General features: G+C 38.8%; 27 protein-coding genes (1 of these 27 only partly in view). 11 read left to right on the top strand and 16 right to left on the bottom strand.

Translation table 11 applies throughout. The annotated features are described in order from the left end of the window. A partial coding sequence (locus R2Q66_RS23310; RefSeq protein ID WP_316753760.1) for a hypothetical protein occupies positions 1 to 632 on the top strand: 632 nt, incomplete at its 5' end. Positions 633 to 766: 134 nt separating this feature from the next. On the opposite strand, the gene R2Q66_RS23305 is transcribed toward R2Q66_RS23310, so the two are convergent. The 4 genes from R2Q66_RS23305 to R2Q66_RS23290 form a co-directional block, all read right to left on the bottom strand. Beyond that, a complete protein-coding gene (locus tag R2Q66_RS23305) occupies positions 767 to 1,243 on the bottom strand; it encodes a hypothetical protein (RefSeq protein ID WP_316753758.1) in 477 nt (158 codons plus the stop codon). A 16-nt stretch (positions 1,244 to 1,259) separates the two neighbouring features. Beyond that, positions 1,260 to 2,264, bottom strand: coding sequence for a nucleotidyl transferase AbiEii/AbiGii toxin family protein (locus tag R2Q66_RS23300; RefSeq protein ID WP_316753756.1), 1,005 nt, complete (start codon positions 2,262 to 2,264; stop codon positions 1,260 to 1,262). Next, a complete protein-coding gene (locus R2Q66_RS23295; RefSeq protein WP_316753753.1) occupies positions 2,257 to 2,865 on the bottom strand; it encodes a DUF6088 family protein in 609 nt (202 codons plus the stop codon). The genes R2Q66_RS23300 and R2Q66_RS23295 overlap by 8 nt, the downstream gene beginning before the upstream one ends. Positions 2,866 to 3,189: 324 nt before the next feature. After that, positions 3,190 to 3,885, bottom strand: coding sequence for a hypothetical protein (locus tag R2Q66_RS23290; protein WP_316753751.1), 696 nt, complete (start codon positions 3,883 to 3,885; stop codon positions 3,190 to 3,192). Positions 3,886 to 4,266: 381 nt separating this feature from the next. Between R2Q66_RS23290 and R2Q66_RS23285 the strand changes: the two genes are divergently transcribed. The 3 genes from R2Q66_RS23285 (at position 4,267) to R2Q66_RS23275 (ending at position 6,262) form a co-directional block, all read left to right on the top strand. After that, positions 4,267 to 4,857, top strand: a complete 591-nt coding sequence (locus tag R2Q66_RS23285) for a dihydrofolate reductase family protein (protein ID WP_316753749.1) — start codon at positions 4,267 to 4,269, stop codon at positions 4,855 to 4,857. Between the two features lie 21 nt (positions 4,858 to 4,878). Further along, the gene (locus R2Q66_RS23280) at positions 4,879 to 5,331 is read left to right on the top strand and encodes a hypothetical protein (protein ID WP_316753747.1); all 453 of its coding nucleotides are present in this window, start codon (positions 4,879 to 4,881) and stop codon (positions 5,329 to 5,331) included. 76 nt (positions 5,332 to 5,407) lie between these two features. Continuing rightward, positions 5,408 to 6,262 (top strand): ribonuclease E inhibitor RraB, encoded by an 855-nt coding sequence (locus tag R2Q66_RS23275; RefSeq protein ID WP_316753744.1) that lies wholly within the window; start codon positions 5,408 to 5,410, stop codon positions 6,260 to 6,262. A gap of 1,357 nt (positions 6,263 to 7,619) precedes the next feature. Here R2Q66_RS23275 and R2Q66_RS23270 read toward each other — a convergent pair. The 3 genes from R2Q66_RS23270 to R2Q66_RS23260 all read right to left on the bottom strand — a co-directional run bounded on the left by R2Q66_RS23270 (position 7,620) and on the right by R2Q66_RS23260 (position 12,079). Then, entirely contained in the window at positions 7,620 to 9,131 is a 1,512-nt protein-coding gene (locus tag R2Q66_RS23270; protein ID WP_316753742.1) for a hypothetical protein, read from the bottom strand. 762 nt (positions 9,132 to 9,893) lie between these two features. Continuing rightward, a complete protein-coding gene (locus R2Q66_RS23265) occupies positions 9,894 to 11,600 on the bottom strand; it encodes an ATP-dependent nuclease (RefSeq protein ID WP_316753741.1) in 1,707 nt (568 codons plus the stop codon). Positions 11,601 to 11,875: 275 nt separating this feature from the next. Beyond that, positions 11,876 to 12,079 (bottom strand): hypothetical protein, encoded by a 204-nt coding sequence (locus R2Q66_RS23260; RefSeq protein WP_316753739.1) that lies wholly within the window; start codon positions 12,077 to 12,079, stop codon positions 11,876 to 11,878. Positions 12,080 to 12,307: 228 nt separating this feature from the next. On the opposite strand from R2Q66_RS23260, the gene R2Q66_RS23255 reads away from it, so the two are divergent. Then, entirely contained in the window at positions 12,308 to 13,099 is a 792-nt protein-coding gene (locus R2Q66_RS23255) for a zinc ribbon domain-containing protein (protein WP_316753737.1), read from the top strand. Positions 13,100 to 13,470: 371 nt separating this feature from the next. Here R2Q66_RS23255 and R2Q66_RS23250 read toward each other — a convergent pair whose 3' ends face one another. The 7 genes from R2Q66_RS23250 to R2Q66_RS23225 all read right to left on the bottom strand — a co-directional run bounded on the left by R2Q66_RS23250 (position 13,471) and on the right by R2Q66_RS23225 (position 21,806). Then, entirely contained in the window at positions 13,471 to 17,217 is a 3,747-nt protein-coding gene (locus R2Q66_RS23250) for a hypothetical protein (protein ID WP_316753735.1), read from the bottom strand. Between the two features lie 337 nt (positions 17,218 to 17,554). Continuing rightward, complete coding sequence (locus R2Q66_RS23245) at positions 17,555 to 19,321, bottom strand: hypothetical protein (RefSeq protein WP_316753733.1); 1,767 nt, start codon at positions 19,319 to 19,321, stop codon at positions 17,555 to 17,557. 105 nt (positions 19,322 to 19,426) lie between these two features. Beyond that, positions 19,427 to 19,735, bottom strand: a complete 309-nt coding sequence (locus tag R2Q66_RS23240) for a hypothetical protein (RefSeq protein ID WP_316753731.1) — start codon at positions 19,733 to 19,735, stop codon at positions 19,427 to 19,429. Continuing rightward, positions 19,674 to 19,934, bottom strand: a complete 261-nt coding sequence (locus R2Q66_RS23935) for a helix-turn-helix domain-containing protein (protein WP_410479446.1) — start codon at positions 19,932 to 19,934, stop codon at positions 19,674 to 19,676. Before R2Q66_RS23935 ends, R2Q66_RS23240 begins: the two co-directional genes overlap by 62 nt. Positions 19,935 to 20,745: 811 nt before the next feature. Beyond that, positions 20,746 to 20,892: a hypothetical protein gene (locus R2Q66_RS23235; RefSeq protein WP_316753729.1), complete on the bottom strand. Its 147-nt coding sequence runs from the start codon at positions 20,890 to 20,892 to the stop codon at positions 20,746 to 20,748. Beyond that, positions 20,879 to 21,442 carry a type IV toxin-antitoxin system AbiEi family antitoxin gene (locus tag R2Q66_RS23230; protein ID WP_316753727.1) on the bottom strand — a complete coding sequence of 188 codons (564 nt, stop codon included), beginning with the start codon at positions 21,440 to 21,442 and terminating at the stop codon, positions 20,879 to 20,881. The genes R2Q66_RS23235 and R2Q66_RS23230 overlap by 14 nt, the downstream gene beginning before the upstream one ends. A 10-nt stretch (positions 21,443 to 21,452) precedes the next feature. Beyond that, entirely contained in the window at positions 21,453 to 21,806 is a 354-nt protein-coding gene (locus R2Q66_RS23225; RefSeq protein WP_316753725.1) for a hypothetical protein, read from the bottom strand. A 301-nt stretch (positions 21,807 to 22,107) separates the two neighbouring features. On the opposite strand from R2Q66_RS23225, the gene R2Q66_RS23220 reads away from it, so the two are divergent. From R2Q66_RS23220 to R2Q66_RS23195, 6 genes are all read left to right on the top strand, one after another. Continuing rightward, a complete protein-coding gene (locus tag R2Q66_RS23220) occupies positions 22,108 to 22,446 on the top strand; it encodes a hypothetical protein (protein ID WP_316753724.1) in 339 nt (112 codons plus the stop codon). Positions 22,447 to 22,716: 270 nt separating this feature from the next. After that, complete coding sequence (locus tag R2Q66_RS23215) at positions 22,717 to 23,910, top strand: M20 family metallopeptidase (RefSeq protein WP_316753721.1); 1,194 nt, start codon at positions 22,717 to 22,719, stop codon at positions 23,908 to 23,910. 260 nt (positions 23,911 to 24,170) lie between these two features. Beyond that, positions 24,171 to 24,632 carry a hypothetical protein gene (locus tag R2Q66_RS23210; protein WP_316753720.1) on the top strand — a complete coding sequence of 154 codons (462 nt, stop codon included), beginning with the start codon at positions 24,171 to 24,173 and terminating at the stop codon, positions 24,630 to 24,632. 108 nt (positions 24,633 to 24,740) lie between these two features. Beyond that, entirely contained in the window at positions 24,741 to 26,156 is a 1,416-nt protein-coding gene (locus tag R2Q66_RS23205; protein ID WP_316753717.1) for a hypothetical protein, read from the top strand. Positions 26,157 to 26,166: 10 nt separating this feature from the next. Next, positions 26,167 to 35,676: a hypothetical protein gene (locus R2Q66_RS23200; protein ID WP_316753715.1), complete on the top strand. Its 9,510-nt coding sequence runs from the start codon at positions 26,167 to 26,169 to the stop codon at positions 35,674 to 35,676. Between the two features lie 42 nt (positions 35,677 to 35,718). Continuing rightward, positions 35,719 to 36,771 carry a M35 family metallo-endopeptidase gene (locus tag R2Q66_RS23195; protein ID WP_316753713.1) on the top strand — a complete coding sequence of 351 codons (1,053 nt, stop codon included), beginning with the start codon at positions 35,719 to 35,721 and terminating at the stop codon, positions 36,769 to 36,771. A gap of 499 nt (positions 36,772 to 37,270) precedes the next feature. On the opposite strand, the gene R2Q66_RS23190 is transcribed toward R2Q66_RS23195, so the two are convergent. Both R2Q66_RS23190 and R2Q66_RS23185 read right to left on the bottom strand, forming a co-directional pair. Then, a complete protein-coding gene (locus tag R2Q66_RS23190) occupies positions 37,271 to 37,822 on the bottom strand; it encodes a hypothetical protein (RefSeq protein ID WP_316753711.1) in 552 nt (183 codons plus the stop codon). Between the two features lie 163 nt (positions 37,823 to 37,985). Continuing rightward, positions 37,986 to 42,080, bottom strand: the 3' portion of a protein-coding gene (locus tag R2Q66_RS23185; RefSeq protein WP_316753710.1) for a neuraminidase-like domain-containing protein. The gene runs 4,455 nt beyond the window's last position; only the last 4,095 of its 8,550 coding nucleotides appear in the window; its start codon lies off the right edge, out of view — the gene reads right to left on this strand; the stop codon is at positions 37,986 to 37,988.

Raw genomic sequence — 42,080 nt, 5'->3', positions numbered from 1 at the left:
AAAACTGTGTACTCTTATTTGCCATTTTCTGTGCACTGCTATTTACCGATTACAAGGATAACAGGACGGTGATTGAACTTGAAACAGAATACGGTTATTCCAATGGCCCCACCATAGGTATGCGGTCTCATTTCTTTCGGGAGGTCGAATATCACAACAGGCATGTGGAAATTGATTTTTTCAGATCGCTGGGTCGAACCAATAGAATCCTTTTAAATGCTTTGTGGTATAAAGATGCAAAAGGAAATTTCAGTCCATGCGGTTCGCATTTAAACGGAACTGAAACAGGATGGCATGATCAATATTGGGCCAACTTTTTTAAGGGAGCGACAGTAAAATTAAAAGAGTGGGCCTACGAAGAAGAATACCGGTTAATCATACATGGTAGTTTTACGGATTACACTGCCCCGAATGCGCGAAAGCTTAAATATGATTTCCATTCACTGGAAGGTATAATTTTCGGAATGAATACATCAGTAGCTGACAAAATCCGTATCATCCGAATTATAGAACAAAAATGCAGACAGGCCGGCAGAACAGATTTCTGTTTTTACCAAGCACATTATTCACATGAATCCGGGCTTATTGACAAACACAAAATAAGCGGTCTTTCCTTTGCTCCGACCGAATGAAGCTCTCGATTCGATTCTTGACTGTGACACAACTAATACACCGAATACAACAGCATTTAAGATAAAGACTCTTGCCCTGAACATGACGTTAACTCCGACCATCTTAATCACTTAATTCCAGGAAGAAAGACAACTCATGTCTTTTTAAGATTTATAATATTGCTGATTTGTGGGATATCACAGTTGGCCACTGCAATAGGTATTTCCTTATGGTCTAATAAATAAGTAATTTTAGCTCTGTGCCTCCCATCAGAAAACTCTATTTTATTTTTATGATGTTGACTTAAAAATACAGTGGGAGGATCGACATACAGCCCTTTCTCCCAACGAGACAACGTTTTGGCAATTCTGGCGTTGTTTACGAGATTATCTGTAAATAAACTTTCACAAGTCACTTCATTAAACACTGCATTTAATATTAGTTCTCTCGTACTCACTGTGAATATAGTGTACAAATTAGCAACTGGATTTTGAGTATGATCTAAAATTTTATCGACATCCTTTCCATATGCCCATTTAAATTTAATGGCTTTTAGAGCTTCAATTGTTTTATTCTTATAGAGCTCAATTATCTCGTCGTGAATTGTGACACTTGCTTTTCTAAGGTTCATGAATCCGTAACAATTTCTAAATTTTAACTTTACGGAAGCGTTCCTGTAACAATGTTAATCTCTCGATAATTTCTTTAAAAGGTTTTGATTCACCATAAATCATATCTATTTGCATGGCTTTATAATCAACTTCCCATTCATTCATCACTTCCGTTGGGGGAATGAAGTTAATCTTTTCCATTCCATGATTACTATAATCTATCCCGCGAATAATGTTGAATTTTGAGCGGTGATCAACTATAGAATCATATAAATCAGTATCCTGAATAGCTTGTTCGCCGTATTCGGTATCCATGATACGGTCAATGTCATAAAGATGCCGGGACATACGATCTGTCCGTATCTTTTCAGCTGATTTACTGAATTCTTCGTGCAACAAAAAGATCTTTTCCAGAAAAGTCCGGACAGGAGTTACTGTTAATATGCTAAATGGTGCGCCAGAGGTATTCGTATCACCTAGTGTTTCACTAATAATTGAATTAACTACTCTTTGTTCTGACGGTTCTCTTAAAGATCGTGCTCCAATTTCAATAAGTACAGCTTCTTTAAGGTAAGTTCCCTTTTCTAGTGATGATATGTAGTAAAGCTCCAATACTTGTGGGTCTCTATCTGACTCAGTTGTATTAGCTACCTTAAGCTCAAACATTTCTTTTGGTACACCAATAGCTAATATTTCATTTTCAAGCCCATCCCTGAATGGTCCAGATGTAAATGCACAGGATACTTTTCGCAGTTCCTTTACTTTGGTTCTACTCAATTCTTCACCAAAACCTAATACTGAACGGTCTATTACCAAATCAATATCTTCAGAGAATCGTTCAATTAACCCCCAAGATTTACTGAGTGATGTTCCTCCTTTAAATACAATGTTATCTTTCCATTCACTCCGAAAGATGGCGTATAGAACTAACGTTACCCACCAGTCTTTTTCTATAGCATACGCAGGTAATCCTGTACGTCTACTTATTAATCCTAAAATATCATTTCTTTCTTCCGCGGTTAATTTAAGCCAGTTAATCATTTTTTAATTCAGTTAGTTCGTTCAATACTTTTGCAATCCATGCAGGTGCGAGTTTTGCATCGTGTTTAATCAATTTTGGATCTTCAGTAGTCAGGATAGCCTCTAGTTGCTTCTTTATCTTATCATCGACACCCTTTTGCCCCAATTCCTGCAGAGCTTGAATAACAAGTGTACTAATTTTTCCTTTTGTTGCAAACTTCTTGGCAACAGCGGCCTTAAAGGTTATTTTTTGTTTACCCACCTTGATTTTTCTGGGGGCTCCATCAGTAAGATATACCATGTTCATTGGGATTTGCGTGGTTAACCTTAGTTTGTGTAGCGCAGCCGATCCGGTGGGAATAATATGTGCATGATCACGCCTTGCGATCTGCTCTGCAATCTCTTCTGTAGAAGGATATAAGCTTCCGTAAACGGGATGTTGCTTTGGATAAAGGTATATACCTTGGGCTAAACGTTCGAGCACATTCTCCTTTTCAAGCTTGGAAAGACTTTTCCTAATAGATTCATCACTGCCTAAGCCGATAAAATCGTTTGGAAAAAACAACTTTCCGCGTTTGTTCTTTGTTATCTTATTAAACACATGATAATCAACTGATTTCATATAAATATTTAGCTGTATTTTTTCACAAATTTATTAAATATTTGTGAAATATCCTTACAGTATTATCAAGCTTATTTTTTAACATCTGAAATTGGCGCCAGTCTCCTTTTCTAAAGAAAAGGAGACCTCGGTGGTTTTTTTAAGTACCTCCAATACGATTGCAAACAGAGTTTGCAATCGTATTGGAGGTACTACACAACAAGACATAGGTATGCCTGTAAAAAACAAGGAGTATTTTTTTTAGTTGCGTGGATTCTTCGAAGAACTCAAAGATATTTAATTACTTTCAAAACAACAAACAATCACTCAATTACAACAATTTAGCTAATATCTGTGTTTGCGTTTTTTGAAGAAAAGATCTTTTCCAAATCTCCTACAAAGCACATAACCTATAACTGCGATTACTGCACCGGTAATAACCTTCGCTAAACCGTTATCTTCTTTTTCTGTTCTTATATTCTTGTAATCTCCCAAAGATTTGAAATGAGAATTTAAACAACCATAATAAGTTTTGCGACTGTTTTCTTCAATTAACTCCCGTTCCAGATCCGCTACATGAAAAACCTTTGGATAATCGGTCAGATCTATTACAAGGCAATCCGCCCCTAGCTGCTGGTATTCCAAATGTTTCTCATACGTCATGAGATGAGACACTTCGATTTCAACAAGTAGATTCTTTTCTTTCCCATACAAAGTAACATCAGGTCTATATTTACTAAAGCTGACTTCTGGCTTACCGGCATAAGCAAAATCATCCCTACCAGGCAAAGAAATCAGCTCATTTCTGGAGAGGATCTCTTTCGCTGTTTTATGCAATAATGTCTCAAGACCCGGTTTACATTTTGAAAGATCTTTTTTATGCCTGAAATGTCTGGTCCGTATCGGTACATCTAATACACAGACAATTGGCTTCCCGCAATCTGCACATTGGAAATCATTCCTCATTCCTAAAGTGACATCCAAAATATTTAGTATCTGTTGAGAAGGCTCGTACCTTCCAAGCGTAAATGTCGCAGCCATAAATTAAGCGATTAATCAAACGTAAAGATATACCAAAAGTTTTTACCCAATGTAGAAATCATAATTCATTAAAAACCGAAACTCCAAAATCTAAGAGTGATAAATATCTTCTATGCTTTAACTACTTTTATATCTCAAACAGAATAATTACGTAGCTCATGAATAACGAAATCGTTAAATCTTTCAAGCAACCCATTGCGTCGGATGAAACAATCGGGACCGTTATCCAAAAAATGTTCAATATTTATATAGATGATTGCCAATATTACAAGATATGGTTGGCAAATTAGTTTAAAACGTAATCGCCCCCTCAGATTGACGTTTTTACCCCTCTTAGCTTCGAAAAGTGCTGGGTACATTTGAGAAACAAATCAATTTATTATGCGAAAGTTAATCATGAAGATGTCGGTCTCACTCGACGGTTTCGTATCCGACTCCAATGGCAAGAAAGATTGGGTCTTCAAGACTGGGGACGAGGAGTCATTGGCATGGAGTGTTGAGAAAATCAAGGAGTCTGGGCTAATTATCATGGGCAGGAAGTCGTTTGAGACAATGGCCCCTTACTGGCCGACTGCGACCGGGCCATTTGCCGAACCGATGAACAACATTCCCAAGGCCCTCTTTACAAAAAAAGGATTTAAGGGCATCGATTCTGTGCAGAGGACAACTGCGCACCAGTCGTACTCTGCGGCTTCCTGGGCCGAGGCGCGAGTTTTCGATGACGATCTTGCTGAAGGGATCAGGGAACTTAAAGCCGAGTCCGGGAAGCCGATTATAGCACTTGGTGGCGCGGGATTTATGCAGAGTCTCATAGCAACAGGTCTCATCGATGAATATCATCTGGCCATTCATCCCGTCGTATTAGGTTCAGGATTGTCAATCTTCACCGGTATGGAAGTACCGTTTTACCTGAAGTTGGCGGAGGTAAAGGTTTTCCCGAAAGGAGTCGTAGCTCAAACTTATCGCATATAATTATTGGTTGATTATGGACTAGTGAATTTCAGCAAGATAAAATTGTTCTGGATTTCAGCAATTGAGCCTGGGTTATTAGTATTGCTTTTTGTTTCACATCTATATTTAGATAGAACGGTTGGTATTAACTTACAACAAAGCAACCATCCTTATTTGATCATTATAGATAAGCCGACTGGAATAAAACCCATAGATTTCAGCAGAACCGGATTGTTTGATAAAGAATACCATGTAATCAATAAGGATATAATTTATATGGATATGGCTTCAATGTCTGGATTCCCTATAAGCGTAACTCATAATAGCAGTAACAGTTTAACAATTAAGTTTGGTTCTAAACTTAAATATGCATTTGATTGGGCATTTTATGAATGTCCTGCAGATGGATCAGGACATAGTAATACAGCTATTGACAGCCTGATATCCCTACATTTAAAACCTGGTGAAAAGTTGTATGACAATGCGATAAATTAAGCGTTATTCATCATGTTTAATTCCATCACCTTTCATTTATTGATATATTCGAATAACAAAAACACTTAGCGCTAATATGAATTTATTTTTCCGGATTTCTCTTCTTGCATTGTTCCCTGTTTTTACAATCTTTTCCTGCAACAATAGGGTCTACACAGAGATACCACTCAAACAAGTTGAGGACTTTTATACCAATATGAAAGAAAAAGGTGTAAATACAGACACCACTATGCTATACGGGTATTTTTTTACAAATGAAACCAGGAAGCCTTTAGAAGCAGCAGCAGAGGAATTAAAAAAGAAGAAATTTCAATTTGTCGAAATCTATCAAAGTGATGATAGCATTTACTGGTTACATGTTGAGCGGAAGGAAAAACACAACAGTACCTCTTTGTATGCATTAAATAAGGACCTCTACGACCTTGCAAGCCGGTACAACCTGCAATCCTACGATGGCTATGATGTTGGGAATGTTGATCCAGCCAAAGCGATTGAAACGGACAGCTATTTTGTTCCTGAAGATTTTTCAGCAAGAGATTTTGTTAAGGATGGATACCTCTATCTATTGGTTATGAACAACGCATTTGATAAATTCTCACATAAAAAAGAATTTTGCTATTTCATAAAAGTAAACTGCAATTATGATTTAGTTGATGAGCATAAACTACCAACCGATGCCGAATTAAACAGTATGGACAACCTAGACCACGCAATTGAAGGCATGCTTAAAGCCCAAAACATTAAAAATTACTATGTTTTCAGAAACACATACAAAGGGAATAGAAACTGTTTCATCGCAATTAACAATAAGGAGGCTGCAGATAAAGCCATGAAAAACTTTCAGCAAACATCAAAAATATTCTCCTTTAACTACGAAATCATTAAAGATGAAAAGTGGGCAAACTACGACCTTGCTAAAAAAATGCAATAGTTCACATGCATAGTTGATACTTTATAAATTGATTAATGACCTAGTTACAATTAATTAGTAGCGTAGCATTATTTGTTTCATCCTGCAAATGCTTTTCAATAATTCTCAATTCGCGAATTGAGAATTATTGAAAAGATGCCCTATTAGTACTTCATTCCCAATTTCTCCTAAAAAACACAAAGCAAGGTTCCGGAATGTCCATCCCATAGGGTAAAAAATAAAGTACACAAGCTACAAATGCGTTACAAAATATCAGAAAAGCAAAGGGATAAAACGAAGAATATTGACAAAACAAACTCAATAACGTTGAACTATTTAATTGTCATTATCTATCATAATTATGCAGTATTTACCATCGAATATTTGCTGTTAACTTTTGTTTTACCCACAAAAAAAATAGGTTATCATTTCACTCGTATTGAGTATATTTAATAGTCATTAAGCTGATTTAGATGTCAATAAGGGCAATAAAGCACCATAATCTGCACCTATTTTTTCAGAAAAATCAGGTCTAAATCATGGAATCTCGACGATACAGTAATTATAATACGTTAATACTTAGATTTTTGAAAAAAATAATTTACAAAATAGTAACAAAAATAACATCGGTAGTTAGCTCACCTGTGATGTGGAGAAATTACTTATATAATTGCTTGATGAAGCAAGAATCTCCCACATAAAATGCTCATAGTTTTCCGGTTGCTTTTGTTTTGGCAATATAGTTAAACGTTAAGAAAGCCCAATCGAAGGCCTTAGCTTTTATGATTAAGTACCGGGAACGAGAGTTTCTTCGAACACCTTATGGATTTATTAATCTTGATTAATGATATAAATGCATTATAATCAAACTTTTATAACATTTGTTTTGGAATGCTAGTTTTGCTAAGCTAGGGGTTCATTGTTTTCAAGCTTGCGTAGATCATTGTCTCCATTGTAATTAGTTCCGCGTGCTGTCTTTCCAAACTGGAAGTCATAGACTTTAAGATAGCTTTGGATGGTTTCGATGAAATGACTTTCTCGAACAATTTATCGGATAGATTTTTTTCAAATGTTTCCGTCATTAGAGCGATATAATTATCAATAGACATTCCCGCAAACATTACCACAGATCCGGCACCATGATCCCTGGAAAGCTTGATCAAACCTTCTCGCACCTTCAGTGATGTACTTTGTGTTGCCCTAAATTGTAAAGTGAAGTGTTCAATTTCTTAATTGGGTTTGTCAAGAAATGTTTTCTTATAGGTAAGCCAGGCGATAACAAGACCTAGCAAAGTAATTGACGTTTCCAGCATACGTTTTGTTGTTGGGTAAATATATTAGCTTTAGTTATTTATTATTTAATGCTAGGAATGAAAAGCTATTTTTTCCCATATTTCCTAAAAGCAGCTACGAATTGAAAAATTAGGTAACTGACAATTACTTTGTTGAAATAGTCAAGTGTCAGTGATAAGGCATTTAAATCAGCATTCTTATCCTTTAAAAAGTCAGTTCTATGAGTTATATCTATAAACGAAAAATAATAACCAATCAAATCTGGATCGATGTCTGTTGACTTAAATAGTAACCCTGCGGTCAAAAGGTAGAATAAGTAAAATACTACAGTGACTCCGATGAACCAAAAAAATGGCTTGCTAATCGATAGTCCATGATTATTTGAAAGATGATTAGTAGAAAGAATGAACTTATCGCCTCCTTTAACGGAACTGATTTTGCTCAACGCGGTTTGTGAAATGGTCTGTAGCTTTAATCCCTCATAAATATTGCCAGTTGCTTCTAACGCTTTCTTCAATTGTAGAAATATTTCATACTGATCTTTGTGGTGATTGATGGTACGTTTGCCAGGGTAATGAATATTTTCAATTGGCAAAAACTTCTCATAGGTTTCATAGTCATTAGGGAAGCTACACGATGTGAATACAGCATTGGAGAATTTGGATCTGTAGAAAGACAATCTGTCAAAATCTCCGAAATACACATTATCAAACCACACTTTGTCAAGATTACAGCGATGAATACCCATTTTGGTTTCTTCGTCGTGAGGTGATCTAGGATCAATGTTGTAAAAACTCACTTCCTCTTTCGGTGAAAATTCAGATAGATACCAGTTTCCTACATTAATTTTTTCAATAGTAACTTTACCTCCTGGGTTTCCACTTAGGGATAACGAATGTAAGCTCAGGTTCTCTATTTTTGTAGTCTTGTCAGCTTGGGCTGCTGTAAAGTCAATATGCAAGGCAACCTTCAGAGCCTCTTCTTCGGCCTGTTTTAGCTTATATCCGATCTTATATTCAGGTAGCGTATTATACGACATAAGATAAACTCCGGGTTTATCATCGTCTTTTCTGCTCGACCTAACATGAAGATTAATAATGTTTTCAATGTGATATCTTTGGAATTCCTTCAAATAAGCTTCCAAGCTATTAATTTTTCGAAGTTTGAACATTTCCCGCCACGATCGCAGGAAAATATTCTCGGTGGTATAGGATAATTCGACCTTTTGAAGGTTTAGTAAGAAGATACTGTACTCAAGCAGGCAATTATTAAGACTGACGGATATTAATTCTCCGGCACTAATTGTACCGGATAACATACAGGCGTGAAAATGCACAGATATATTCGTGGAATGAATATCTTCAATTGTTAATTGCCGAATATAGCAATTATGAAAGCTTATGGATACTTCTTCAAAATTGATATCTTCTGTGTTCTTTATTATTAATTCATCGAAAAAGCACATTCCATATGATACTGCCATCGTACCAGGTTTTACAGCAATACCCTTGAATTCTAAATCACGAAGCTGCATTATCACAGTCCCAAGGTATTTTTTTTCTCTAATGCGTGAATATGGACGTGGGTGAATTGTCATAAATATATTGGGGATTAACTCGCTTTGCGTAACCTACCTAAGGTTTCAAATTCAGTTCATTATATAATTCAGTTATGCATCTTTCTGCTTCATCAGCTTTTTTATAGTAAGATTCACTTAAACTCCCGAACTCTTGCATATCTCTTCCAGCGGCTTCATATAGTTCCAGGTTACAATGGATTGACATGTTGTCTAGTAATTCATCTATCATACATCTGACTTTCACAGAGAAATATATCACATTTTGCCCCGAGGATTGGGTAATCTCTGTTCGGTGATATAAGGTACTTCCTTCTTCAGCTGAATAAGGAGAAAATTCATTGCCTCAAAAAGTGAAGCCTTGCCAAGGCAATAATTTTTATAGTTGATCAGTGCAACACTTAAATCTTTAAAAGCAGGTATTTTACTCTGATATAATAGATCAAATCGCTTCTGCTTCATTGTAAGATTGTACGTGATGAACCCTGTCAAGAGCGCGGAGATAAAGGGAGAGACAATCGCAAGTATTTTATAGAACTCCATACTTTTTAGTTATTTACTTATGTTCAAATATATCTGAGGGCAATTCTCGGAAAATGGCCATGTCATCTGTAACCAATTTGGCTACATTGATTAGAAAAGGTTCTCGCGCTACGTTCACTGTTATACCACAGAAGTTTTTCATACGTTGAAAGTCGGCTTTTAAATCTTGGTCGTGTATGTTTGTGACATTAATGTAAAAATTGGTCCTATCAAGAAAATTGGTAACTGCCGCTATATACATCAAATAATTTTTTTGGCTTCCAGGTAATCGCAAATCTCTGCTACAAAATCCACAAGTGTGGATGGTGCATTGCCTTTATGTATTTCTTCCAGGGCAGGCACAATCCATTTATTTTTTTTGGAAACACCCAGCGTGGTAATCCAGCCTTCCAATTCACCAACAGGCACAATGAATAAACCAAAGGATTTACATTTTTTGATAATTTCCTCCGCATCACTCCTGACTGATGTATCAAAACCCATTACACCCTGTCTTTTTATGTCCCCCCATGTACTGAATGAGTCCTTTATACGGCTTAATGCACCTTTGGCTCCTGCAAGAGTATGTTCGCTGTTTATCAGCTGTTCCTCAAACTCTTTTATCTCTTTGTGGAGTTTAGCAAGAAGAACATCATCAGTCACAGAATTTACGGAAGCGGCTACTTTATCACGCCATTGGGTGAGTTGTGCATCTATAGGCTGTCCGGATAATGTTTCCACCAGCTTCTTTAAATCAGCCGCGGTATTTAACAGATCGATATCAGCTATGGTCACAACGGGCACTTTAGCCCGCATTAATAAGGATGCAACATCATTTAAGGTTTGTTTGTTGTGGGCATGCACGAACAGAATATCTTGATTTTGCAAATTTATGGTCGCCACACCTTGGTAAACTGAACGATCAGCATCAGCTTCACATACTACTACTCCACGGTAAAAAAGCGTTTCCATCACGCGCTGGCTAGAAAGTAGAGGGTGTTTAGCGAGTTGGGCTGTTACCGCAGCAGGGATTAAATTGAAACTTGTATCATCATCAACACGGTTCAGGCGATAGACATCAACTGGTTTTCCGCCCGCCAGTAAACCGGAGAGGAAACTTGCATTGTGCGTAGAGATGATAATCTGGCTGGAAAACAAATCCAGGTTATCCGCTATCCATTTTCCAAGATACCTTGCCTGTGTAGGATGTAAAAACGCCTCTGGCTCATCCAGTAGTATAACCCTATCCTTCGTTCGTAATAGTGCCATTACGATCCCTACAAAACTTTTAAAGCCATCTCCCTGATCATCGAGTTTAGGGATCGAAGAAGTAACAGCTCCGGCATCTCTGGTGTCACCTGGTATGGCAGGCATCTTCTTTGCCACTCGGAAGCACCATGTAGTATATCCGCTGGCATCAAAAACAATTTCCATCCCAAAGGCTAACTTAAAAATCTTCTGTAGTTCTTTTTCAGTTGCTTTGTCATGAACAATCCCCTGGAAGACATTCTTGATCCTCTCATGATGGGGATTATATGCTCCAGTAGTAGCGCCAAGTTTCAATCGTGTTTCAGAATCCAGATAGGCAACATTAAACTGAGTAAATGTGCCTGTAAAATTAGTGTTGTGATTCGAGGGGTCATTATAAAGTCTTTGGATGTGTACTGGATCAAAGTTAGTATAATGTTCGCTTAGAAGATCCGGATTCAGTCCTGAAATCATCCTGTGTGACAGATTTTCCGTACTCGGTTCTATAACACAATTTTTTGTGAATTCTTCAAATGTGGGAGGGAACTCGAATATGATATCCTGGAAGACTACGGGCTGGTAAAGATTGCCCTTCACGAGCCGCCCACGAATATCTCTGAGTGTCTGAGATTTCCCAGAATTGTTGGCGCCAACAAGAACAGTAAGTTTATTAGGACGAACTTGTTGCCCAGATTTAGTGACTAATTCAAGAACTTTCATAACGTTATTTTAGAAGCAGTAAATATAGTGATTAAGGCCACGTACTTACAAAGGTGAAAAGGATAATAGTGGTTACACCCAAGTGTCATATTCCCCTAACATTTGTTGTTGGTTGGCAACTTTTCCACAAACTAATTTTATTTGCTGAAAATACTAGCATTTGCCCCCGTTCGATCTGAGAGGAATTAATAATTATAATAAGCAGAGCAGATATTGATAACCGCTTGCAGGTTGAGATTAACAGTATGCAGGGTTACAGGCCAGCGGTTATATAGTTAGGTGTTAGGTTCGTCTGAATTTTTAATTGATTTTTTATCTAAATATTGCTTAAACAGCGGGTATACCACAAAATACAATAGTACAGGGATGAGCAAGATAAGCAAGCCTGCTTCATAAGAGACATAAAACATGCCGATCAGGACTGCGGTGATAATTATAGCAAAGGCTACAAATAGAATGTTGGTTACAGTTTTTTTCATAACGAATTTATGAGTTATAGAGATCTGATTAACCGGGGTTCTGCACCATTGCAATTTAAAGTAAAATTTCTATTCAGTGATTAACGTGGCTGCCTAGCCGGTTTATGGAGAATTACCCTGAAAACCAGAATTTGTTTAATTTTCACTAAATCACTTCATGAGCCGATTATATCGGAAAATGAGTACTGGCTGATCCAGGAAATACTTGGCAATAAACGTCCTGCGAAGGTGCAGCCCAAAGAAAATTTTCCTTTAAGGGGTACTTTAAAATGCTGGTGTGGCAGCCATATGACAGCAGCGATCTCTAAGAATAGAAAGAATGAGTACGTATATTATTGGTGTTTAGAACACCGCAGGTTGAATTTAAAAGGTGCGGAGTTGCATGATAAAATGGAAAACCTTCTGGACATTCTGAGTTTTAGTGCTGAACAGCTTGCTTATATTCATAAAGAATGTCATACTTTATTAAAAGAAGCCACTAAAGAAGCTGGTAAAATAGCTGCAAGCCGATTAGGTCAGGTAAAGGAAGTTGATGCCAAACTTGATAATTTAGAAGAACGACTTATTGAAAGTGTTATCGACAGTGCTACGTATAAGAAATGGAGGGATAAGTTGCTACAGCAAAAAGCTTTGTTAGAAAACGATCTGAATAAGATCAGGAGAAATGATCTGGACTTTAAATGGAATAAACTTCAGGCAATTCTTCCAAAGATGACTTCATTAAAAGATATCTATTTAATGTCTACACCGGTGGTGTGGCAGAAGCTTTTAAGGACGGTGTTCGAAGGTAATCTCACCTATCTTGAAGGACGATTTCGAACACCTAAAGTCCATCCCGGTCTCCGACCTAACATACTGATTGCTAAACAAAAAGGGCTCCTCGAAACCGAGAAACCCTTAACTGATTTTAGCGAAATCTCGCGCTGTACCGAATGTACGGATTACTTTGAACATTTAGAAAGGTTCTGCATGATCTTAGAGCCGATAATTCAGGACTTAAGAAGTAAAGGTTTTATATAATAACGCTATAAAATAGTAACGGATTGAGCTTGTTCAAATAGCTTTAATGTCAGAATATCGAACCTGAAAATTTGCTTTTTGACTATTTAGTATTGTTATAATTGTCAAGTTGCTCTTGGCAGACGCAGAACAAACATTCTTAAGAAAACTTTCTCCAATATTGAAATCCAAAAACAAGCAAATTTGGATTCCAAATTTTAGTTAAAATCTACAGCATACTTTATCGCATTTTCACCTAAAAAAATTACCCATTCGGCCATGATCTAAAATGATTTACAAAAAAACGCTATTGCTTCTCCCAACGGAATTTTCTCACGAATGTGTCGATTTATCCTATTGCAAAGAATTAGCCAAAAAGTCAGATCAGCCAGTTAAACAGATGAACTCCGGATCGCAAATATAATCTGACGTGCATCTTCGAAAGCGAGCGCAATATCATCCTGCCTGTGGCCTAACAAAGCAAAATCAAGATAGACCTTTTTGCCAACCAGATCGATTACAGCGGGTGTACAATCCTTTAGCATACCTACAAATACTGAGGAAAAGGCACTGATTGCTTGTTCTACAGTGATCAGTGGCTTTAATGCGATATCTTTCAAATGCTGAACAGCGAAATCTAAATTGTTTCTGCTATTTATTAAGGAAAGTCCCTTTAGAATACCCGCATAATTGGAATACTTTCCTGCAAGATGCTTTATATATTCTTCGTCAAGTTGTTTAGCAGTGGGTGAATAACGGATATACCTGTTCCTTACCAACTCATCCAAAACTGCGGTCTCTGAATGATGCATCAATATAAGATAATATTCCATGCTCACCAGACGACCAAAGAGCAAAAGATTCATGCGGAGTGAGAAAGTGTCATCAGTAACTAAAACGCGCTTATCATCATCAGCTACAAGCAAATAGGTGCTCATCGCGGCGTCAAGCACTTCATTTTCACCTATTTTTATTCCAGCCTTCCTGATAAATTCAATTGTATTATCAGACAACTCCACCTGACAATGTTCAGAAATCCAGCTGACCAGGCCTTGTAAATACGTTTGTTTATCTTTAAGGAATTCAAAAGAAATATCACTGATCGGATTACGTCCTAAATCCGGCCCAGCTGCGCCGAAACGGTCAGACTGGTACTGAACAGTACTTAGCTCAAATTTTACCCTTTCAGCAATGTAACGGGACAAGACAAATTTCTGCTTAAAATCATAACCGTGAAATAGAGAGATCTGATAAAACATCAGTAAACTGCTATAATCGATCACGACCTGATGATCGACTGCTAATTCATGCCCGTTAAATGAATTTTCATTGATGGTATTGATACCGCTATGGTATTGAATCAGTCCATAATATCCAGATATATAGTTTCCATCGTATACCATAGATACCAATTCAGATAACGATAAGTTTCCCTGGTAATAGGCATCAAACTGACTGTCTTTAGTCTGTTCAGAGATTTGGTGCCGATTGCCAAACATAGACTGCATCATTTCCAGGAATCCATCAGGCCCGTGATCATTAAAATCTAAAGTAGTAAAGTGAAGACCAGCGTGTGGGTCGTCTTTGGATTGGTTAAGGATTTCATCAAACAGTGCCAAATACCTATTCATGATACGTTTGATTTTGAAATCATCCACGATATTAACCAGCTTTCTGGGAACCGAGATTACATCATCTTTGGCTTTCCCCAAAAACAGGCTATACACAGGGTGTGAAAGAGACTGATCATTCAGTTCAACATAATGAGTGGTACCCTCCCGTTCATACTTCACAAAATGTCCCATTTCAACCGTCTCATATTCTACAAAAAAGGGAAGCACATCATTTCTAAGTAAAACCAGATTCGTATATGCCCCGCGAGCTTTTATCGCATTAGGATCTGATGCGTGCGGGTAAAGCAGCTCAAAGGCATCTTGTTCCATACCGTGTAACGCCAATATTTGACACACCGAGATCAACTCCTCAGGCCTGTGGAAATCCGTTTGTCTGGCGCGCTTAGGAATTTCTGATAGTTCAGAGATGGACTCTGCGTCATTAATCAGATGCAGTGCATGTACGTATGATGCGAGTATCGCCGAGTCATTGGGTATTTCACTCAGATAGTACTTACCAATCTCTGCAACAGTCTTCCAGTCGACCAATTCTTGCCGCAACTGCATTTCCATCCTACAAAACTGAGGAATAAATGGTAAATTAAGTCTCCAGTTTTCCAATAATGACAGCAACTCCTTGTAGTCTTTTCCCGTTTTATTGTGCGCCAGGATGTATTGATACAATGTCCTTCCTGCACCTTTTCCATCGAGGTTCCTAGCCAGAATATTCAGCGCAGCCTCATAAGCTTCAGCTGCGAAAAATGCTGACCCCAGCAGGTCTACCAAAATGACATCTTCAGAAGTTAATGCCAATTGTTCCAGATAAGTAGTTCCTTCCTCGTCAATATCATGAAAAATAAGATCGGCTACTGCATGAACCAATTTTTCCTCTTCTTCGCTGCTAAATGTTTTATTGGCTACAAAGTCCTCTTTAACGAAGTTTCCACTCTGCCCTTGCAAGCTGAGTTCGACCATCAAATTGAGATACAATATCAAATACTTGGTCTCAAAATATGGTATGGAATTAGCAAAACGCTTAGATGCCTGGCAATAACCAGGCATATTATCCACCTTCTGATAAACAAATTGCAGCAACAATAAGCCCTCCGGACTCAATTCAGACCTATTCTCCAACACATTTATAGCCTTTTCATCTAAGCCACTCAATTGCAGCGAATTTGCAGTCTGAACCGCAAAAATATCCTGTTTATCCGACATACACTGATAAAAGGACTCTAATTCTTCCGCCTTTTGTTGTTCTCCGTATAAACTATACTGTGTAAAAATGAGCAGGAATTCCAGCCGCTCGAAATTACCAACCACCTCAGACCCTCTTACCTTTGCTAAAAAGCGGGAAAGCATAAGATTTAAAGCCATCATTTCCTCACGATGGTTTTGATTATTTTCGTAGTAATTGACAAAATAAACATGGAAAATTGCTTTAACAGCAGAATTAATCCAGAATATCGCTTCGTTATAGCCGTCTATAGTTACTTCCTTTTCCTGGTACTCAAGACAGCTTGGTAATAAATCTTCGTCCTCAATGGCCGTTTTTTGCTCGGGATCGGCTTCATTATGCAAGACACGACGAAAAGCAATATCTTTTCGAACGAATACAGGAACCGCATCCAAAACCCTGCTAAAATCCTGAACTGAAGTGCTAAGTATCTTTAAAGCCCAACCGATCGGGTTATAGGTATCCAATGCAAAAATCTCCAAAATAACTTTATCAAGTTCAGCCCTCTCTTTCATCCTGTACAGGCAAATAGCGGCAGATTGGGCATACAGGATATTACCGGCCTGCATTGCATAAGCTTTAAGTTTTGCTTTATACACCTCGTCCACACGTCCCAGGAAGCCAAGGCATTGTCCTTTCTGAAACTCCAGAAACGCCATGAATGGTTGTTCAGGTCTTTTAGAACTGGTTTGCAAACTCCGCTCCAGGCTCTCCAATAGTTTTAAGGCCGTGGCAGGTTTAAAGTCCTGCAAAGTTTTTACATAAGTATCTACCCGATCCTTCCATTGTACCTCCAGATCACCGGTATACAATTGAGCTAGGTTATCAATACGCACTGAAATTTCCCTCATCATCTGGGAAACATTATAAACCTCCTGACTATACCCCTCCTTGATCTCCAGCTTACGCAAAGTGTCAGACTGGGCAATCTTATTCATAAAAAGGGAATAAAAGGTATCCAGTTCAGTAGCTGTAGGCAGCAAAATATCAGGTTCATTTTCCATTGCCTGCAACAACAGACCTGTATCATAATCACCGGGAGACATCACACGGTATTTAAGCAAACCTTCCAAAATACCTAAAGAATGGTAAAATGGGAGTTTCCTTCCATAATTATGGGTGTCTGCCTCAGCATACTCAGTAATGGTTTCCTGTATAACATCCTGTAATTCGTCTTTTAAAGATGCACCCGAATCCAAAAATTTATCCATCCCCTTCCCAAGAAAATATCCGGCAAGTGCCTCAGGTAAAAAGCTGGCAAGACCAGCGAAAATAGTTGTCAATAGCATATTGAGATGCGGTTTATATAAAGTTGCACTAAGATCAACACAATCTGGCTGAGGAACAAAAATAATTAGTCACATTCCTTCTTAACCATTAAAACCTCTGCCGAATCTTGGGGAATAGGCTTATGTTCTTCTTCTTCCTATTGTCAGTTCTGCTGCTGGAATCGCCAAACCAAAGATGGTAGTTTTTAAAAATCAAACGGGGAGTGATCTAGCGACCACCCCCCGTTCTAAATTAACGCTCTCGGCAACAAAGTTAATGGACGAATTGCGAATTTGCAAGACTTAAAGCGTAAACCTATACAACCGGACAATAGCTTGTTGTTGCTGTAGTTAATTATCAGTGAATAAAATCAATCGGGGTGGTGACGCAAAGCGAGTCCATTAATCCCCAGCCATTATGGCTCAAATTGGCCAAATAAATCTCATTAAGTGTAAAATAATCTTCTATCCCTTTGTGACGACTATCTACAACACTTAAAAAATCAATCACTCCATTTAATATAAATGTTAAATAATATCGAAGGTTCGCTGCAATACTTTCGTTATTTGTATTTGTAGCAGCATCATGAACAATCTCATTCCTTAGTCTATATATTCTCGTAAAGTGGATCAAGGAATTTTTTTGATGTTTTTCTACATACTTTTTTATCAAATGATTTCCAGTTACTGGAGCTAGTACTGAACCTAACTGACTTGCCCTATAAGCAATCAACGGCCTTTCTTGCAATAAAATAGAACTGATTTGGATATAGAAATTTGGGTTCACAAGGCATACGAGCGGGTCCTCATCATATTGGGTAATTAAGGCCAATTCCAAAGGAGGTAGTTTTGAAACATTTTTATGGAAATCAAACGCATTTCGTTTAACATAGCTTAGGGAATGGCATGCAACAAAATAACCTTTAATTCTATTGATGGTATCGCTGCTCTCATAGTTTGAGAATAGATATTCAAGTCCAATCCAATAATTGATAAATTTATGCTCAACCTCTGTAGATTCATTCCCAAGCCGCAAATACCTTATTGCCGACTTTATCTTCTCTTTTGTTTCCGGGAATATAAAAGTATTTGCATTCAAAGCTGGAAGCTTCACAATGAACTGTTCGTAATGTTCCCTTGCAACCTTATACTTCCCATCAAGAAAATTAGTCGTTACCTGAAACTGAGCATCATTTATATTTCCTGCATCAATAACCAATACCCTGCTATGTACGTTTATTGTTTGGTCTGAAAAACCCAGATTTAAAACATCGAGATTCTCTGCCAGTAGACCCTTTGCAATTTTCAACGCACCCAGATAGTCCTGGGCAACAATATCGCATAAAATAAACCGACGGTTAGCATGTGGCGTAGAAAATCTATCAAATTCTGCGTTACCTACCAGATGATTAAACTGTGCCAGATCATTGAGCAATTGAACACCGTTTCCAATCGCCTGAATTCCCTGAATCACCTCTGGAGTCGTATCTAATTTAAAAACTATTTGATAAGTTCCTGGTACTACAGTTACCCGGTCTCTAAACAAGTCAAATTCGACATCAAAATCTCCGGCTGCCGTAAAATTATTGACAAACGCGGCAAATAAATATCTGTATAAAAAACCTTTAGAAAAACCAACTTCTAATAATTCTGTAAAAAGAATGGTTAGGGTAGTGTCAAGGTTTTTTAACAGCTCAAAGAGATCGTTGCCAGGCGGTGGATTTTGTCCTAATAGAACTTTAAGTCCGTTAAGAACCTCAGTCAGATATGAAACATTTTCGTTCAAAATAATCTCCACACAATTCTTCACCTGCTTAAAATTGTTTTCTGTCAACTGCTTGAGCTGAACCTGAAAAAACTCAGCGCTAAACGTAACGAATTTGAGGTAGTTTGGCTGCAGTGTGATAAAATCTAAAGCTTCATCTCGTAATGCGAATTTACTCTGTGCTGTTGCAGTAATAGAAATGAAATGTTTAAGTTGCTTCCTTTCGAAAGCTGATATGGTATTTTTAAGCTCTTCTAGAATGGATTTAGGGTTCCTGGCACGAACCCGATATGAATCAATTGTTCCGCGATAAAGTATCTCTATAGACCTTTCTATAAAAAACTTCTGTGGTATAGTCAAGGTCGGCGATTTGTGGTGGATTAAATGCACAGGTATAAAATAATTTAAATTTAGTTAGTTGGCTTTTTCACATTAATATCTATCTTTGTATTAATTCTGACGAAGTTATATATAATTCGCAATAGCGACAAAGATAAAGAAGGAAGACAGGAAATAAATGGCCTGGATAAAATCCGCATTATTTTGCTGCTTCCTTAGGTAAAAAAGAGAGGGTATCCAAAAGGTACCCTCTACTTGTTTAACATAGAATTTAACACCTATCTTGATCAGCACCTCGCGACAAGTATCACGGCGCAAAAGCCAGCGAGCAAATATGTTCCTGGATCCAGCCAATTCGGAACAGGAATTGAAATCAAACAATCCTGTATGTAAGCTCTCTTTCGGATCTATGTCTTGTCCTGCTTTTGCTTTCATTTTTGCTTTGCTTCAATGACAAGCTATAGCAGGACAAGACACCTCTTTTGGCGAAATACCCACTAATGACTTTTATTCTACCACTTTGAATGATATTGTAAATACTTCTGACAGAAGTATTCAATAATCTGGCAACCTTCTTAACCGTTAAAAATTCGGCGACTACTGTACTCGCATTGGTCGCGGTTATAGTCTCCACAACTTGCTTTTCAGAAGCCTCGATTTTCGATTCTCTGGCTTTCGTTTTCCTTATCTGTTGTTACATATATGGCTGCAAAATCTAGTCACCGTAATCTTGGCCATGAAAGAATCTCCACAGAATTCACAAATCCTTTTTACCTTAATGTTCGAACTCATCCTTTTGTTGCTTTAAGTCTAAAACACTGTCTCTTTTTGACCGAATTCTACCCAAAAACACCTGTTGTTATCTCGCCATTTTAAGTGTCATTAGATGTCGTTAGTCGCCATAATTTACCAGATGATTTTTAAACCTGATTTTTAGGAGAAAAAAGCTACAAATGCGCTACAAAAGTCAGAAAAACAAAGTGATATTTCCAAAAATATGGACAAAATAAATTCACATAACTTATTAACAATAAGATACATACTTGTCATTACTTAGCGTAACTATGCAGTAATTATCATCGATTATTTGCCGATACAGAGTAGCTTTATTGCTGATTATCAATCATTTAGACGGAAATAAACGCTCAAAAAATACGAAAAACAGAAACACATAACAGACTGATTGTCAATATTTTGCAATATTATTCACTTACTTTCCATAATTGATTTATAACACTGACAATAAGCCAGTTACTCGCCTTAAAAAATACAAATTCATCATATTTTACTTCAATATATTTTAGCAAACCTATTATTCGGTTACCCCTTCCAATAAATATACTAGCAGTTGTAAGATATAGTCTACGTTCTTTTCCGATTCGTTAACCATATTTCTGATGAGGCCACTTTTTTCTTTTGCTCTATTTGCAGCTGCAAAATATTCTTTAAACGGTCTGCAATTGCCCGGAACCTGTATACCAAACCTCTTTAGCTAAAGCTCCGATCAAGTAAAAATCGATCAGCATCTGATTAAAGATTACCTCCAAATCATCAAATACCACCTTTAACTCACCAAGCCTAATATTGTTCATATTCTTGTTTTAAATGTTGATTGTAAATTATTTCAGCTGTTTCTATATTTCTGGGATCATCAGTAATCATTAAATCTGCATAAATAAGCAAAGTCGGTGCAATAGGCAGAATTAGGTCTGCATCATCCTGCCAGAACTTTTCATAAAATTGAATATTACCTTTAGCATCAGGTAATAACCTCCACTTTTGCATCAACACAGGCTTAGCCTCTGTTGTATATACAGTAAATTCTTTCGCATTTAAATAATTTGTAATTAGCTCTGCACCTGGTTCACCACCCCAGACCGTTTCGCCAGCTCTTACAGGAAGAGTATCTAGGTTCATTAAGTCTTCAGGTTTATTCAATCTATATTTCCCAATCAATAGTATCGGTTTCAATGTCTCCTTATAACCCGCTATCCATCGTTCCAATAAAGCTCTTTTGTTTTGCAATACCATTTCCTTCTTATTGATCTGCAATATAAAACCAGCCTGTTCCAATCCTAAAATGATATTCTTAATATTCCCAAGTGCAACCCCTGTAGCCTTGGCAAGTGCGCGATATGGCATATTGATTGCTTCATTGCCATAGCAAGTAAAAAACAGTCCTTAATCCTGTCTTTGTAAACGCTCTATTAGTCACAGGTGTTTCCTGTTCGATATGTTTTCTCCCATCTAACCAAATGTAATTACCTGCAGTATGGATATAAATATTTCCTGCACCGTCTAAATATCCTATTTTATGCTCCCTAAGTTTCTCCTTTAGTTTTGGGGAAATTCGTTCAGCAACTACCATTAATGGTTGATATGTAGATGCCTGTTCAATTAATCTCGGCAAATAATACTCTCTAAGCTCCGTTTTTACTTCCACATAAAAATGAGCTTGAGTACTTCCCAAATCCAAATCAATAGATCCATCAATGCCGCTATCCAACTGATCACTTATTAAATTCCATTACCTGTCAAACCGGTATGATTTACCAATTGCACTAATGCTCGCTCTACAATTTCTGTTTCGTTCACCATAATCCGATGTTCACTTAACGTGAACAATAAAGTTTAGTGAACATAATGTATCGAAACAAAATTAAAGACAGATATTGTACCATCTCCAGCAATTTTATAAAATAATGCTTACGAATAAAACATAACCTACTATTAATTGTTAGCTTATTCAAGTCATATTTAATATTAATACCTCTTGAATAAGCTAACAATTAATAAACAACATAGAAATGAGTAACCGTTGGCAGAATAATTGGTTTCCCCTTCCCGGAGAGGCGGTGTTCGACCGGGACAAACAACATGTCTCGGCCGTGTCACGCGCGCCAGGCAACCTCGATCTGTTCGTCATCGGCTTTGAAAACCACGTGTGGACGACGTTCTGGAACGATCAGGTCGGCTGGAACCCCGACTGGTTCCCGCTTCCCGGGCAGGTCGTATTCGACTGGGACAAGCAACATGTCTCAGCCGTGTCACGCTCGTGGGACAAGGAGCCACGGGTGTGGAGCAATCGGGGAATGTCCGGTTCACGGCCGAAGTCACGAACTTGGCCGGGCCGATCATCCGCGTAACCGCCGAGGCTCTCTAACCGGCCGACTAACGCCGAACCAGGCGCGGCAGTGCTGCTGAGCTTGGTCGTTAAAAGAAATTTAATTTTGGGAAACTTATAGCAATACGACTACAACAGTCCCATTTTTTTAAAACTTTAACCGGTTTACTAATGCAAACAAGGCTTTTCCAGATAATTTATAAGAGTAAAAGAGTATTGCTAATTCTGGTTATAGTTTTCTCCAGATACTCTTTCAAATGAGAAATATTCCCTACACCAAACAACGGCTAGAATGGAACCATATCAACTAGAAAAATTGATCAAAATCAGAAGAACTTTACATCAGAACCCAGAACTTGGCTATCTGGAAAATGAAACTTCGACGTTAGTTAAAAAAGAACTAGAAAGACTTGGAATCCCCTTCGAATCTTCTATAGGAACCGGAATTATAGCAACTTTAAGCAAAGGTAGCGGGCCGAGGATACTTTTGAGAGCAGATATGGACGCCCTTCCAATCACTGAGGATACCCAATTAAGCTTCTCTTCAAAGACCAATGGGGTCATGCATGCATGCGGTCATGATCTACATGTAACAATACTACTAGGTACAGCACAACTACTCAAAGAAAGAGATTACGAAGGAACAGTTATCTTTGTTTTTCAGCCCTCAGAAGAAGGTAATTCAAACGATCCATTCACAACCGATAATAAAGAGAAAAAATCAGGAGGTCAGAGAATAGCAGAAAGTGGGATATTGAGTAATGTTAAAACGGCCTTAGGACTGCATGTACACCCGTTACTAAAAACGGGTAGTGTGGCTTTTTGCTTAGATGAAGCCTTGGCAGCAACCTGTTTTTTTACAATTGATATTATTGGGAAGGCTGGTCATGCTGCATTCCCACATTTGACGATAGATCCCGTTTACATAGCAAGTAAAATTATTTTAGATTCCTACTCATTAATATCAAGATATGTGGATCCAAGCGAGCGTAAGGTACTGACCTTTACTGATGTAAGTATAGGCAATAAAGATCATATTCTTCAAAACCCTGAAAATGTAATTTCTGGCTTCGCAAAAATCAGCGGAACCATACGCGCCCTTAATGGGGATATATTAAAACTGATTCAAGAAAAACTTAAACTATTGATAAAAGGCATTGAACTTTCTGATAGTGCTGAAATTTCTATTAACTATACTTTGAACTACCCAAGTCTAAAAAATGACAAAAAGGTGCATGAAAAACTAATGCCAGTACTCAAACAGATATTTTCTGAAGAAAGAATTATAGAGGAACAACCGATTATGGGCGGTGAAGATTTTGCTTTCTATTCTCAAAAAACAAAGTCTATGTTCTACTTTTTAGGTGCAAACGACGGCAATAATAAATTTTTTCTGCATCATCCAAAAGTAGTCTTTGATGAAAAATGCATTGACTATGGAGTAGAACTTTTGACAAGTGCAGCTCAAGCCTTAATGAAGGAATAATTTAAAAACATCATTTTTGTTAATCACTTACACTATACTATTGACAATCAAAATATTACTATTTAATTTTATATGACACCAATGCGATTTTTTTCAACGAGCTAAAAATAACTGGTAGTTATAATAATTTTCCACTGGAAATCAGGGATCTTATTAACACCTTTCTTAATACTGTAAAAAACCGGCACCGAAATGATTCATTTCAACATTAATTAGCATAAAAAACTATTAACATATTTATATTCACTAGATCTTTCACTATGAACAATGCAGTCCAAATCCTCATCGTGTTTCTTTTTTCTTTCGGCTGCCTGGCTTATCTCTATGGTATATTTAAAGCTTGCTGGATTTCTTTGCAAAAAACACCAAATGTTGCTGACATGCCAATATTTCTATCTAGCATTATTACCAGCATTGGTGCTGTATTAGCTACTAATCTTGGGGCCGTACTCGGTATAGCAATTACCAACCTGACATCAGAATTCACCGAAGCAGCTCTTCTTCGCCCCTTCGCTATTTTTTCAGATCCAAGTATTACGACAGTACAGATAACGGCGTGCTACATCTATATTCTGACTTTAGCAGGTACATCGGTAGTTTGGGCCTTCAAAAAATTCACCACTAATCCGACGGAAGTGGTTTCGACCATACCCGAGCTCACCAAAACATTTCTCGGTGTTATTGTCGGAGTTTTTGCGGTTATTCTCGCCAAGAAAAATTAGTCCAGTTTTATCTAAAAAAAAGTTGAACAACAATTATCAAATGTAACGAAACTAACAATGGCCGACTTGCCATTACACTAAATATCCAGTTTACCTAAGCTTGATTTTATGCTAAGAAAAATTTTACTTATTCTGGTATTGTTAAACTTAACAAACCTGTTAAAAACCAAAGCGCAATGTAACTACCGAATAAAGGAATTCAATTCGGTCGCCTATCTCGTGCCGCCTGGAAAAAGCTTTAGGATACGGAAAAATTTTGTGTTACCAAATAGGTTTAGTATACAGGAAATAAAGATAGCAGGACTATCGACAAATTATAAAAAATCGATTTCAAATATTAATGCGGCGACATACCGCCACCTAAAGGCAATAAAAAATGACCCTCCACCTCCGTCTGCGTTGGGGTCTAAATTACAATTAAATAATGATTACGGAGAGCTTTATTACAATACGACGAATATTTGGATCTATTTGAATTTCAAACAAATATTTTCGAATATAAAGAATGAAAATGACGATTCGCTTTCGTTAAAATTTACTGCAATTGCGATAAATATGTTGCTGGCCATCCAATCTATTGAAGACAAGAATTGGAACCCCAGCATTGCTCAAAACATAGTTGAAAAAGCCTTTGAGATGATCCCATCTCCTCAGATAGCTGTTAATGCCAGATACGGATACATACAGACGGCGAATTATTCGCTTCTGCCGCTGAATCCGGCAATTCACTTGCGGGTCGATCACTCTGTAATTGTCGATTCCCGGAAAAATCCTGACGTTACTTACGTTCAATATTACCTCGACAGTCTTAAAAATTTAATTAATAATGTTGATTCTACAAAAGCGCTGAAGACTGTCAATATCACTTTATCCAGGTCATTTTTGGATCAGGTGATGCAAAAGAACCAATACCGCTATGAATGGAGCGGGCAAAGTATTGTTTCTTTTTCAAAAATAAGATTTGGTGATAAAGAAGTCTTTTTTAAGTTTGACTCTTTTATAAGCCCTTTAACCCCTCGGGACGGCACCAGACTTCCAACTAATAGTTATCCGGATGCCCACAGGCGCTTATTATCCTCCAGTATTGACCCCGAATTCACTAGCGAGATCTCAAATAGCCATTACCTGTTCCTGTTCCAGAAATTCCTAAGGGAAAATAATTCCAATTCGTTTTTCGGGACAGATATGGAAGATTGTTGCCGGCCTGACCGGGTCAGATGTAATTCCCTGATCTTTTTCAGAGACGATCTGAACTTACTTACCGAAAATTTTCAGGATTGCAACTCGCTTACTAATTACGCTGTCTACGGCGAGCGAAGCCCTATTGTGCCTGTGATCCCTGTTTCTATAGGGACGGGCACACAATATTTTCCAATAGGTTCTACAATTGATGAACTGATCAGCAAGCATTACATTTCCCGGAATTTTAAACTCAGCCGCCTGTATAATGGCCGTTTAACAAACGTCAATTCAAAAAACGGCGACATTGTTCTACTTTCAGGCGATAACTTAATTAACAAATAATTTTAAAGCTATGATATTTAACCGGGTAGCAAACACAAACTTTTTTGAGCCGACAACAGGCAACTTTGATTTTGTAAAATTATATTTGTACCAGGTTGGCCAACCACTGGATACGATTACTTTCAATGATGAATTTCTTAATAAAAATAAGAAATTCATTCTTTGCCTTATAAAGGAAGATACCAATATATCGGTAATTGATACTAAAAAGCTTGACAAAATGTTCAGTGGTTCTGCCTTTACCGGATACTTTCTTTGGCTCGACAGCTGTCAATCAATAAATGACGATAACTATTTTATCAGAAAGCGTTTCATAGGTATCACCAACCAGCGGGTTTCCAGTTCGCCCCGCCTCGATCCGGCATTGACTGCAGGCAATATCACTGAATATATTTTCCGGCTCGATGGGTTCAAAGGAAAATCAATCAGTATTGCCGCCGACAAATTAATTTTTGATTCGCAAAATGCCCTTACTTTAAAAATCAACAAGGGGGCCGTCAGCCTCAGTAATGTAACGATAGACCTAGTCGCGGGCTCTCCTACCAAGGGCGCTCTCCAGATTCAAGCTACGTTCGACAATTCTAAAAAATCATCATTCCCGGTAAAAATGGGGTACCTGTCGCAGGCAAAGATCGATAATGATGACAACGAACCTTTTGTAACTTATGACCTTTTTACCCGGGATAATCTGGACAAAGCAGCCCTAAACGCGACTTATTTTCCCTTTGAAAATATCCTTAAAAATGACGGCACCTATCACAGCAAGTTTGAAATAACAAAACCTGGGGCTTTCAGTAATTTCATAGACTACACTGGCAACAACTACTCACTCCACCCTGATACACCCACGATCGATTTGTTTTTTAGCAGGGTTGGAATGGAGGCGGGTCAACCAGGCCTGGATAAAATGCTGCTCCGTCCCATTGGCAGTATTATATTGAATAACCAGACACATGCAAGACACTTACTTCTGGGTAACTCTGGAACTGAGTCGCTTAAACATGAAAGCCCGAAAATCGGGATCGAATTTGTCGATTCACTTCAAGTTGTCGTTGACGAAGCCAATTTAAAAATGCAGAATCATACGGAAGGTGGGCAGGCTTCTTTGGTGAAGATTTCCGAACACTGCATCTATAATCTTGATGCTGAAAAATCTCCGCTTTTTAACAATAAACCGCAGGGCGTTGCGGAAGTTCTACTGACTGGCCCATCCAGAGTTGAAACACTATATCAACCCATTTCTGTCTCAACGCGTTCTTCAGACATTGCACTTCCTACCATTCCTACCTTAGGCTTTAATGGCGACAAATCGCTGATTGAATTTGAAAAAGTGTTCAGCAAACTCAGGCTGGACGCGAACCTGGCTGCCGGGCCGCCGCCTGTGTCGTTATTGAATGATAAAGGGCTTTTTGTAACCCCTCAGGGCTTTTTAAGGGCGGACAAAGACCTGGACTTTATCAAAAAGCCCACGAACAAGGACAATACATTTCAGTTTCGTGTAAGCGGAGTTACTTTAAGATCTGATTTCAACGTATCTATTACCAAGGATGATGTATTTTTCGTACTGACACCGGATATGTTGATCAAACAATCGGAATCGATAAGCATTTTTTTTAACATAAGGGGATTCAATGTAGATATTAAAAGTTTTATAGAAGCCAGTGTTGATTACGAAAACTGTCAGTATTTAATATTTAAATATAGCCGTCATAGTTTCGCTGAACTGCTGGATGATGCCGGAAAATGGAGTAATTATGGTACATACAAGCCTAAAGACGCGCAAAAGCTTCAGGCAGCTATAAAAGCAAGAACAGATTTTCCAAATACCTTGGACTATAATTATTTTAACAACACGATTAAAAATGATCCGAATTGGAATGGTGTGATCTTGTTAAATGTCGCGATAGCAGATGGTGTACCAGCGGTTTTTAATGGACTTAAAGCTTCTCAAACAAGTGATCCGTCATATAAACCGCCGCATCCCTCAGATCCGCCAAAACTAATTCTTAAAACTAAACTTAAATTCCAATATGTCGCGTTCTCGGTAAACAGAACAGCTGTTCAGAATGGTGCGATCGATATCAGTAACTCTTCCTATTACGCCCTCATCGACTTTGATGTTATAGATAAACCCGGAGGAAGATCTGACGACTACCATGTTGTCTCTAAGCACTTTGCAGATGAAATAGATAAAAAAATAGATATCCAGAGCCCCCCATTTATACTATCCAAGCTTTTGGTAAGGTTCGAAAGTTCCCAGATCAAAAACTTTGTATCCTATGCCTTTTTACAGGTACCGCAAATATTTGAAAACAACATCACATTCGACGATTTTCCTCTTTCTCACACGACCGCAACAGGATATGATTCCAAACCAAATCTAATCCGGTTGAAAGGGAACTACCAAAAAAACAGCGCGGGAGATGATGAATTTAATTTTGAAGCAGAAACCAAATCAAAGATCACTTTCGATGACGGTAATATTTTAAAGGATATCGCTGTTTCGAAAATTGCTTTCGGGTACGCCAAAGATGAAAACGAATTCAGATTTGATATCGACGCGAAGGCAGATCTGGGATCTTGGGCAAACAATGAGTTAATATCGATAAAAGAGCTTTCCTTTCAAAATATAGGGTTCAAATTTGGCCTCGATCTTACCTTACCAATACCAAAGTTTGACCTGTCCAAGTTACTGGTATTTCCTTCTATCGATTTTGACGGAGGCGGATTTTTGAGCAGCTTCCCGATTAAATTTAGTCATTTTGAAGTCTTTAAATTAAAAAGAAAAGGAGCCGGAACAGGCAGCGCCGATGCCGATATAAATTTCGACTATTTTCAGCTTCCCGGATTTAAAATGCCCGACATTAAGGTTGGAATTTCCATTAGCCTGTTTTCTTTTATTTTTGACTTTGACCTTGGTACTCTAGGCAGTCTTGCAGGATTGAGTTCACTTAAAGGTCAGTTTTTGGTCGGATGGTCGCCAAAAGGTGGTTTCAGCCTTGGTTTTAAGCTTAACGGACCAAGCATGAACGGCGTGCATATCGATTTGTTCGGAGCATTGAAGCTTGATATTCATGAGCTTAATTACGGCAAATTTAAACCAACTGGGTCAACTGCCTGCAACGCTTATTTTTTACGGTTGGTTAATGCCCGTATCACCATTCTCGGGATGCAACTACCATCTGACGACTCAGTCTTCAACGGGATTCTTTTCGCTCAACCCGGCTCAAAGCTAGCGTGGCTGATCAATTACGACAATAATGACGCCGCAGGTAAACTCGTGCTTGGCCTTGGTCAACGCGTTGGACCTGTAGCGCTGGAAAGTGTTAAAAACACAGTAGATTCTATAAAGGGTATCAAGGACGTGTTCAAAAGCAATCTTAAAGACGCAGATCTGTGTTCGGGCACCATTCCCCTTCCTTACCAGCCGCAGCGAAACTGGCTTATTGCCTCTGAGTCGGTACTTCCGGACGAATGGCCTGTCGACCTGAAATTCATTTTCAACGACCCATCTCTTTATGGCCTGTATATCGGATTTAAAGGCACATTTTTGACCGGCTTCAGCATCGATATACTTTATAAAAAAGTGTCCGACAGCATCGGCGTGTATGCCGTAGATATCCAGCTTCCTGATGAACTCAGGAATCATGAACTAGGCGGAGCCTTTATCAAGCTGCCGAATATCGGGCTGGAAATATATACCAACGGAGACTGGAAAGTGGATATCGGGTTTCCAAAAAACGGAAATGACTGGTCCCGGTCCGGTTTTATTCAACTTAGAACGGCACCTCCATTTGTGGGATGGTTCGGATTCTATATGATGAGGTCACGCATAGCCTCGCTTACCTTATTCAAGGGTTATATCACCGACAAGTACTCCCTTGACCGGCTCAATATCATACAGGCCGGCTTCGCGTTTCGTGTCGGCATTGGCGTTTATTACAGTGAAGGCCCTTTTTATGTCGGTGCTTCTATTTCTGTCTACAGCGTAATGGAAGGAGCATTCGCTTTCGAGAAAAAAAGTGGCCTGAGCCAAATGATGCCGGACCATTTTGCAGTCCTCGGACGGGTTGGCGCGATAGCAGAACTAGTCGGCTATGTTGACTTCGGTATAATTAAAGCTTCTGTCTATATTTCTTTACGTGCAGAGTTCGGGTTATTGTTAGTTTACCTAAGCAGGGACATGGCCCCCGATACTTCCGTTGGTTTTCCGGGCCGGTCCAAAGGGCTTCAACCGGTAATTGTTTATATCGAGGGAGAAGTGGTGGTAGAAATATCGATCAAGATCGGTTGTATAGAAATTCACTTGCACTTTGGCGCCTATGTTAGGTTCCAATATGCTATCGGCGGAAATGGCGGTAACTCTAAACTATCTTTATTGAAATCCAATCCAAAAGCTTTACAACCGGGCTTAACTGATGCTGAAAATGTACTTTCCCTCGACATCAAAGGGATACAGGATATTCCGATGATATATATACCCGGATTTTCAAAAGTCCGCGAAAGCAACAGTGAACAGTTATTGTTGATACACTCTTTTGTAATACCTTTTTTCGGAAAAACAGGATCGGTTACCGATAAAACGGTAAAATTCAGCGATATGAACTTGTTGAAGGATAAAATCATTCTTCCATTTTTTAGTGAGCTTTTAGCCTTCCTTAAAACCAGCAATATTGTTGATTACGATAAATATGACACGATCAGGGGCGTCCTCTTGAATGGTTACTGTACACAACTCTCAGCTGGAAATAATGTGGACACAAAAATCAATATCAACATTCCGAACTATCAGCCCACCTTTATTTGCGGGATCAATTCACCAGACGAAACCGTAGTTAAAAAAATCCTCAAGTCCTATTTCTACTTTGCAGACGGAGAGATAAAAAATGGGGTACCTGACTTTTCTATAAATGCCGCGTACAATGATTCATTAATGGTAATTCCGGCGCCTATAACCGGAAAGATAAAAGTTGTTGACGCGGATGGAAAGAGGCTGGACGGCGATGCGGCCAGCTTTAAAATAAAAATTGAAGAACTCATTACAGATAGCTCCGGAAATCCTTTAAAAGAAAAAGAAATAAAACCTTTGCCGAAATTTGATGATCCGATGCTGAGCATTATCGAAGGGTTTTATGACGACTATAAAACACAATTTGTCAACAGGGACAGTGAAGATAAAAATTTCAAGGAAGCGAACAGGGACCTGAGGACAGCAATCATTGTTCCCGAATTTTTTAAATTGATTTGTTTACTCACGCTGGAAACCTTCTACAATGAGGCCAATCCTAAATCAAAATATGCTGGCCACTTTAATCCATCCATCGCTCTCGATGGGAACGGGCGACTGTCCACAGGCGAATTCGGGCCCTGGAACCCGAATGATCGTTTAGCAGACATCGCCGGTCAATTGAATTATTTCTATAATTCAGGTCTCCGCCTGCCTGAAACGACAAGGCCTGCTACAAGTTCAATATTTAGCATCCTTGAACAGCAGGATGTCATCAAGTCCAAACAAGCACCACCTCCGGACTTAAGCAAAGTGAAAATATCCCTCAAAGGCATTGATATCACAAAAGACGTGTTCATCAATGACGCCGCGAAAAAAGCAATGGTGGATTTTGTCAGCGGCTTTGATTCAAGCTTTTCTTTAGACACCTTGAAAAACAGCTTCGATCCTTTGAATTTTAAACGGCCTTTCAGCACGCTGCCGGTTACCTTAGGTGTCCAGGACAGTAAGGTTGTTCTAAAAGATGCCTCCGCCCCGGTACTAAAATATTTCGCGTTACCAGCCAAACTCGCCAGTCACGGAACTAAAGGTGACACCTATAAGTTCAACCTTAATTACACCAGTGCCAAAGACCAGACAATCGCGGCTGATGGACGCAGGATCGACACCATTGACTTTACGACAAATACTGGTCAAACTGATATACCTGTTTTAAAAGGTATGACCATATGTTTAAATATTGAATTAAAAATTAATTTGATCAAAGATGGCAGCGGACTACCGACACAAGTTGTGGAAATTGTTAATGTAACGGCAGAGGACCTGAACCTGCTGACTGTTTTATATTCCGAAAACGGATCTGACAAATTCAACAATATAGATGTCTTCCATAAAACTGATCCAAGAAAAGACGACCCAAATCAAATCTCCGAACTCATTAAACTGGCTTTAAACAGGTCTACTTTGCTGAAAGCAAATCTTTCCCCCAGAACTTCGCCACCGATAATTAATACTACCGCGCTATTCAAACGCGATTTAAATGACCTTCCGTACTGGGCAGATTCTGATGATCCGGACAAGAGTAATTTTATCAGATTATTGTGGGAATCAGCGAGCACGAACAATGGGGGCTATTATTTATTTTTAGACCAGCCGGTTGACGCAAATTCGGTTTTAGGAAAAGCTACTACGCCACAAACGGTAATCCTGACGTTTGAACTACAAAACCCGGATAGTTTCCCTTATTATTTTAACGGGATCAAATTCATTAAGAATGATGATAACAAAAGCTACTACGAAACTATCTGTAACGGCCTGATGAACAAGGACCATTACCTGTACCTTGATAGTTTGGCCATGAACAACATCCCGGTTTCAGAGTACCATTCAATGATGCCTGCTCATACATTTGGATTTGGAATATCCCGGAACACGCCGGTAAATTATTATGAAAATTATTTACCGCTTGAATTCGGACTGAAAAACTCAACAACTGGTACTGATGTTTTAACAACCGACAAAGTTTTACCGATCATGCCAACCTCTCCGGTGAGTGCAAGCGGAAAAATTCAGTATGCCCACATTTCACCATTAAAAATCGCCGATAAGACAAATATTTCCGGCGATCAGAATTTGAAAAGGTATTCATGTGTTGGAAATACATTCGACCTGACAGTAAGTTTACGGGACGTATTTGGCTACCGGACAACATTCGCCGGGCAGTCGGTCGCTAACCGGGCTTATACTCATTATTATTTCGACAAGATAATTCCTGTAGATTCCTGGCCGATCATCAAATTTTCCTATTGGTACGACAGCTTCAATTTGACCCGGATATTCTTTAACATTGCAGCAAAATGCGACATATTAAGCATATTGGACCTTGCTGGAATTGCTAAGCTCGACACTACGTTACCAGGTGGCGTCCAAGCGAAGAAATATAAATATCAGCCTGGCGACCCTATCGCCGATGCAGGTGACATTGAATTGCTGATAAACGTCATTCCGGGCGTTTTAAACCAGCTTTATACAATAAACGCCCAGCTGAATGATCCGAAACTTTTTGTCACCATCAACGAAAGAGATGCCACCTTACAGAAGGGCCTGTGGGCAGCAAAAATCAAGGAAATATCCGACAAGTTACATTTGTTGAGTGTGAAGGTCAATGATAAATTGATAATGCCTGCGGCCATAACTGATCTGCCACCCATTTCAACCGGCATCGATCTTAAGGACTCCCTTAAAAACAGATTGGAAATTAATATTGTATTAAAAAGGCAGGCGGTAAATGCGATTCACAACGCTCCCGACGATCTTTTTGAAACATTACCGGGCGATGTATTAGTTTCAAAATTGCAGGTAGCCAACATATGGGAATATGAAAGTGTGTTAGCCGTGTCCACGGCGGTGCAGATGGTAAATTCAGATCTGTCGAGACCTAACGAATCAGGTCCGAATGACCTAAATAAAGCAATAAAAACTGCTACAAATAAATATTGTTTAGGTATTTCTTCCGAAACTTCGAAAGGAATAGCTTCCGGCGCTAAGGTTATTTATATTGTTAATAGTGAAAAGCTCAGCAATATAAAAGCGGTGGACGTCAGCTCCTCGCCAGATAAGGCCTTTATTGATAAAACCTACTTTGGTTTAAAACCATTTAGTAAGAATCTTTGGTCTGGGAGCTATAGCCCGTCTATTCCGGCCCCGGAAGAAATATTTTCTAACGTTGACCTTGATAAGTCCTTGTCCCGGGTCCTTACGCAAATGGAGACATTATTGCAGCCTAACAATTTCCCAAAAGATTTAAGCGGTACCGGAGGAACCGACTTTAAAAGTGTCTTTAATAGTTTGGCGACTTCGAAAAATCTTGTGGTTCGCAAGCTACTGATGAATTACGTTGACTGGGTACTCTCCAGCCGTGCCCCGTCAGAAGAAATGAAGAATGAACTGCGTGACCTTGTACTCAATAATTTAAGTAATTTCTACAATTATGACGGCATTATATGGACCTCACTCACTGGCGCGGAGTTCCTGCCGGCTGACCACCGCTTGCTGATCAGCTTCGGAGAAAACGATCCAGCGGTTGTACAAAACACAGCTTACAAGTTATTTTCTTCTAAGATCAACAAAGACAATCAATGGTATATTCTATTTGATCAAATTGACAAAACCTCCAAAGCGATAAATTTTGATGTTAAACCCCATGTAACACATATTGAATTCAATGTGAAGCCAGGGATCAATTCAGACGTCGAACAATCGAACTGGATCGAGCTTGTCGAACCAGTACCTCTTGCAGAAAAATACCAAGTGCAAAACTGGCACAAAATTACAAGGGAATTTCCAGCAAAACCCGTCATTAAAATGCACCGGGCGCAGCAAAAATACGCTGACAATGCTCCTGAAGTCCGGAACTGGGTCATGGCCAACATGGGTCTATGGAACTACGAGCTGGAAATCGCTGATAATTATGGTGAAGACGACATGATCTATGTGGAACTTCTAATTACGTCTAATTTGGCAAAGCTCGCTGCGCTTGACGATATAGAAGTACTTAATGGCATGTTTGCTTACTGGTCCTCGAAGATCAATGCAGCAGGCGCTGTCACAAATGGCATTATGATATGGAAAGACTTCATTTCTGATATCAATGCTCAGTTGAAAAAAACGAGCCTCCTACAAAAAAGTTTTGCTCAGGATCAAACCATTTATTCATTTAAACTTATAAAAAATGCATCCAAATGGACATTAAAAAGCAATCCTTCTTTTGTGCAGTTCCCGGGCAACCAGGCATCGTCCGATACGCCCCATGTAATTTGCGGGCCGTTTGATGTATTCAAGCCCAAAGACCGGGAAATATCTGTCATGCCTTCAGTAAAAGTTTACAGGAATTTTTTTGATAATGTTAACGACAGTTTCATCTACGAAACCGAGACCGTCCAGCCGACTGACGCAGCAACCCCGCACATTAAGTACTTTTCGCCTATAAAGCTGGCAGGAAATTTCGCTGATATGGTTTTTAAGAACATCCCGGCGGTTCCCTTCAAATCCCATGCGAAATACCTGGTCCGAACAGATCCTGATTTCGGAAAAGATAACGCGCATAAAACATTGCCATTGATCCCTGTTAAGCAGATCGAGTGCGATTCAGGATTAACTTTATCGGTCGTTGATGATATTTTCAAAGGTTATTGTAACGGCTATCAGGCGTTCGCGGTCACTATGTATTCTGCGTCCGGAAATCAGGATGATGATCAGCCTGTATTTTATGCCGATACAATTTATAAAAAATAATAATCAAAAAATTTAAAAACCGTTTAAAAAGACTTCGCGCTGATGAAAAACGAACTCGACATCAATATTTACGCCCTGGATGCGTACAAAAAAGATGAAGAAGCCAACCTGATATTTGAGATTAAAAACATCTCGAACCAAGTTGTGCAGATACTTAAGTGGAATACACCCTTAGAAGGTATAATAAGTCCTTGTCTGATCGTGAAATCTGGAAACAAAGTCATTCCATATGATGGAATGATGGTCAAAAGAGGTAAACCAGGTAAAGAAGACTTTATGACGCTTGAACCTGACCAGAGTGTGTCGAACAGGATAGACTTATCCAGGGCATATGATCTGAAAGGGCATGAAAATATTAAGGTCAATTTCGATCCGAAAGCCTTTTCTTATTTTCCAGACCGGTCATTAACGCGGGCATTAGAAGAGGCGGTTGCCGCAACTCACCCACTGGACACCTATAAAACCTTCCAGTTAAGCATCAAACCCGCAACTTTTAAAATAGCAGGGGGGCGAACGTTCCGGCAAACAGAAGGCGCATTCCATCGTAGTCAGGATCAAAAAAAAAGCCGTAACGGCCTTCGAAGCAAAAAAGCCGCCTCGGGAGGCTTACGGGCCTGTACCTTTAATGGTGGTACAGCTGGTCAGCAAAGCCAAGCAGGTGATGCGCACAATAATGGCTACGCGCTTGCAACAGTCGCATTAGCTACGATTGCGAATGACCCGACCTACAACATGTGGTTTGGCAGCTACTCCGGAAACCGACCCGGTACGGTAACTGGAAATTTCCAAAAGATCGTAGATAATATGGAAACCAAAAGTTTTCAATATGATTTAACAGGTGAAGGCTGCCCAAGTGGAGCTTATGGCTATACCTATAAAGACAGCACTACGGTATGGTTTTGCAGTGCCTTCTGGACGGCACCAGATAATGGGACCGATTCAAAGGCTGGTACTGTAGTTCACGAACATTCTCACGCTTCGGCCGGTACGGATGATCTTGCTTACGGACAAACCAATTGCCGGGATTTGGCAAGTTCAGATCCAGATAGCGCAATAAAGAATGCCGACAATCAAGAATATTTTTCCGGTGGATAATAAGTATAAATGGTACAACTACCCCATTTAGTTTTCATAGCCCTAATTTGATATTCCGGTATGTTTACAGCGAATTTGCTCATTAGCTGGTACTGGTATGCTTTAAATTTTCAGAATTATCAGAATTATATACATCGGGTAATAAATCGCCTTAAAAGAAGTCGGCATCCAATAGTGCTTCGTGTAGTGGAGTTTTCATTTCCATAGCGCGTTTTTGTAAAATGTTATAATCTGAATAGGACAGTTCAATCTTGATTAATTTCCATAATTCCCCAAAAAGCTTAATCTTTAGTTTATTTATTTTTTGCGTTTAGCATAACAGGGTGGAGATTTCGCTGAAACTGACCACCCCATTTCGGTTTAAACTTCTCCGAAATATACACCGAAAGCAAAGTTTTCAAAACTCGATTTTTTGCAATTCATGAATTGTATCAAGAAGCTGAAGGGAAATCACTGTCATTATTTAAAACACGCAAAACTACCCTCCCAAACAATAATATTATTTACGCATGCCTTTTCCCACCAAATATGTCCCTGTTGAAATCCCCATAAGAACAAATGCAGTTGTGTCGAATACCGGATATTCGGGATATTTTAGTGTCCCAAAAAATGTGCAGACATAAATAACCGAATACACTAATGTGAAAACGAGTTGTTGCAATCGTGCTATAGATAAATTGCCATCGTCATCTAAAAGTAAATCAATAAAGAAACCTCTACTATCAAGTTCCGATTTGGAAGTTAATCCAACTGCTTTAGCAGATTTCATCTGAACTTGCGATATTATTTCACCAGTCAACAATGTGACGCCTGAAATTCCGAGCAATATCAATGCAGTCAAGTTTATAGTTGGTACATGATTTGGAATAGCACCCCAATATAAGGCAAAGCAAGGACAGATTACCAATGTCCATAGCCACGTTTGAAATTTATGGAAACTATAGGCTTTTCCGGTAGCAGATTGAAGTATTGTTGTCACACATCCGACAACTCCAATTATTAAGAAAATTGCAGATGCAATGATAATCGATGAAATTTTGTACGAATCCATAATTTAAATTTCTGAGGTTTATTTAGTTAAGTCTAAAATATCACAATTTGTTGGTTTTTCCTATTTCATAAAAATTAGCTGAAAAATTAGGTCTACAATTAATGATACTCTTGGAAACAAGATTTACTTTCCCTGTTCATAGTTTAATTGCTGGCTTGTTCAACTAGTCATCTAGTTGATAATCGACAATCAAAAAAATATCCCTTAGACCTTCATAGCCCGTACTTGGAGATTCTTCAGACTTGATATAGAATTTTCCTTCCTTCAAATCAATCGAACTACCATCATTTGGTACGGACTCACCGTTGAGCCATAATGTAAACTTCAAAATGCTTGAGCCAGGAGAGGAATACACGCTAAGCTTAATTTTCTTAAGCAAAATTGGTCGATTTTGAACAAAGAAAGGAAAGTGGTCACTCTTCACTCTGAAGGCCATCTCGCCCTTTGGATCAGCTTGAGAATGGATAAAGCTGTTCCATTCATTCGAGAAGTCATGTTTTAGGCTAAACATTCTCCATAATTTCAACCCACTTTTTTCTTGGCCATTTTGGTTCACAGAGGTTGTTCTTAACAAATTTTTCAAATGATCCGTGGCATGCTGTTTCAATACATTACTTTCTTGCGCGATGTAATTAAAGTGTAGTATAATGTCGTTTATTGTACTATAGTCAAACTGCCTTAGATCTTTTTCTGTTTGTAATTCGAGCATGTATCTTCCAAAGACCCCACATCCTTCAAAAGGGAAATATCGTTCATCATTAGCACCGAAATCAAACATTCCGCTGTCGTTTTGCGCATGACTGGTTGCGATCGACATGGATTTTTGTTCAATCACTTTATGGAAACGCGCATCAGCGCCATAGTCATCAGAGCCATATATGCTGCCGGGCGATGGATCAGTCCTTATATAACTTGAAATCTGCGTAAATTTACAGTTTATCGTAACATATGGACCTGTTATGCATGGGATTGTAATTGATACCGACTTCAATCTACGGAAATAATGTCCAGGAAAATCGAAGTCGAAAAGCTCCTCATGAATATAAAACTGACAAATCCCTGTATCAATTAAACTCAATAACGCTTGAGGATCGAGTAGTACCAATGAAATATGTTTGGTAAGCTCAAGTTGACGTTTATTCTCCTCCAAGTAAGAGATTTCCATTCGTCTAAGGTCGTGCTGCAATTTCTCAGCACTCAATAGACCTTTCTTTAGACTATCCCAATACCCGAACTGCAGGAATTTTTTCTGATTAAAATACCCTGTCTCAAATTGATAGCACTTTTCGGCCTTTCGAGAAATATCAAAGGCCATCTGATAGGCTTGAAAATAAAGGGTTGAAAGATGATTGATCTGCCAATCGTAAAGCTGTTGACTTGAAAATCTAGCTTTAAAAAATTCATCCCTCGCTTTTAACTGCTCAACCTGTAAACGATAGTTCTCAAGCTCAGTGATGGAAAGCGATGTTCGTATCTCTGCTGCAATCAATTGTCTTTCCGCTTGTTTAACATCATTAGCAGAAGTATCAGCTTGGAACATCCAATCGTCCATCCTGCGGGTATATCCGCCCAGGCTAGCTGCCATCATACCTCGAGCACTATTGATGCTCGCCATAATACCAAGATAATTGCTTACCGCAGAGAGCATGCTACTAAGATTATCACCTCCAAAAGTTGCACCTATCGAAAACGGTGCGCCCACCTTAAAATTCGGTATCGTAGCAAGGACTCCGGCCATTGAATTTATTTGTCCCTGAGCTATGGATAATACCATTCCTGTTTGAACACTACTCAAATGCTGTTTTTCATAAGCATTCATGTACTCGCGACTGCTAAAGTAAATTTGGCGTTTTTTTGCGTTCTCCAATGCCAATTTAGAAGCCTCTAATAATTCGTTACTTTCACTTACCTGTCTTTCCTTGATTGTGAGCATCCCATCCAACAGTTTCTGCTCATGGCCAAACCGTAGTTGTTCTAAAGCTGCTTCATCTCTTCTCTCAACGGCCAACAACAAAGAAGAGGCAAGTCCCTGCGTTTCGCTAACAAGCTCCGCTGCTTTTTGTAACATAAATGCAAAGCGGTAATAAGGAAGGTCTGTATTAATTTCAGATAGGATACTGTTAAGATCCATACCAGATGCTGTTGCCCTAACTAATAAAGCAGGATCTATCGGGGTACCATATAAGGATAAAGTGCGGGCAACACCCTCCATGTTCAATCCATTGCGGATTTTGAAGAGTCGATCTGCAACAGTATCCCAATACTTTAATAGCAATTCATTCGTAGGTATATCGAAATAAAACATCTTGCCGATCTGGGGTGGGTTACCTGGCCCTGAAGCTGGGGGTGCAGATGGGGAGATATAGGTTTCAATATTAACCATTGCATTTGAAAATGCATCCAGGAAATCAAGAATTTCCTCAAAATTCCTTTCGGAATGAGTAACCCTTGGCGGGATTTGCTCTGGTCGCTGCCCAAGGATCTTCGCAGCAAGTACGTATAAGTTGGTAGCTTGGTTAAGATCTTCAATTGTATCACGTCTGGCTAACTGATCACCCCAATTGATAAGATTATCCAGGTATTTCATTACTACGTTCTTCATATAAGACATAACCCTCATGCGTGCAATGACATGTGGCTGGAACGGGTTCGTCTGCCATTTATCTAGTTGATCCTGGAGCGCTTCTTTATCTCTCAATAAATCACCAAGTGTATTTATTGGCTTTAACGCTTCATCATAAAATGGTTTAAATTGCCAAAACCGTTCCTTTCCGGCATTTTTTTTCTCTTTTCTAGTAGGATCAAAAATGAAATGAAACCACTTTCTGGCATCCTCATACCTTTGGTCAGTACTAAGTCTACAAGCAATGAGCATCGGGACATGAAAGAAAAGCTCCCAGTTATATCCCGAATAGGCACCCGTGTATGAAAAATCAATTTGACTGGTCGGATATACATATTTACCTAAATTAAGTACCCATGAAGTAGGCTTATAATTTGCTTCAAATTTAATGCTCTCATCTTTTTCTATTTCCCACTGTTGGGACCGGTTTAGCAATCGTTCAATTCCAAACCTATTTAATGCAAAGATAAATCTTCGCACATTGGGATGATAAAATGTACTAACAGCTAATCCGTCCTGACCATACCAGGAATCGCTAAAATCTTTCCTTATTCTTGTATTCAGGTCCTTTAAATAACTTATTCTCGCCACGTTAGCCGCGTCAGATTGTAAGTCATATGTTAAATGACCATTGTTGTTTGTAAATACCGTCGCGGAAACATTACTTTTTTTTGAGAGTAAAAACGTGTTTTTCGAGTCCGCAAAAAAATAATATTTCGCAGTCGGTTTCCAGTTAAAATGAATGGTACCAGATGTCAGTTCCCGGGAGGATTTTCCCGCGGATGCAGTGCTTAATGGAACAGATAGTTCATAACTGCCTCCAACTTGTTTGAAAGCAATATTATTCTGGTCATAATATAATAATGGCTGATTGCCACCAAAATCGCTTACAAGTCGCATTTTTTCAACTTTAACATTTTTTGGCATGTCCTCTGGTGAGATGGTTCCTCCTCCTTGTTGGGTTGCTGGATTAATGATCTCAGGATCATGAAATAGATCTCGGAATAACAACCCGACATCAGAAGCTGTACTTTCCCCAACAATTTGATAACCTTCACGATTATTTGTGACCAAGGCAAACCCTTCATTCAACACTCCATGGAAAAGGGCAGCGTCACGCTTAAACTCTTCCATTTGGACTTTAATTGTCTTTCCAGCACTGTTTGCGCTTGCGGGGATAGTAGAAAACCGAATAGACTCGAATGAATTTTTTGAAAGCCTTTTTGCACCCCATTTGCCTCTCTTATACTCACTCCATGCAACCTGTATTTTCCAATACCCGTCCGAGGTTTGAATATTGCTGGTATCAACCTTATCTCTCTCCTCATGTCGCTCAGTAAAAAACAGCCAAAATATAGCAAGTCTTCTACCATCGACTATTGGAACGATGTGGTCACTATCAATATCCAGCTCCGTCCTCCCCCAAGGTGACCATTCATTTTGATTGAATCTTCGGTAAAAATAGGTATAAGGATGTGCTAGCGTCCTTCCGAATACATGCAATACATCTATTTCCGATTCAAATTCCCCTGTTTCCTCATTATATGTTCTTGGTTCATATTCTTCCAGTACACCAACAATTTGCAGTCTCGCGATCTCATCAAGTTTTTCAAGATAATTCTGAAAGGCTTGCTC

This window comes from Pedobacter gandavensis, from assembly GCF_032677645.1.
Classification (GTDB): domain Bacteria; phylum Bacteroidota; class Bacteroidia; order Sphingobacteriales; family Sphingobacteriaceae; genus Pedobacter; species Pedobacter gandavensis_A.
Note: the sequence above shows the minus strand (reverse complement) of the source record. Positions and strands in the feature narration are given on the sequence as shown.

Coding starts and splice junctions, on each gene's coding strand:
- R2Q66_RS23305 (WP_316753758.1), bottom strand. CDS start 1,243: ATGAACCTTAGAAAAGCAAGTGTCACAATTCACGACGAGATAATTGAG.
- R2Q66_RS23300 (WP_316753756.1), bottom strand. CDS start 2,264: ATGATTAACTGGCTTAAATTAACCGCGGAAGAAAGAAATGATATTTTA.
- R2Q66_RS23295 (WP_316753753.1), bottom strand. CDS start 2,865: ATGAAATCAGTTGATTATCATGTGTTTAATAAGATAACAAAGAACAAA.
- R2Q66_RS23290 (WP_316753751.1), bottom strand. CDS start 3,885: ATGGCTGCGACATTTACGCTTGGAAGGTACGAGCCTTCTCAACAGATA.
- R2Q66_RS23285 (WP_316753749.1), top strand. CDS start 4,267: ATGCGAAAGTTAATCATGAAGATGTCGGTCTCACTCGACGGTTTCGTA.
- R2Q66_RS23275 (WP_316753744.1), top strand. CDS start 5,408: ATGAATTTATTTTTCCGGATTTCTCTTCTTGCATTGTTCCCTGTTTTT.
- R2Q66_RS23270 (WP_316753742.1), bottom strand. CDS start 9,131: ATGACAATTCACCCACGTCCATATTCACGCATTAGAGAAAAAAAATAC.
- R2Q66_RS23265 (WP_316753741.1), bottom strand. CDS start 11,600: ATGAAAGTTCTTGAATTAGTCACTAAATCTGGGCAACAAGTTCGTCCT.
- R2Q66_RS23260 (WP_316753739.1), bottom strand. CDS start 12,079: ATGAAAAAAACTGTAACCAACATTCTATTTGTAGCCTTTGCTATAATT.
- R2Q66_RS23250 (WP_316753735.1), bottom strand. CDS start 17,217: ATGCTATTGACAACTATTTTCGCTGGTCTTGCCAGCTTTTTACCTGAG.
- R2Q66_RS23240 (WP_316753731.1), bottom strand. CDS start 19,735: ATGAAAGCAAAAGCAGGACAAGACATAGATCCGAAAGAGAGCTTACAT.
- R2Q66_RS23235 (WP_316753729.1), bottom strand. CDS start 20,892: ATGAACAATATTAGGCTTGGTGAGTTAAAGGTGGTATTTGATGATTTG.
- R2Q66_RS23230 (WP_316753727.1), bottom strand. CDS start 21,442: ATGCCATATCGCGCACTTGCCAAGGCTACAGGGGTTGCACTTGGGAAT.
- R2Q66_RS23220 (WP_316753724.1), top strand. CDS start 22,108: ATGAGTAACCGTTGGCAGAATAATTGGTTTCCCCTTCCCGGAGAGGCG.
- R2Q66_RS23215 (WP_316753721.1), top strand. CDS start 22,717: ATGGAACCATATCAACTAGAAAAATTGATCAAAATCAGAAGAACTTTA.
- R2Q66_RS23210 (WP_316753720.1), top strand. CDS start 24,171: ATGAACAATGCAGTCCAAATCCTCATCGTGTTTCTTTTTTCTTTCGGC.
- R2Q66_RS23205 (WP_316753717.1), top strand. CDS start 24,741: ATGCTAAGAAAAATTTTACTTATTCTGGTATTGTTAAACTTAACAAAC.
- R2Q66_RS23200 (WP_316753715.1), top strand. CDS start 26,167: ATGATATTTAACCGGGTAGCAAACACAAACTTTTTTGAGCCGACAACA.
- R2Q66_RS23195 (WP_316753713.1), top strand. CDS start 35,719: ATGAAAAACGAACTCGACATCAATATTTACGCCCTGGATGCGTACAAA.
- R2Q66_RS23190 (WP_316753711.1), bottom strand. CDS start 37,822: ATGGATTCGTACAAAATTTCATCGATTATCATTGCATCTGCAATTTTC.